The 55,565-nt window shown below is 72.9% G+C and carries 52 protein-coding genes, 1 tRNA gene and 1 riboswitch (1 of these 54 running past the window's edge); of the genes, 25 read left to right on the top strand and 28 right to left on the bottom strand.

Going from position 1 to position 55,565, the window contains the following annotated elements:
- Positions 1 to 2,166: the 3' portion of a helicase C-terminal domain-containing protein gene (locus tag CNQ36_RS15555; RefSeq protein WP_121548473.1), read on the top strand. It extends 432 nt beyond the left edge of the window; the window shows 2,166 of its 2,598 coding nt (coding positions 433-2,598); the start codon falls outside the window, past its left edge; it ends in the stop codon at positions 2,164 to 2,166.
- Between the two features lie 608 nt (positions 2,167 to 2,774).
- Entirely contained in the window at positions 2,775 to 4,418 is a 1,644-nt protein-coding gene (locus CNQ36_RS15560; RefSeq protein WP_004929954.1) for a DNA repair helicase XPB, read from the top strand.
- 25 nt (positions 4,419 to 4,443) lie between these two features.
- Here CNQ36_RS15560 and CNQ36_RS15565 read toward each other — a convergent pair whose 3' ends face one another.
- Complete coding sequence (locus CNQ36_RS15565) at positions 4,444 to 4,629, bottom strand: hypothetical protein (protein WP_163013275.1); 186 nt, start codon at positions 4,627 to 4,629, stop codon at positions 4,444 to 4,446.
- A 318-nt stretch (positions 4,630 to 4,947) separates the two neighbouring features.
- Between CNQ36_RS15565 and CNQ36_RS15570 the strand changes: the two genes are divergently transcribed.
- Positions 4,948 to 7,032, top strand: coding sequence for a HelD family protein (locus CNQ36_RS15570; RefSeq protein ID WP_121548475.1), 2,085 nt, complete (start codon positions 4,948 to 4,950; stop codon positions 7,030 to 7,032).
- 53 nt (positions 7,033 to 7,085) lie between these two features.
- On the opposite strand, the gene CNQ36_RS15575 is transcribed toward CNQ36_RS15570, so the two are convergent.
- From CNQ36_RS15575 to CNQ36_RS15585, 3 genes are all read right to left on the bottom strand, one after another.
- Positions 7,086 to 7,775 (bottom strand): copper homeostasis protein CutC, encoded by a 690-nt coding sequence (locus tag CNQ36_RS15575; protein ID WP_121546463.1) that lies wholly within the window; start codon positions 7,773 to 7,775, stop codon positions 7,086 to 7,088.
- Between the two features lie 143 nt (positions 7,776 to 7,918).
- The gene (locus CNQ36_RS15580) at positions 7,919 to 8,599 is read right to left on the bottom strand and encodes a maleylpyruvate isomerase family mycothiol-dependent enzyme (RefSeq protein WP_121546464.1); all 681 of its coding nucleotides are present in this window, start codon (positions 8,597 to 8,599) and stop codon (positions 7,919 to 7,921) included.
- Between the two features lie 82 nt (positions 8,600 to 8,681).
- A complete protein-coding gene (locus CNQ36_RS15585) occupies positions 8,682 to 10,436 on the bottom strand; it encodes a S8 family peptidase (protein WP_206278458.1) in 1,755 nt (584 codons plus the stop codon).
- Between the two features lie 393 nt (positions 10,437 to 10,829).
- Between CNQ36_RS15585 and CNQ36_RS15590 the strand changes: the two genes are divergently transcribed.
- Both CNQ36_RS15590 and CNQ36_RS15595 read left to right on the top strand, forming a co-directional pair.
- Positions 10,830 to 11,492, top strand: a complete 663-nt coding sequence (locus CNQ36_RS15590) for an HD domain-containing protein (protein ID WP_121546466.1) — start codon at positions 10,830 to 10,832, stop codon at positions 11,490 to 11,492.
- Positions 11,493 to 11,502: 10 nt separating this feature from the next.
- Positions 11,503 to 12,570 carry a GNAT family N-acetyltransferase gene (locus tag CNQ36_RS15595; protein ID WP_228312977.1) on the top strand — a complete coding sequence of 356 codons (1,068 nt, stop codon included), beginning with the start codon at positions 11,503 to 11,505 and terminating at the stop codon, positions 12,568 to 12,570.
- On the opposite strand, the gene CNQ36_RS15600 is transcribed toward CNQ36_RS15595, so the two are convergent.
- Entirely contained in the window at positions 12,552 to 12,830 is a 279-nt protein-coding gene (locus CNQ36_RS15600; protein WP_004929941.1) for a DUF4031 domain-containing protein, read from the bottom strand. The genes CNQ36_RS15595 and CNQ36_RS15600 overlap by 19 nt on opposite strands.
- The gene (locus tag CNQ36_RS15605) at positions 12,827 to 13,222 is read right to left on the bottom strand and encodes a hypothetical protein (protein WP_004929940.1); all 396 of its coding nucleotides are present in this window, start codon (positions 13,220 to 13,222) and stop codon (positions 12,827 to 12,829) included. Before CNQ36_RS15605 ends, CNQ36_RS15600 begins: the two co-directional genes overlap by 4 nt.
- Positions 13,223 to 13,278: 56 nt before the next feature.
- On the opposite strand from CNQ36_RS15605, the gene CNQ36_RS15610 reads away from it, so the two are divergent.
- Positions 13,279 to 14,235 carry a MurR/RpiR family transcriptional regulator gene (locus CNQ36_RS15610; RefSeq protein WP_121546468.1) on the top strand — a complete coding sequence of 319 codons (957 nt, stop codon included), beginning with the start codon at positions 13,279 to 13,281 and terminating at the stop codon, positions 14,233 to 14,235.
- Positions 14,236 to 14,367: 132 nt separating this feature from the next.
- Entirely contained in the window at positions 14,368 to 15,306 is a 939-nt protein-coding gene (gene murQ, locus CNQ36_RS15615) for an N-acetylmuramic acid 6-phosphate etherase (protein ID WP_004929938.1), read from the top strand.
- 17 nt (positions 15,307 to 15,323) lie between these two features.
- Here murQ and CNQ36_RS15620 read toward each other — a convergent pair whose 3' ends face one another.
- The gene (locus CNQ36_RS15620; protein WP_121546469.1) at positions 15,324 to 15,950 is read right to left on the bottom strand and encodes a hypothetical protein; all 627 of its coding nucleotides are present in this window, start codon (positions 15,948 to 15,950) and stop codon (positions 15,324 to 15,326) included.
- Between the two features lie 117 nt (positions 15,951 to 16,067).
- Between CNQ36_RS15620 and CNQ36_RS15625 the strand changes: the two genes are divergently transcribed.
- Positions 16,068 to 16,637: a hypothetical protein gene (locus tag CNQ36_RS15625; RefSeq protein ID WP_121546470.1), complete on the top strand. Its 570-nt coding sequence runs from the start codon at positions 16,068 to 16,070 to the stop codon at positions 16,635 to 16,637.
- 7 nt (positions 16,638 to 16,644) lie between these two features.
- Here the strand turns inward: CNQ36_RS15625 and CNQ36_RS15630 are convergent, their stop codons facing one another.
- The 6 genes from CNQ36_RS15630 to thrC all read right to left on the bottom strand — a co-directional run bounded on the left by CNQ36_RS15630 (position 16,645) and on the right by thrC (position 23,788).
- Positions 16,645 to 18,120, bottom strand: a complete 1,476-nt coding sequence (locus tag CNQ36_RS15630) for an MFS transporter (RefSeq protein WP_121546471.1) — start codon at positions 18,118 to 18,120, stop codon at positions 16,645 to 16,647.
- 140 nt (positions 18,121 to 18,260) lie between these two features.
- A complete protein-coding gene (locus tag CNQ36_RS15635; protein WP_410177120.1) occupies positions 18,261 to 19,406 on the bottom strand; it encodes an NADH:flavin oxidoreductase in 1,146 nt (381 codons plus the stop codon).
- A 216-nt stretch (positions 19,407 to 19,622) separates the two neighbouring features.
- Entirely contained in the window at positions 19,623 to 21,245 is a 1,623-nt protein-coding gene (groL, locus tag CNQ36_RS15640) for a chaperonin GroEL (protein ID WP_004929930.1), read from the bottom strand.
- Between the two features lie 299 nt (positions 21,246 to 21,544).
- Complete coding sequence (locus tag CNQ36_RS15645) at positions 21,545 to 21,748, bottom strand: cold-shock protein (RefSeq protein WP_004929928.1); 204 nt, start codon at positions 21,746 to 21,748, stop codon at positions 21,545 to 21,547.
- Between the two features lie 430 nt (positions 21,749 to 22,178).
- Positions 22,179 to 22,454 carry a MoaD/ThiS family protein gene (locus CNQ36_RS15650; RefSeq protein WP_004929926.1) on the bottom strand — a complete coding sequence of 92 codons (276 nt, stop codon included), beginning with the start codon at positions 22,452 to 22,454 and terminating at the stop codon, positions 22,179 to 22,181.
- Between the two features lie 47 nt (positions 22,455 to 22,501).
- Positions 22,502 to 23,788 carry a threonine synthase gene (gene thrC / locus CNQ36_RS15655; RefSeq protein ID WP_121546473.1) on the bottom strand — a complete coding sequence of 429 codons (1,287 nt, stop codon included), beginning with the start codon at positions 23,786 to 23,788 and terminating at the stop codon, positions 22,502 to 22,504.
- A gap of 17 nt (positions 23,789 to 23,805) precedes the next feature.
- A riboswitch (SAM riboswitch) is annotated at positions 23,806 to 23,953 on the bottom strand.
- 140 nt (positions 23,954 to 24,093) lie between these two features.
- On the opposite strand from thrC, the gene CNQ36_RS15660 reads away from it, so the two are divergent.
- The 3 genes from CNQ36_RS15660 to otsB are packed head-to-tail and all read left to right on the top strand — an operon-like array spanning position 24,094 to position 27,411.
- Complete coding sequence (locus CNQ36_RS15660; RefSeq protein ID WP_004929924.1) at positions 24,094 to 25,038, top strand: glucosyl-3-phosphoglycerate synthase; 945 nt, start codon at positions 24,094 to 24,096, stop codon at positions 25,036 to 25,038.
- A 58-nt stretch (positions 25,039 to 25,096) separates the two neighbouring features.
- Complete coding sequence (locus CNQ36_RS15665) at positions 25,097 to 26,512, top strand: alpha,alpha-trehalose-phosphate synthase (UDP-forming) (protein ID WP_206278460.1); 1,416 nt, start codon at positions 25,097 to 25,099, stop codon at positions 26,510 to 26,512.
- A 47-nt stretch (positions 26,513 to 26,559) separates the two neighbouring features.
- Positions 26,560 to 27,411 (top strand): trehalose-phosphatase, encoded by an 852-nt coding sequence (gene otsB / locus CNQ36_RS15670; RefSeq protein WP_121546475.1) that lies wholly within the window; start codon positions 26,560 to 26,562, stop codon positions 27,409 to 27,411.
- A gap of 411 nt (positions 27,412 to 27,822) precedes the next feature.
- On the opposite strand, the gene CNQ36_RS15680 is transcribed toward otsB, so the two are convergent.
- Both CNQ36_RS15680 and CNQ36_RS15685 read right to left on the bottom strand, forming a co-directional pair.
- On the bottom strand, positions 27,823 to 28,068 hold the full coding sequence (locus CNQ36_RS15680) for a DUF3263 domain-containing protein (RefSeq protein ID WP_121546477.1): 246 nt from the start codon (positions 28,066 to 28,068) through the stop codon (positions 27,823 to 27,825).
- A 10-nt stretch (positions 28,069 to 28,078) separates the two neighbouring features.
- Positions 28,079 to 29,347: an extracellular solute-binding protein gene (locus CNQ36_RS15685; protein WP_121546478.1), complete on the bottom strand. Its 1,269-nt coding sequence runs from the start codon at positions 29,345 to 29,347 to the stop codon at positions 28,079 to 28,081.
- Positions 29,348 to 29,468: 121 nt separating this feature from the next.
- Between CNQ36_RS15685 and CNQ36_RS15690 the strand changes: the two genes are divergently transcribed.
- From CNQ36_RS15690 to CNQ36_RS15700, 3 genes are all read left to right on the top strand, one after another.
- Positions 29,469 to 30,428, top strand: a complete 960-nt coding sequence (locus CNQ36_RS15690; protein WP_121546479.1) for an ROK family protein — start codon at positions 29,469 to 29,471, stop codon at positions 30,426 to 30,428.
- Positions 30,428 to 31,612 (top strand): N-acetylglucosamine-6-phosphate deacetylase, encoded by a 1,185-nt coding sequence (gene nagA, locus CNQ36_RS15695; RefSeq protein WP_121546480.1) that lies wholly within the window; start codon positions 30,428 to 30,430, stop codon positions 31,610 to 31,612. Before CNQ36_RS15690 ends, nagA begins: the two co-directional genes overlap by 1 nt.
- A gap of 120 nt (positions 31,613 to 31,732) precedes the next feature.
- The gene (locus CNQ36_RS15700; protein WP_121546481.1) at positions 31,733 to 32,662 is read left to right on the top strand and encodes a 1-phosphofructokinase family hexose kinase; all 930 of its coding nucleotides are present in this window, start codon (positions 31,733 to 31,735) and stop codon (positions 32,660 to 32,662) included.
- A 7-nt stretch (positions 32,663 to 32,669) separates the two neighbouring features.
- Here the strand turns inward: CNQ36_RS15700 and CNQ36_RS15705 are convergent, their stop codons facing one another.
- On the bottom strand, positions 32,670 to 33,611 hold the full coding sequence (locus CNQ36_RS15705) for a carbohydrate-binding protein (protein WP_004929917.1): 942 nt from the start codon (positions 33,609 to 33,611) through the stop codon (positions 32,670 to 32,672).
- A 117-nt stretch (positions 33,612 to 33,728) separates the two neighbouring features.
- On the bottom strand, positions 33,729 to 35,417 hold the full coding sequence (gene cdgB, locus CNQ36_RS15710) for a diguanylate cyclase CdgB (RefSeq protein WP_121546482.1): 1,689 nt from the start codon (positions 35,415 to 35,417) through the stop codon (positions 33,729 to 33,731).
- Between the two features lie 314 nt (positions 35,418 to 35,731).
- Here cdgB and CNQ36_RS15715 point away from each other — a divergent pair, with 314 nt between their 5' ends.
- Positions 35,732 to 36,313: a flavin reductase family protein gene (locus CNQ36_RS15715; protein WP_121546483.1), complete on the top strand. Its 582-nt coding sequence runs from the start codon at positions 35,732 to 35,734 to the stop codon at positions 36,311 to 36,313.
- Between the two features lie 64 nt (positions 36,314 to 36,377).
- Positions 36,378 to 36,851 (top strand): GNAT family N-acetyltransferase, encoded by a 474-nt coding sequence (locus CNQ36_RS15720; protein ID WP_121546484.1) that lies wholly within the window; start codon positions 36,378 to 36,380, stop codon positions 36,849 to 36,851.
- Between the two features lie 154 nt (positions 36,852 to 37,005).
- Here the strand turns inward: CNQ36_RS15720 and arfB are convergent, their stop codons facing one another.
- A complete protein-coding gene (gene arfB, locus CNQ36_RS15725; protein WP_004929910.1) occupies positions 37,006 to 37,434 on the bottom strand; it encodes an alternative ribosome rescue aminoacyl-tRNA hydrolase ArfB in 429 nt (142 codons plus the stop codon).
- A 179-nt stretch (positions 37,435 to 37,613) separates the two neighbouring features.
- Between arfB and CNQ36_RS15730 the strand changes: the two genes are divergently transcribed.
- The gene (locus CNQ36_RS15730; RefSeq protein WP_004929909.1) at positions 37,614 to 38,189 is read left to right on the top strand and encodes a TerD family protein; all 576 of its coding nucleotides are present in this window, start codon (positions 37,614 to 37,616) and stop codon (positions 38,187 to 38,189) included.
- Between the two features lie 73 nt (positions 38,190 to 38,262).
- Here CNQ36_RS15730 and CNQ36_RS15735 read toward each other — a convergent pair whose 3' ends face one another.
- Complete coding sequence (locus CNQ36_RS15735) at positions 38,263 to 39,633, bottom strand: M1 family metallopeptidase (protein WP_121548476.1); 1,371 nt, start codon at positions 39,631 to 39,633, stop codon at positions 38,263 to 38,265.
- A gap of 217 nt (positions 39,634 to 39,850) precedes the next feature.
- Between CNQ36_RS15735 and CNQ36_RS15740 the strand changes: the two genes are divergently transcribed.
- Positions 39,851 to 40,351: a hypothetical protein gene (locus CNQ36_RS15740; RefSeq protein ID WP_004929907.1), complete on the top strand. Its 501-nt coding sequence runs from the start codon at positions 39,851 to 39,853 to the stop codon at positions 40,349 to 40,351.
- Positions 40,352 to 40,361: 10 nt separating this feature from the next.
- On the opposite strand, the gene CNQ36_RS15745 is transcribed toward CNQ36_RS15740, so the two are convergent.
- Positions 40,362 to 41,039 (bottom strand): pentapeptide repeat-containing protein, encoded by a 678-nt coding sequence (locus CNQ36_RS15745; RefSeq protein ID WP_228312978.1) that lies wholly within the window; start codon positions 41,037 to 41,039, stop codon positions 40,362 to 40,364.
- A 132-nt stretch (positions 41,040 to 41,171) separates the two neighbouring features.
- On the opposite strand from CNQ36_RS15745, the gene CNQ36_RS15750 reads away from it, so the two are divergent.
- Genes CNQ36_RS15750 through CNQ36_RS15760 form a run of 3 tightly spaced genes read left to right on the top strand, consistent with a single transcriptional unit; the run spans position 41,172 to position 44,274 of the window.
- Positions 41,172 to 42,332: an NAD(P)-binding protein gene (locus tag CNQ36_RS15750; protein WP_121546486.1), complete on the top strand. Its 1,161-nt coding sequence runs from the start codon at positions 41,172 to 41,174 to the stop codon at positions 42,330 to 42,332.
- Between the two features lie 53 nt (positions 42,333 to 42,385).
- Positions 42,386 to 43,360: a zinc-binding dehydrogenase gene (locus CNQ36_RS15755; RefSeq protein WP_121546487.1), complete on the top strand. Its 975-nt coding sequence runs from the start codon at positions 42,386 to 42,388 to the stop codon at positions 43,358 to 43,360.
- Positions 43,361 to 43,377: 17 nt separating this feature from the next.
- The gene (locus CNQ36_RS15760; protein ID WP_410177121.1) at positions 43,378 to 44,274 is read left to right on the top strand and encodes an aminoglycoside phosphotransferase family protein; all 897 of its coding nucleotides are present in this window, start codon (positions 43,378 to 43,380) and stop codon (positions 44,272 to 44,274) included.
- Positions 44,275 to 44,317: 43 nt separating this feature from the next.
- Here the strand turns inward: CNQ36_RS15760 and CNQ36_RS15765 are convergent.
- Positions 44,318 to 44,391, bottom strand: a tRNA-Thr gene (locus CNQ36_RS15765).
- A gap of 89 nt (positions 44,392 to 44,480) precedes the next feature.
- Complete coding sequence (locus CNQ36_RS15770) at positions 44,481 to 44,891, bottom strand: DUF3224 domain-containing protein (protein ID WP_121546488.1); 411 nt, start codon at positions 44,889 to 44,891, stop codon at positions 44,481 to 44,483.
- A 94-nt stretch (positions 44,892 to 44,985) separates the two neighbouring features.
- Between CNQ36_RS15770 and CNQ36_RS15775 the strand changes: the two genes are divergently transcribed.
- From CNQ36_RS15775 to CNQ36_RS15790, 4 genes are all read left to right on the top strand, one after another.
- A complete protein-coding gene (locus CNQ36_RS15775; protein WP_206278462.1) occupies positions 44,986 to 45,957 on the top strand; it encodes a helix-turn-helix transcriptional regulator in 972 nt (323 codons plus the stop codon).
- A 194-nt stretch (positions 45,958 to 46,151) separates the two neighbouring features.
- Positions 46,152 to 47,240: an ABC transporter ATP-binding protein gene (locus tag CNQ36_RS15780; RefSeq protein ID WP_004929896.1), complete on the top strand. Its 1,089-nt coding sequence runs from the start codon at positions 46,152 to 46,154 to the stop codon at positions 47,238 to 47,240.
- 183 nt (positions 47,241 to 47,423) lie between these two features.
- Positions 47,424 to 47,873, top strand: coding sequence for a hypothetical protein (locus CNQ36_RS15785; protein WP_121546490.1), 450 nt, complete (start codon positions 47,424 to 47,426; stop codon positions 47,871 to 47,873).
- Positions 47,874 to 48,061: 188 nt separating this feature from the next.
- Entirely contained in the window at positions 48,062 to 48,793 is a 732-nt protein-coding gene (locus CNQ36_RS15790; protein ID WP_004929893.1) for a nucleotidyltransferase family protein, read from the top strand.
- A gap of 81 nt (positions 48,794 to 48,874) precedes the next feature.
- On the opposite strand, the gene CNQ36_RS15795 is transcribed toward CNQ36_RS15790, so the two are convergent.
- From CNQ36_RS15795 to CNQ36_RS15825, 6 genes are all read right to left on the bottom strand, one after another.
- Entirely contained in the window at positions 48,875 to 50,554 is a 1,680-nt protein-coding gene (locus CNQ36_RS15795) for a DoxX family protein (RefSeq protein WP_121546491.1), read from the bottom strand.
- A gap of 141 nt (positions 50,555 to 50,695) precedes the next feature.
- Entirely contained in the window at positions 50,696 to 51,637 is a 942-nt protein-coding gene (rlmB, locus tag CNQ36_RS15800) for a 23S rRNA (guanosine(2251)-2'-O)-methyltransferase RlmB (protein WP_121546492.1), read from the bottom strand.
- A 121-nt stretch (positions 51,638 to 51,758) separates the two neighbouring features.
- Positions 51,759 to 53,159 carry a cysteine--tRNA ligase gene (gene cysS / locus CNQ36_RS15805; protein ID WP_121546493.1) on the bottom strand — a complete coding sequence of 467 codons (1,401 nt, stop codon included), beginning with the start codon at positions 53,157 to 53,159 and terminating at the stop codon, positions 51,759 to 51,761.
- Between the two features lie 147 nt (positions 53,160 to 53,306).
- Complete coding sequence (gene ispF / locus CNQ36_RS15810) at positions 53,307 to 53,801, bottom strand: 2-C-methyl-D-erythritol 2,4-cyclodiphosphate synthase (RefSeq protein WP_121546494.1); 495 nt, start codon at positions 53,799 to 53,801, stop codon at positions 53,307 to 53,309.
- Positions 53,791 to 54,564, bottom strand: coding sequence for a 2-C-methyl-D-erythritol 4-phosphate cytidylyltransferase (ispD, locus tag CNQ36_RS15815; protein WP_004929882.1), 774 nt, complete (start codon positions 54,562 to 54,564; stop codon positions 53,791 to 53,793). The genes ispF and ispD overlap by 11 nt, the downstream gene beginning before the upstream one ends.
- Positions 54,565 to 54,911: 347 nt before the next feature.
- Positions 54,912 to 55,394 carry a CarD family transcriptional regulator gene (locus tag CNQ36_RS15825; protein WP_003953493.1) on the bottom strand — a complete coding sequence of 161 codons (483 nt, stop codon included), beginning with the start codon at positions 55,392 to 55,394 and terminating at the stop codon, positions 54,912 to 54,914.
- Positions 55,395 to 55,565: the final 171 nt, after the last annotated feature.

Below are 55,565 nucleotides of genomic sequence, written 5' to 3' on the forward strand. Positions count from 1 at the left end.
GGTCTCGGCCCCACGGTGCGGGAGGCCACCGCGGGGATGTCGCCGGGGAGGATCCAGGAGATCGTGGCGACGGCCGGCCTGCCGTCCACGCACGACTCCGTCTCCGCCGTGACCGCCCTGACCACTCTGTTCGGGGACCCGGAGCGAATGTCCGCGCTGCTCGACGAGGCGCCCGCGGAGTCCGTGGAGGTGCTGGAGAGACTGGTCTGGGGACCGCCGTACGGGCAGGTCACCGCCGATCCCGCGGCCCGGCTGCGCTGGCTCCTCGACCGGGGCCTGCTGCTGCCGACGGCGCCCGGGACGGTCGTACTGCCGCGCGAGGTGGCGCTGCGGCTGCGGGCCGGACGGGCGCACCGGACGCCGGAGCCGCTGCCGCCGCCGGTCGAGGCGGCGGCCACGCACCGTCCACAGGTTGTGGACGCGACGGCGGCCGGACAGGCGTACACGGCCCTGGCGACCGTCGAGGAGCTGCTGAAGGACTGGGACGAGGGCGGCCCGGCGGTGCTGCGGGCCGGCGGGCTGAGCGTGCGGGACCTGAAGCGGACCGCCGCCGCCCTGGACACGACCGAGCCGGTGGCGGCGTTCTGGGTGGAACTCGCCTACGCGGCGGGGCTGCTGGCCTCCGACGGGGAGGCCGACGAGCGGTACGCGGCGACGCCGGCGTACGACGAGTGGCGGGAGCTGCCGACCGCGGAGCGGTGGGCGCTGCTGGTGACGGCCTGGCTGACGGCGACCCGGACGGCGGGCCTGATCGGCGGCCGGGACGCGAAGGACCGCACGCTGTCGGCGCTGGGCCCCGGCCTGGACCGGTCGGCCGCCCCGGAGGTACGGCACCGGGTGCTGACGCTCCTCGCCGCGCTGCCCGAGGGCGCCGCCCCGTCCCACGACGCGGTGCTGGCGCGACTGCACTGGGAACGCCCGCTGCGCGGCGGCGGCCGGAGCACGGCCGGACCGGACACCTCCGCGACGGAGGACCGCCGGGGCGAGGACCTGCGGGCGCGCATCGCCCGGTGGACGCTCTCCGAGGCGGAGATGCTGGGAATCACCGGCCGCGGAGCACTCTCCGCCCACGGCCGGGCACTGATCGGCGCACCCGCCCCCGAACCCCGCAGCCCAACCCAGGAGCCCACCGGCCCGGGCGACAAACTGCCGGTGCACCACCTGACGCACCACCGCCCGGCCCTCCCGCCCCCCGCCCTCTCCCCCACCCAGCAGTCGACGGCCACCGCTGCCGCCGCCCGCCTGCTCGCACCCCTGCTGCCCGAACCCCTGGACCACGTACTCCTCCAGGCCGACCTGACGGCGGTCGCGCCCGGCCCGCTGCAACGACCGCTCGCCGACATGCTGGGCGTCCTCGCGGACGTCGAGTCCAAGGGCGGCGCGACCGTCTACCGGTTCACCCCCGGCTCGGTGCGGCGCGCCCTCGACTCCGGGCAGGCCGCCTCCGACCTGCACGCCTTCCTCGCCGCGCACTCCCGTACGCCGGTGCCGCAGCCGCTGGCGTACCTCATCGACGACGTGGCCCGCAGGCACGGGCACCTCCGGGTGGGCGCCGCGTCGGCGTACGTGCGCTGCGACGACGACGCCGTACTCAACGAGATCCTCGCCGACAGGCGGGCCGCCGGTCTGGGCCTGCGCCGGCTCGCGCCGACCGTGCTGGCCGCGCTGGCGGACCCGGCCGGGCTGCTGGAGGGGCTGCGCGCGATGGGCTTCGCCCCGGCCGCCGAGTCCGCCGAGGGCGACGTCCTGATCGCCCGGGCCGACGCCCGCCGCACCCCGCCGCGCACCCCTCCCGCGCCGGTCCCGGACGGACCGCCGGTGCCCGACGACACCCTGCTCACGGCGGCGGTGCGCGCCGTCCGCGCAGGCGACCTCGCCGCCACCACGCCCCGCAGGACGTCCGCCGGTGACCCCGCCGGCCCCGGAGAGCTGCCCCGGACGACGGCCGCCGAGACCCTCGCCACCATGCAGGCCGCCGTCCTCACCGGCGAGGCGCTGTGGATCGGATACGTCAACGCCGAGGGCGGCGCGAGCCAGCGCGTGATCGCCCCGGTCCGGGTCGAGGGCGGCTTCGTCACGGCGTACGACCACACGGCGGACGAGGTCCGCACCTATCCGCTGCACAGGATCACGGGGGTCGCGGAACTGGCGGAGGACGAGGGCTGACTCGTTCGGGTGTACCGCGGGGTCCATGCACGCCACGCCGGAGTGTTCCCCCTGATGAGCGAGGTCGCGGCCCCCGACGCATCGCGCCACGCTCCCCTGGGCAGCCACCTGGTGCCCTGAACGGGCCCAAAGACCACCGCGGCCCGTACCCACCCGCGACAGAAGGGACCCCCACCGCCAACCCCAACCCGAACCCGAACCCGTACCCACATCCGTATCCGTATCCGTATCCGTTTCTCGTGTTCGCGTCGCCGCGCGGGCCGGTCCCACGTCCCCGGGCCCGGTCCGCGCCCCGCCGCGGCGGCCGCCCGCCGACGGCGCGGAGGGGACGGGGCGGGGGTGGCCGCCCGCAGTGGCTGGCGCGTCCGCGCCGGACCACCTCTTCCAGCCGGCACAGTCGCGCCAGTCCGAGGACGGCCACCCCCGACCCGGCCCCGCCCCACCCACCGACCTCACGCGCCCGCCCACGGCAGCGAGGTCCCCGGTGAACAACCTCACGCCACCCCCACGAAAGCAGCCCGCCCACCCAGGACCACGAACGCGCGCGATCAGGCAAACTGGACGTTTGGCCGTGCAGTGCCGAGCCCGTCCCAGAAAGGCAGCCGCGCGTGAATGGTCCGCTCATCGTCCAGTCCGACAAAACCCTGCTCCTCGAGGTAGACCACGAGCAGGCCGACGACTGCCGTCGCGTCATCGCGCCCTTCGCCGAGCTGGAGCGGGCCCCCGAGCACATCCACACCTACCGGGTGACCCCGCTCGGCCTGTGGAACGCGCGGGCGGCCGGGCACGACGCCGAGCAGGTCGTGGACGCGCTGGTCCAGTACAGCCGCTACCCGGTGCCGCACGCGCTGCTCGTCGACATCGCCGACACCATGGACCGCTACGGCCGGCTCAGCCTCGTCAAGCACCCGGCGCACGGACTCGTGCTGACCAGCACCGACCGCCCGGTCCTGGAGGAGGTGCTGCGCTCGAAGCGGATCGCCCCGCTCGTCGGCGCCCGCATCGACCCCGACTCGGTGGTGGTGCACCCCTCGGAGCGCGGGCAGATCAAGCAGACGCTGCTGAAGCTCGGCTGGCCCGCCGAGGACCTCGCCGGGTACGTGGACGGCGAGGCGCACCCCATCGAACTGCGCGAGGACGGCTGGGCGCTGCGCCCGTACCAGAAGCAGGCGGTGGAGAACTTCTGGCACGGCGGCTCCGGCGTGGTCGTCCTCCCCTGCGGCGCCGGGAAGACGCTGGTCGGCGCCGGATCCATGGCGCAGGCGAAGTCGACCACCCTGATCCTCGTCACCAACACGGTCTCCGCCCGCCAGTGGAAGCACGAGCTGGTGAAGCGGACCTCGCTGACCGAGGAAGAGATCGGCGAGTACAGCGGGACCCGCAAGGAGATCCGCCCCGTCACCATCGCCACCTACCAGGTGCTGACGACGAAGCGGAAGGGGATCTACCCCCACCTGGAGCTGTTCGACTCCCGTGACTGGGGCCTGATCCTCTACGACGAGGTGCACCTGCTGCCCGCCCCCGTCTTCAAGTTCACCGCCGACCTCCAGGCCCGCCGCCGCCTCGGCCTGACGGCGACCCTCGTGCGCGAGGACGGCCGCGAGTCGGACGTGTTCTCGCTGATCGGTCCGAAGCGGTTCGACGCGCCGTGGAAGGAGATCGAGGCGCAGGGCTACATCGCCCCGGCCGACTGCGTGGAGGTCCGGGTCAGCCTCACCGAGTCCGAGCGGCTGGCGTACGCGACGGCGGAGCAGGAGGAGAAGTACCGGTTCTGCTCGACGACGGCGACCAAGCAGCGGGTGACGGAGGCGATCGTCAAACGGTTCGCGGGCCAGCAGATCCTCGTCATCGGACAGTACATCGACCAGCTCGACGAACTGGGCGAGCACCTGAACGCACCGGTGATCAAGGGCGAGACCTCCAACGCCCAGCGGGAGAAGCTGTTCGACGCGTTCCGGGAGGGCGAGATCAGCGTCCTGGTGGTGTCCAAGGTCGCGAACTTCTCGATCGACCTGCCGGAGGCCACGGTCGCCATCCAGGTCTCGGGCACCTTCGGCTCCCGGCAGGAGGAGGCCCAGCGGCTCGGCCGGGTGCTGCGGCCCAAGGCGGACGGGCACAAGGCGCACTTCTACTCCGTGGTCGCCCGGGACACCATCGACCAGGACTTCGCGGCGCACCGCCAGCGGTTCCTGGCGGAGCAGGGCTACGCCTACCGGATCATGGACGCGGACGAACTGCTCACGGAGAACTGAGCGGACGCGGGGGACCGGGGACCGGCTACCTGCGGCGGACCCCGGCCTCCTCGCCGTACTCACCGAGAAGGATCACGTCGAAGGCGGCGCCCAGGAACACCTTCACGGCGCGCAGGGCGTCGCCGAGGCGGTGCGGATGGCTGCCCTGGACGGGCGTGGCACCGGTCGGCCGGACCGGCGACGGGGCTGGGTTGATGGTCGCTGCACTCATACGTCCATGGTTGCTCTTCATCCGCCCCGCGGGCATCGGCCCAGGGGACCGATCCGCGGGGCCCCCGCGTCCGTCTCCAGGGCTACCCACGACGGCCGGCACCCCCAAAACGGACGGCCCCCTCCCCTAGGGGTCGCGGGGTCCGGAACGAAGAAGAAGCCACGCCGAAAACCGTTTGGACCCCGCCGCCCCCGCGTCCTAGAATCTCCGCTCTTGCCCGCCTCCCCTCACGGAGCGCCGCCGCCCGGACGGAAACCGGCCGGCATTCCGCAGCAGCCCAGCAGCAGGTCCCACGGAGGCACCCCCTTGTCCGCGTCCATGCCCGTTGACGAGCCCGTAGACGATCCCGCGAGCGAGAACCCCGCGAGCGGGCCCGCGGCCGATCCGCTCACCCGCGAGCGCACCCATCTCTCCGCGTCCCGCTCCGCGCTGCGCGCCATGCGGGAGGACGTCGAGGCCCTCGACATCCGCGACGTCACCGCGAACTGGGTCAACGCGGCCGTACTCGAGCGCCAGATCGACGAGCGCATCAAGGCGCTGGCCGACCTCAGCGACACCCCGCTGTTCTTCGGCCGCCTCGACTACCTGCACTCGCCGGGCGCCGCTCAGGCGGAAGGCGCGGAGGGTGAGCGCTTCTACATCGGGCGCCGGCACGTGCACGACGCGGACGGCGACCCGATGGTGATCGACTGGCGGGCGCCGGTGTCGCAGCCGTTCTACCGGGCGTCCAAGAAGGACCCCCTCGACGTCGGGCTGCGCCGCCGCTTCGGCTACACCGGCGGCGACCTCACCGCGTACGAGGACGAGCACCTCTCCGACCCGGCTGAGGCCGCCACCACCAGCAAGCTGCTGCAGCGGGAGATCGAGCGGCCGCGCGTCGGCCCGATGCGGGACATCGTCGCCACGATCCAGCCCGAGCAGGACGAGATCGTACGGTCCGGGCTGTCCGGCAGCGTGTGCGTGCAGGGAGGCCCGGGGACCGGGAAGACGGCCGTCGGTCTGCACCGGGTCGCCTATCTCCTCTACGCCCACCGCGAGCGGCTGGCCCGCACCGGCACCCTGGTCGTCGGGCCGAACCGCTCCTTCCTGCACTACATCGAGCAGGTGCTGCCCGCGCTGGGCGAACTGAGCGTGGCGCAGGCCACGGTCGACGACCTGGTGGCGCACGTGGAGGTGCGCGGGACGGACGACGCGCCGGCGGCGGTGGTCAAGGGCGACGCCCGGATGGCCGAGGTGCTGCGCAGGGCCCTCTACTCCCATGTGACCACGCCCACCGAACCGGTCGTGGTGGTGCGCGGCTCCCGCCGCTGGCGGGTACCGGCGCACGAGCTGGAGGAGCTGGTCCGCCAGTTGCTCGACCGCGACATCCGCTACGGCGCCGCCCGCGAGGCACTCCCACAGCGCATCGCGCACGCCGTGCTGGTGCAGATGGAGCGGGCCGGTGAGGCGCCGGACGACAGGGTGCAGGACGCGGTGGCCCGCAACAGCGCGGTGAAGGCGGCCGTGAGGACGGTCTGGCCGGCGGTCGACCCGGCGAAGCTGGTGCTGCGGCTGCTGGGCGACCCGGAGTTCCTGGCGGAGCACGCGGAGGGACTGCTCGACGAGCGGGAGCAGAAGGAGATCCTCTGGGCGAAGCCCGCGCGGTCGGTGAAGTCGGCGAAGTGGTCGGCGGCGGACGCGGTACTGATCGACGAGGCGGCCGACCTCGTGCGGCGCACGCACTCCCTCGGGCACGTGGTGCTCGACGAGGCGCAGGACCTCTCCCCCATGCAGTACCGGGCGGTGGGCCGCCGCTGCACCACCGGTTCGGCGACGGTCCTCGGCGACCTGGCCCAGGGCACCACGCCGTGGGCGACCCGGAGCTGGCAGGAGGCGCTGGCCCACCTGGGCAAACAGGACGCCGTGATCGAGGAGTTGACGGCCGGTTTCCGCGTCCCGACGGACGTCATCACCTACGCCTCCCGGCTCCTCCCCCACATCGCACCCGGCCTCACGCCCGTGGCGTCGATCCGCGAGAACCCCGGCTTCTTCGAGGTCCGCCGGGGCGAGGGGTCCGCCGACGTGGTGGCCGCCTGCCGCGAACTCCTGGGCAACGAGGGCTCGGTGGGCCTGATCGCGGCGGACGCACGCGTCCCGGAGCTGGCGGAGGAACTGACCGCGGCGGGCATCCCCTTCATCGCCCCCGGCGAGGAGACGACCCTCGAGTCCCGCCTGACCCTGGTCCCGGCCTCCCTGGCCAAGGGCCTGGAGTACGACTACGTGGTCCTGGACGAACCCCAGGCGGTGGTCGACGCCGAACCCGACCTCCGCACCGGCCTCCGCCGCCTCTACGTCTCCCTCACCCGAGCGGTCTCAGGCCTGCTCATCACCCACACCACCCCCCTCCCCACCCAACTCAGTTGACGCCGGGGGGGGGAGGCGCCCCGCAAACGCCGGGCCGCGCGCCCAACCCCCGCTCAGCCCCCCAACACCCGCCGCCACTCCGCGACGGCCTCCACCGAAACCGGCCCGCTCCAGCCCCCCGGCCGAGCCGCCCCGCCGATGTGGAAGGCATCGACCCCGCCCTCCAGCAACACCGGCACATGCTCCAACCGCAACCCGCCCCCCACCAGCAACTGCTGCTCGTACCCCGGCTCCCCCCGCCGCCCCGCCTCCGCGAGCAACGTCGGCAGCCCCGCGTCGACCCCCTGAGCCGACCCCGCCGTCAGATAGGTGTCCAGCCCCGCCATCCCGTCGAGCCGCTTGCGCAGCACCTCCCGGTCGGCGGACCCGTCGATGGCCCGGTGGAACGTCCACGGGCACCCCTGCAGCTCACCGGCGAGCCGCTCCACGGCGTCCAGATCCACCCCGCCGTCCGCGTCGAGGAACCCGAGCACGAACTCCTCCGCCCCGGCCTCCCGCATCGCGCCCGCCGCGTCGACCAGCCGCTCCACGGACCCCGCCGCGAACCCGTCCGCCAGCCGCAGCATCACCCGCACCGGGATGTCCACGGCCGCGCGGATCCCGGCGACCGTCGCCGCCGACGGCGTGAGCCCGTCCGCCGCCATGTCCGTGACCAGCTCGAGGCGGTCCGCACCACCGGCCTGGGCGGCCACGGCGTCCTCGACGTCGAGCGCGATCACCTCCAGGACTGCACGCTTGCTCATGGGACCCCATTCCTCGGCATCAGGCGGCGACTACAGGTCTAGTCCAATCCAAGCGTACGCCCGGAAGCCCGCCCACGGCTCCCCCGCCCCACCGGCGGGCCGCCGGCCGCATCAGTCCCCGAACCCATAAGTCCCCGAAGGGTTCAGTCCCCGAAGATGTTCAGCTCCGCCGCCTCCACCCCGGCCAGCTCGTAGGAGGCCCCGTCCACCGGCCGCCCCGCGTACAGCCGTACGAGCGTCGGCCCGTCGCCGATGTAGCGCGCCGGGGGCCGCTCCCCCGAGAAGTCGCCCAGCCGCACCGGCTCGTCGGCGTCGTCGAGGTCGGCGTGCAGCGGCGGGTGGCCCGGCCGGCCGGTCACCTGGCTCAGCAGGGTCAGCGCGTACGGCAGCCCCGCGCCCCCGTACGCGCCCGGCTCGCCGAGCGCGACCCGCACGTCCCCGGCGTGCACCCACTCGCCCAGCGCGAGCCGGTCCAGCCGCCCGCCCGCCTTGGCGATCAGGGGCCCCGCCCCGGTCAGCCCGCGCTCCAGCTCGTCGAGGACCCGGGCGTTCGTCCACCCGGCGCGCTCGGCGATGTCCCGTTCGTTGCTCTCGGGGGAGAACACCCCCTTCTCGTACCGGCTCTCCACCACCCGCGACAGGGCGGCCGAGCAGTGCGCCAGCACATCCCGCACCGTCCATCCCGGACAGGCCGCCACCGGAAGCGCGAAGTCCGCCTCCGCCCTCCCCCGCAGCAGCGGGACCAGCGTGTCCCGCTCGACGGTCAGCAGCCGCCCCGGCAGCTCCGGGTCCCGTACCTCGTGCACATCCGCAGGAGTCGTCATGCCGACCACGCTAGTGCGGAGGAGGGCCTGCCGGTGCCCCCCGGCACCGGCAAGCCCTCCTCGTCACCTCGAACCGGACTCGTCAGAAGGTCAGGCTCCAGGAGTCGATGTACCCGGTGTCGCCCGAGTAGACGTCGGTCACCCGCAGCTGCCAGGTGCCGGACGCCAGGTGGGAGGAGGCGTTGACCGTGTACGTCCCGATGACGTTGTCGGCGCTGTCGGAGGCGCTGGTGTTCTTCAGCGTGTACAGGGTGCCGTTGGGGGCGACGAGCTGGACCTTGAGGTCGCCTCGGTAGGTGTGCTTGATGTCGACCGCGACCTGGAGGTCCGAGGGGGCGTAGCCGCTGACGCCGCTCACCTGGATGTTCGAGTAGACGTAGCGCCCGTCACCGTCCGGGATGGACCAGTTCTCGGAGTTGGTGAAGGTCTGCCCGCCGGGCTCCGGGTCCGGGGTGCCGCCGCCCGTCGCGCTCAGGGTGCGCGCCGCGTCCGCGAGGCCGTAGCCGCAGCCGCCGCTGCAGGAGCCGGGCAGGGCACGGGCGTTGTCCTTGATGAGGGACTCGACACGGCTCGGTGTGAGGGCCGGGTCCTTCTCGTACATCAGGGCGGCGAGCCCGGCGATGTGCGGCGTGGCCATGCTGGTGCCCTGGTAGGCCTTGTAGGTCTCGGCGCCGGGCGAGGTGGTGCTGCTGTTCAGCGTGGAGAGGATGCCGTTGGCCGAGCTGACGGCCGTCTCGCCGCCGGGGGCGGTGATGTCGACGGGGCCGTAGTTGGAGTAGCTCGCCCGGTTGCCCTCGCGGTCGCTCGCGGCGACGCTGATGACGTTGGAGCAGTTGGCGGGGGTGAACAGGGACGCGTTGGCGTTGGAGTTGCCGGCGGCGACGACGACGGTCGTGCCGCGGCTCACCGCGCCGTTGATGGCGTCCTGGGTGACGGTCTGGCAGGCGCCGGAGCCGCCGAGGCTCAGGTTGATGACATCGGCGGGGTCGGTGTTGACGGGCACGCCGGGGACGGAACCGCCGGAGGCCCACACGATGGCGTCGGCGATGTCGGCGGTGCTGCCGCCGCACCGGCCGAGGACGCGGACGGGCTGGACGGTCGCGTGGTACGCGATGCCGGCGACGCCCTTGCCGTTGTCGGCGACGGCGGCGATGGTGCCGGCGACGTGCGTGCCGTGCCACGAGGAGTTGCTCGGCTGGGAACCGGAGGAGCACTCGTTCGCGGTCGTCCAGTCGCCCGGGTCGGCGGGGTTGCTGTCGCGTCCGCTGTTGTCGCGGGCGTTCCACGCGTCGGAGATGAAGTCGTAGCCGGGGACGATGTTCGCGGCGAGGTCGGAGTGGGAGACGTAGCCGGTGTCGATCACGGCCACGTTGACGCCCTGGCCGGTGGCGCCGCCGGTCCAGGCGTTCTCGACGTTCATTCCGGCGGTGGACTCGTAGAGGTCCCACTGGCTGCCGTAGTACGTGTCGTTCGGGGCGGCCATCGCGTACATACGGGTGTCGCGGGAGACGTACGCGACGTCCGGGTCGGCCTCGAAGGCGTCGATGACGTCCTGGAGGGGGCGTCCCTTCAGGTCGTCGCCGAGGTCCACGAGTGCGGCGCCGGTGCCCAGCCGGCGCTCGAAGTCGAGGCTCTCGCCGGCCTTCCTGCCCTTGGCCCTGGCGTCCTTCTCGGCCTCGGCGTCGGACCCGGCCTCGCCGGCCTTCTTCTCGTAGCCGACGATGAGGCGCTCGACGGACGCGTCGGCGGCGGCCTTCGGCCCGGCCGGGGAGGGCTGCGCGACCGGCGCCGCCACGGCGGCCGTGACGCCCGAGCCCAGGAGCGCTGCCGTCGTCACCGCCAGGAGGGATATGCGCAGGTGTCTGGAACCGTTCAAGGTGGGGTTTGCCTTTCACGAGCCGGTTCCGGGCTTGCGGAACCGGCGAATAGTTCTGCTCATGACAATCCACGTGCTTGCCCGCGCCGGGCCGCCCAGGGGAGGGAGGACTGGCGGGCGGCCGGTGGGGGGACGCGGGCAAGCACGACCCGTCCGACCGGACGCGATCACGGCGGGATGTGCCGCGCTGGCTGAACGTCCGGTGAACCGGTGGCAGGAACCTACGGGCGCACCCGGGGGCCGACTATCCGGAGGGTGTTACCTACGGATACTCATTTAACTTCCCCCCGGCCCGCGTTGGGCACGCGGACCCGGAGAACACGCGGACCCGGGGGCACGCGGAACAATGGGGTCATGGCCGACACCGATGCCCTGCGTGCCCGTTTCGTCCGTGCGCTGGAGGGAGCGCGCGGGTCCGCGAGCGGGCCCGAGGCGGCGCCCTACGCCGACAACCTGCTCGCCCGCTGGCGGGAACCGCAGCGGCACTACCACACGCTCGCCCACCTCACGGCGGTGCTGGACCACGTCGACACCCTCGAGGCGTACGCGGACGACCCCGACGTCGTGCGTCTGGCCGCCTGGTTCCACGACGCGGTGTACCTGCCGGAGCGGTCGGAGAACGAGGAGCGCTCCGCCCGGCTCGCCGAGCGGGCCCTCCCCGAGGCCGGGGTGCCGGCCGGGAAGGCCGCCGAGGTCGCCCGGCTGGTCCGGCTGACCGTCACCCACGACCCCGCCGACGGCGACCGCGACGGGCAGGTGCTGTGCGACGCCGACCTGGCGGTCCTCGCCTCGCCGCCGTCCGCGTACGCCGCCTACGCGGCCGCCGTCCGCGAGGAGTACGGCTTCGTGCCGAACGAGGCGTTCCGCGCGGGACGGTCCGACGTGCTGCGCCAACTCCTCGCCCTGCCACGCCTCTTCCGCACGCCGTACGGGCAGGAGCACTGGGACGCCACCGCCCGCTACAACATGCGGGGCGAGCTGGAAATGCTGTCGACCGCGACAGCGCCGCCCGCCTAGCCTGCCCCCCATGCATGCTGTGGGAGCGCAACAGGTGGAGGAAGCCGTCGCGGACTGCGTGGCGGCGCTGGGGGCGGTCACCGACCGGGACTGGAAGGGGGCCGGGGCCGGGCGGCTGGAGTGGGACTGCCGGAAGGCGGCGGAGCACATCGCGGACGACCTCGTCGCGTACGCGGGGCGGCTCGCGGGGCGCGCGGCCACCGCCCGCCTGCCCTTCACGATCGCGTTCGGCGAGGACACCGGCAACACCGGCGTCCTGAGGTCGGTCGAGGCGACCGGCGCCCTGCTCGCCGCCGCGATCCGCACCACCCCCCGCGCGGTCCGCGCCTTCCACCCGTACCCCTTCGGGCACGCTAACCGTGAGGGCTTCGCCGCGATGGGCGTCGCCGAGGTCCTGCTGCACACCCACGACATCGCCGAGGGCCTGGGGATCTCCCACGAACCGCCGGCGGAGCTCGCGTCCTTCGTCCTCACCCGGATCTTCCCGCGGGTCAAGCCCGGCCCGACCCCCTGGCGGACCCTGCTGTGGGCCACCGGGCGCGGCGAGCTGCCGGGCCGGGACCCGGTCACCGCGTGGCGCTGGAGCAACAACCCGGTGCTGCGCTCCGAGCGGCTCGCCCTGGAGGGCGTCACCCCGGCGGTCGCCACCGATCTCTCCCTGAGCGGTCACGGCGGGTTCGACTGGGTCGACTCGGGCCCGTTCGAGGGGACCCGGGAGGGCGCCGGGATGCTGCTCAAGCAGTACGAGGAGGGGATCTTCCACCCGGAGTGGGGGATGTACGTACTGGTCCGGCGCGAGGACGACCGGGCGGTGGGCGCGATGGGGTTCCACGGCGTCCCGGACCCGGAGGGCAGCGTGGAGATCGGCTACGACCTCTCCGTGGACGCCCGCGGCAACGGCTACGCCACCGAGGCGCTGCGCACCCTGTCCGGCTGGGCCCTGGAGCAGGACGGCGTACGGACCGTGGCCGCCGTCGTCGAGGAGGAGAACGTGGCCTCGCAGAAGGTCGTCACCCGGGCCGGTTTCACCGAGGTCACCCGGCAGGAGGGGCAGATCTCCTACGCGTTCCGCGGCTGAGCCGCGCCCTTGCGGCGCCGCAGCCCCGCCCCGTGCAGCAGCCGCACCACCTCGCGGCTGCTCACCTCCAGCGCCCCGGCGCCCACGGCGTCGGCGTACCGGTGCTGCGGGATGTCGTAGTGGTCCCGTTCGAAGGCGCGTCGGGGGACGCCGAGCCGTTCGGCGAAGGTGTGCAGTTCGTCGTAGGAGACGTCGCTGACCAGGTGGGACCAGAGCCGGCCGTGGCCCGGCCAGGTGGGCGGGTCGATGTAGACCGTCACCGGGACTCCGCCCGGTCCAGTCCGCCCACCGCCGCGACCCGCACGCCCGCCTTGTGGCACACCCAGTGCGGGTCGGGGCCCAGTTCGGGCTCCACCTCCAGCGCGTGCGGGTCGCCGTCACCGCACACCGGGCACAGCGGCCAGCGCCCGTACCGCTCCAGCAGGGCGTCCTGGACGTCCTGGGCGACCAGTCCGGCGAGGAACCCGGCGCCCTCCGGCCACTGCTCGACCCACCAGCGCCGGTGCGTCACGGAATCCTCGACCAGGGACACCACGTCCGCCTCGGCGACCTCGCGCACCGCCAGATCGGCCAGCACGAGGGCGCGCGCCGCGTGCAGCGCCTGCTCCAGGGGGCCGACCGGATGGGCGCCGGGTTCGCCGTGAGGGTCCATGGTCCCATTGTGCGCACTCTTGACCGCACAACCCGAACGAAAATATCTTTCATACCGTGACCAATGAGGTGAAGGAAATTTTCGGGGGCGGACGCGGGACCGGCGGTCCCGGCGGAGGCACGTCAGCGCTGCCCGCTCCCGCCGCGCTCGCGGCCAAGGTCCGCACGCTGGCCCCGTCGATGACCCGTTCCATGCAGCGCGTCGCCGAGGCCGTCGCCGACGACCCGGCCGGCTGCGCGGCCCTCACGGTCACCGGACTCGCCGAGCTCACCGGCACCAGCGAGGCCACCGTGGTCCGCACCGCCCGCCTGCTGGGCTACCCCGGATACCGGGATCTGCGGCTGGCGCTCGCCGGTCTCGCCGCCCAGCAGCAGTCCGGCCGCGCGCCCGCCATCACCACCGACATCGCGGTGGACGACCCGATAGCCGAAGTCGTGGCCAAACTCGCCTACGACGAGCAGCAGACCCTCGCCGACACCGCGGCCGGGCTGGACACCGTCCAGCTCGCCGCCGCCGTGGCCGCCCTGGCCGGCGCCCGCCGCACCGATGTGTACGGCGTCGGCGCGTCGGGTCTTGTCGCCCAGGACCTCACCCAGAAACTGCTGCGGATAGGCCTGCTGGCGCAGGCCCACAGCGACCCGCACCTCGCCGTCACCAACGCGGTGCAGCTGCGCGCGGGGGACGTGGCGATCGCCGTCACGCACTCCGGATCGACCGGCGACGTCATCGAACCGCTCCGGGTGGCGTTCGAGCGCGGGGCGACGACGGTGGCGGTCACCGGCCGCCCGGACAGCCCCGTCACCCAGTACGCCGATCACATCCTGACCACCTCCACGGCCCGCGAGAGCGAGCTGCGGCCGGCCGCGATGTCCTCCCGGACCGGGCAGCTGCTGGTGGTGGACTGCCTGTTCGTGGGAGTGGCGCAGCGGACGTACGAGTCGGCGGCGCCGGCCCTGGCCGCGTCGTACGAGGCGCTGGCACACCGGCACCGGGCGGTGCGCAGAGCGCCGTAGGGCGCGCCGTGGTGAGCGACCGCGGGTGCTCCATGGCCGGCCCCGCCCACGCGGCGGCGGCCGGCGGCAACCGGACGCCGTCGCGCGTCCCCGAGCGTCCTTCCCGACCCCCCAGACTGGAAGAACCCCGTTATGACCTCCACCTCCCCCGACCGTGAGCTGCGCTCCCAGCTGGAGTCCCTGACCACCGAGGCGTACCGGCCGGAGCTGGCGGACGTCGACCGGCTGCCGACCCTCGAGATCGCACGGCTGATGAACGGCGAGGACGGCTCGGTGGCCGCGGCCGTGGCCGAGCAGCTGCCCCGGATCGCCGCCGCGGTCGACGCCGTCGCCGCCCGGATGGCCCGGGGCGGCCGGCTGATCTACGCGGGCGCCGGCACCGCCGGCCGGCTGGGCGTGCTGGACGCCTCCGAGTGCCCGCCGACCTTCAACACGGACCCGGAGCAGGTCGTCGGCCTGATCGCGGGCGGCCCCGCCGCCCTGGTCACCTCGGTGGAGGGCGCCGAGGACTCCCGCGAGCTGGCCGAGTCCGACCTGGCCGCGCTGACGCCGACCGCCGACGACACCGTGGTCGGCGTCTCCGCCTCCGGCCGCACCCCCTACGCGATCGGCGCCGTCGAGTACGCCCGGGCGCGGGGCGCCCTCACCGTGGGCCTGGCCTGCAACCGGGGCAGCGCCCTGGCGGCGGCGGCCGAGCACGGCATCGAGGTCGTCGCGGGCCCCGAGTTCCTCACCGGCTCCACCCGCCTCAAGGCGGGCACGGCGCAGAAGCTCGTCCTCAACATGCTGTCGACGATCACGATGATCCGGCTGGGCAAGACGTACGGGAACCTGATGGTCGACGTCCGCGCCTCCAACGAGAAGCTGCGCGCCCGCTCCCGCCGTATCGTCGCCCAGGTGACGGGGGCGCGGGACGACGTCGTCGAGAGCGCCCTGGCCGCCACGGACGGCGAGGTCAAGCACGCCATCCTGGTCATCCTGGCCGACGTGGACGCGCCCACGGCCGCCCGCCTCCTCACGGAGTCCGCCGGCCACCTGCGGGCCGCGCTGGACCGGTCCCGGACCGGCTGAGTCCCGCGGACGGCCGGTCACGGCCTGCGGCGCAGGCCCCCGTACAGCACCCCGGCGGTGACGAGCAGCGTCAGACCGGCGGTGCTCGCCAGGGTGATCTCCGGGGTGTTCCCCTGGTCCGGGCCGTCGGGCAGCCGGGGGCCGAGCAGCCCGAGCGGGTCCTCGCGCAGGACGACCCGGTCGCCGGGCCGGGCCTGCCCCCAGCAGTTCTCCCGCTGGGACACCTCGTACGTCCGCCGCTCGCCGCCCAGCTCACGGACCGTGCAGAACATGTCGGGCCCGCGCCGCGCGTCCCGGTCCACGACCCGGGTCACCACGGCGTCCACCGGCTCCCCCACGGTCCGCATGTACCCGTCGTACACCGCGGGTCCGGCGAACAGGGTCAGGGCGAAGCCGCCGAAGCAGACCAGGGTCGCCGCACCGGCGCGTTTCCAGGCGAAGCCCACGAGGCAGCCGGCGCAGGCGACGGTCGCCATCACGAGGACGACGCCGAGCCAGGTGGACCACTGGGTGACGGCGGCGCTCAGCAGCAGCGCGGCCGGCAGCGCCAGCGCCCACAGCACCGAGGTGAGGGCCGTGGCCCGCGCGGGCCGTACCTCCTTGCCGCCGGGTGGGTCCGCCACCGCCGTCCCGATACCGCTCACGCCCCGCCCCCTTCGACAGCCGACCGTCCGACCAGGCATCGTAGGGCCTCGCCGGTGCCGTCCGGCGGCCGGCCGGTGCACGCTGGGATACTGGACCCACCCCACACGGAGACGACGATGAACCACGCGCAGCTCACCGCACTGGGCCGCGCCCTGCGTGTGCTCGGTGAGCACGGTGAGGCGCTGTCCGCCGACACCCCGGACGCCCGGCTGCACGAAGTGAAGGACGATCTGCGGCGCGCCCTGGACCTGCTGGAGGAGAGCGTCAGCACGGCCGCGCCGAGCACGCGCTGCGCCGAGCACCCCACGGGGCCGGTCGACGAGAGCGCCCCGGACCTGTGCCTGCTCTGCGAGACCCGGCGCCGCGCCGCGCGACGCGCCGAGTTCAACGGCCCCGCCGCGCCGCACCGGCAGGCCGGGCCCGCCCCGTCCCGGTACGGGGTGCGCGGCGACCGGCCGCAGCCCCAGCAGCGCTGGCTGCCGGAGCTGTGGAACGGGCAGACGTGGCAGCTGTGCGGCACCCCGCGCCGGGACCGGCGCGAGGCCGAGCTGTACATCGCGGCACAGCGGCGCGGGCCCCGGCCGGCCATGGCGTACCGGATCGTGCACGAGTTCACCGACTACGAGGTGCTGCGCGTGTGGGGGACGCCGGTGCGGGTCGACATCGAGCCGATGGGCAACCCGTAGGGCCGGGTCAGGCCCTGGATGCCTCGGCGGCCTTCCCGGGCACGGTCCCGCCGACGGCCGCGGTGGCGGCACGACGGCGCGGGATGAACGCGGCGATGGCGAAGCCGAGCAGCGCGGCTCCGGCGCCGAGCGCCAGCACGGTGCGGAAACCGCCCTCGCCGGGCAGCGTGTACGGGCCGAACGAGGTGGTCATCTGCGCCAGTACGACACCGGCGACGGCGCTGGCCACGGAGGTGCCGATGGACCGCATCAGGGTGTTGAGGCTGTTGGCGGCGCCGGTCTCGGAGGCGGGTACCGCGCCCATGATGAGCGCGGGCATCGCGCCGTAGGTGAAGCCGATGCCGGCGCCGATGACGCAGGACGCCAGGACGAAGTGCCAGACCTCGTCCATGAGCAGCACGTTGAGGCCGTAGCCGGCGGCGACGATCAGCGCGCCGGTCATCAGGGTGATCTTGGGGCCCTTGGCGCGGGAGAGGAGCGCGGAGACGGGGGCCAGCGCCATCATCACCAGACCGGACGGGGCCATCACGAGGCCGGCGGCCAGCAGGGACTGGCCGAGGCCGTAGCCGGTCTCCTCGGGCAGCTGGAGCAGCTGCGGGATGACCAGGGACATGGAGAACATGCCGAAGCCGATCGCCACCGAGGCGAGGTTGGTGATCAGCACCTGGGGGCGGGCGGTGGTGCGCAGGTCCACCAGCGGCTGGTCCACGCGGAGTTCGTAGAAGCCCCAGACCAGCAGGATCACCACGGCCGCGGCGAACAGACCGAGGGTGGTGCCGCTGGTCCAGCCCCAGTCGGCGCCCTTGGAGATCGCCAGCAGCAGGCTGACGAGTCCGGCGGCCATGCCGGCCGCGCCGGGCAGGTCGAACCGTCCTCCGGTGCGCACCCGCGACTCGGGCACGGTGACCAGCACGAGGACCAGGGCGACGACGCCGAGGGCGGCGGAGGTCCAGAAGAGGGTGTGCCAGTCGAAGTTGTCGGCGATCAGCGCGGCGGCGGGCAGGCCGAGGGCGCCGCCGACGCCGAGCGAGGCGCTGATCATCGCGGTCGCCGAGCCCAGCCGCTCCGCGGGCAGTTCGTCGCGCAGGATGCTGATGCCGAGCGGGATCACACCGGACGACAGGCCCTGCAGGGCCCGGCCGACGATCATCGGGACCAGGGAGTCGCTGAGTCCGGCGACGACGGAGCCGATCACCAGCATGGCCATGCTGAGCAGCAGCATGCGGCGCTTGCCGTACATGTCGCCGAGCCGGCCCATGACCGGGGTGGCGACGGCCGCGGCGAGCAGGGTGGCGGTGATGGCCCAGGCGGTGTCCGAGGCGGAGGCGTTCAGATACTGCGGCAGCTGTCCCACGATCGGGATCACCAGGGTCTGCATCAGCGAGACCACGATGCCGCCGAAGGCGAGCACGGCCACCACGGCGGTGGGATGGGCCGGAGCGGGGCCGCCCGGCGGGGCGGGCCGGTCGAGTGCGTCGGACATGAAGGGAGATCTCCGTCGTTGACTCAGGGATGCTTGACTGAGGCAACTTTAAATGCAGTTGTTTGACTTAAGCAAATTAAAAGCCCGTGACAAGGAGGTGACGCCCCGTGTTCCGGGGCGTCACCGGCCGGCCCGACCGCTCAGCTCAGCGTCTGCAGGGACGCCGCGTCGTACGGCGCCAGCTCGTCGAAGCGCCCGGCCAGCACCTTGGCAGCCCACTGCGGGTCCTGGAGCAGCGCCCGGCCCACGGCGACGAGGTCGAACTCGTCCCGCTCCATCCGGTCGAGCAGGTTGTCGAGGCTGCCGAGCTCGGCGCCCTCCCCCTGGAAGGCCTTGAGGAACTCGCCGTTCAGGCCGACCGATCCGACGGTGATGGCGGGCCTGCCGGTCAGCTTCTTCGTCCAGCCGGCCAGGTTGAGGTCGGAGTCCTCGAACTCGGGGAGCCAGTAGCGGCGCGTGGACGCGTGGAAGGCGTCGACACCGGCCGCGGCGAGCGGGGCGAGGATCGCCTCCAGCTCCTGGGGCGTCCGGGCGAGCCGGGCGTCGTAGGCGTCCTGCTTCCACTGCGAGTAGCGGAAGAGGACCGGGAACCCGGGCGACACGGCCGCGCGGACCGCCGCCACGATCTCCGCCGCGAACCGCGCGCGGGCCACCGGGTCGCCGCCGTAGGCGTCGGTGCGGCGGTTGGTGCCGGACCAGAGGAACTGGTCGATCAGGTAGCCGTGGGCGCCGTGCAGCTCCAGCCCGTCGAAACCGATCCGCTCGGCGTCGGCGGCGGCCTGGGCGAACGCGGCGACGACGTCGTCGATGTCGCCCTGCGTCATCGCCTTGCCGGCGCCCTCGCCGCCGTCCATCCGCAGTCCGGACGGGCCGACGGCCGGGGCGTCCGGGTAGGGCGCCTGCCCCTCCTTGCGGACCATGCCGATGTGCCAGAGCTGCGGCACGATCGTGCCGCCCGCCGCGTGCACCGCCTCGGCGACCTTCGCCCAGCCCGCGAGCTGCTCCGCGCCGTGGAACCGCGGCACCCGGTCGCTCAGACCGGCGGACTCGTGCCCCACGTACGTCCCCTCGGTGACGATCAGTCCGACACCGGCGGCGGCACGGCGGGAGTAGTACGACACGACGTCCTCACCGGGCACACCGCCCGGCGAGAACATCCGGGTCATCGGCGCCATGGCGATGCGGTTGGGGATGGTCAGCCCGTTGAGGGAGACCGGCCGGGAGAGGACCTCGGCGGCTCGGGCGACGGTTTCCGGGGAGGTGACGGTCACAGCAGGACTCCTCATGGGGGGGGTACCGGATGGTATGTGCGCGTGCATTAAATGCACGACGGCGTCAACCGCGGGGGGCGGAGGGGCATTCCGCCGTCCCGGCACACCCGCCCGTGATCCCCGCCACATCGGCAGCGACGGGGTCCCCGCACGCCCGAGGGCGGCACCCCCTGTCGGAACAGGGGATGCCGCCCTCGGTCGTACTACGGACGGATCCGATCCTCGGGAGGATCAGAAGTCCATGTCACCGCCCGGCATGCCGCCGCCGGCCGGGGCCGCGGCCTTCTCCGGCTTGTCGGCGATGACGGCCTCGGTGGTGAGGAACAGCGCGGCGATGGAGGCGGCGTTCTGCAGGGCAGAGCGGGTCACCTTCGCCGGGTCGATGATGCCTTCGGCGATCATGTCGACGTACTCGCCGGTCGCGGCGTTCAGGCCGTGGCCGACCTGGAGGTTGCGGACCTTCTCCACGACGACGCCGCCCTCGAGACCACCGTTGACGGCGATCTGCTTCAGCGGGGCCTCCAGGGCGAGCTTCACGGCGTTGGCGCCGGTCGCCTCGTCACCCTCGAGCTCCAGCTTCTCGAAGACCTGGGAGGCCTGCAGCAGGGCCACGCCACCACCGGCGACGATGCCCTCCTCGACGGCCGCCTTGGCGTTGCGCACGGCGTCCTCGATGCGGTGCTTGCGCTCCTTGAGCTCCACCTCGGTGGCGGCGCCGGCCTTGATGACCGCGACACCGCCGGCGAGCTTCGCCAGGCGCTCCTGCAGCTTCTCGCGGTCGTAGTCCGAGTCGCTGTTCTCGATCTCGGCGCGGATCTGGTTCACGCGGCCCTGGACCTGGTCGGCCGAGCCGGCACCGTCGACGATGGTGGTCTCGTCCTTGGTGATGACGACCTTGCGGGCCTTGCCCAGCAGGTCGAGCGTCGCGTTCTCCAGCTTGAGGCCGACCTCCTCGGAGATGACCTCGCCGCCCGTGAGGATGGCGATGTCGCCGAGCATGGCCTTGCGGCGGTCGCCGAAGCCCGGGGCCTTGACGGCGACGGACTTGAAGGTGCCGCGGATCTTGTTGACCACCAGGGTCGACAGGGCCTCGCCCTCGACGTCCTCGGCGATGATCAGCAGCGGCTTGCCCGACTGCATGACCTTCTCCAGGAGCGGGAGCAGGTCCTTGACGTTGGAGATCTTGGAGTTGGCGATCAGGATGTACGGGTCGTCGAGGACGGCCTCCATACGCTCCATGTCGGTGGCGAAGTACGCCGAGATGTAGCCCTTGTCGAAGCGCATACCCTCGGTGAGCTCCAGCTCCAGACCGAAGGTCTGGGACTCCTCGACGGTGATGACGCCTTCCTTGCCGACCTTGTCCATGGCCTCGGCGATGAGCTCGCCGATCTGGGTGTCGGCGGCGGAGATGGAGGCCGTGGAAGCGATCTGCTCCTTGGTCTCGACATCCTTCGCCTGCTCGAGCAGGGCGCCGGAGACGGCCTCGACGGCCTTCTCGATGCCGCGCTTCAGGGCCATCGGGTTGGCGCCGGCGGCGACGTTGCGCAGGCCCTCCTTGACCAGGGCCTGGGCGAGAACGGTCGCGGTGGTCGTACCGTCACCGGCGACGTCGTCCGTCTTCTTGGCGACTTCCTTGACCAGCTCGGCGCCGATCTTCTCGTACGGGTCCTCGAGCTCGATCTCCTTGGCGATGGACACACCATCGTTGGTGATCGTGGGGGCGCCCCACTTCTTCTCGAGGACGACGTTGCGGCCCTTGGGGCCGAGCGTCACCTTGACGGCGTCCGCGAGCTGGTTCATGCCGCGCTCGAGGCCGCGCCGCGCCTCCTCGTCGAACGCGATGATCTTGGCCATGTGAAGTGGTCCCTCCAGGACTGGGGGTGATTCCTTCGGACCGCGCCCGCGCCCGCGACGGACGGCTCGCCGGCCCCGTGGTTCCTTCCCCACACGGCCTGCGGGCCTCACCGACCCGGTCCTTCGTTGTCACTCTCACCTTCAGAGTGCTAACGCAATGATTAGCACTCGACCCATGCGAGTGCAAGCGCCTTCGGGGAGTCGCGGGGCCGCTCAGCCGCGCGCGAACACGGCGAAGGGCCCGCACCCCGGGGGTGCGGGCCCTTCGCCGGCAGAAGATCTTGCGGCAGGTAGCGCGTTCAGGCGCTGAGACGAACCATGTCGGCCTGCGGGCCCTTCTGACCCTGCGAGATCTCGAACTCGACCCGCTGGCCTTCTTCGAGGGTGCGGTAGCCGTCCATCTGGATCGCGCTGTAGTGGACGAAAACATCCGCACCACCGTCGACCGCGATGAAGCCGTACCCCTTCTCCGCGTTGAACCACTTGACGGTGCCCTGAGCCATGCCTAACTCCCCTATTACTGGCCCTTGCACGGATCCGCACTTCGCGGATCCGGGTCAGACCTCACCCCCCAACGGTTGGGGGCGTGCGCCGGAACGCGTCGACCGCGGCTGAATGTATCTGTCCAACTGCCGTCTGCAACAGGTCAATCGGACGAGAAATCTGGACTACACCGGTCCGGAATGTGGCGAGAATTCACCTGAATCCGGGGCAAGTCGGGCCGCATATAGGGCGCAAATGCCGCGAAAGGGGCCCGCAGTTTGGCTGCATCCAATCGGGCGGGCGGCAGGAATTCAATGTTTCCGATCAGTGGATCGGGAGCGCGTTCCCCAACCCTACCGTGCTCAATCCAATGGAATTGCCCCCTCCGCTTCTCTTACGGAGGGGGCAATGCGCCGAACGCTCGGTAACCGTGATTACCGAAGGTAATGATCAGCCGCCGGCGACCGCCGGAATGATGGAGACGCCGGCCCCGTCCGGGGTGGCCGTCTCGAGGCCCTGCTCGAACCGCACGTCGTCGTCGTTGACGTAGACGTTCACGAAGCGCCGCAGCTTGCCCTGGTCGTCCAGCACCCGGGCGGCGATCCCGGTGTGGTTCTTCTCCAGGTCCTGGATGACCTCTCCCAGGGTGGTGCCCTCGGCACCCACCTCGGCCTTACCGCCGGTGTAGGTACGCAGGATGGTGGGGATACGCACGGTAACGCTCACAACAAAACCTCCGGTCAGGTGACTTGCCCAGGGGGCGGACGAACGACTCAGCCGAGCCCGGCCGCACGGAAGGACTCCAGGTTGGGACGGATGGTCGCACTCATCCCCGTGCCGGCCACCGCGTCCAGCGTCTTCAGACCGTCCCCGGTGTTGAGCACCACGGTGGTCAGGGACGGGTCGAGCGCCCCGCTCTCCAGAAGCTTCCTGGTGACTCCCACGGTCACCCCGCCCGCGGTCTCCGCGAAGATCCCCTCGGTCCGCGCGAGCAGCCTGATCGCGTCCACGACCTGCTCGTCCGTCACGTCCTCCACCGCCCCGCCCGTCCGGCGGGCGATGTCCAGCACGTACGGCCCGTCGGCCGGGTTCCCGATCGCCAGCGACTTGGCGATCGTGTCCGGCTTCTGCGGGCGCACGACGTCGTGTCCGGCCTTGTACGCGGTGGACACCGGCGAGCAGCCCTCGGCCTGCGCGCCGAAGATCCTGTACGGCCTGTCCTCGACCAGCCCGAGCCCGATCAGCTCCTGCAGCCCCTTGTCGATCTTCGTGAGCTGCGAGCCGGAGGCGATCGGGATCACGATCTGGTCGGGCAGCCGCCAGCCGAGCTGCTCGCAGATCTCGTAGGCGAGGGTCTTCGACCCCTCGGCGTAGTACGGCCGCAGGTTGACGTTGACGAAGCCCCAGCCCTCTCCGGCCGGGTCGCCGATCAGCTCGGAGCAGAAACGGTTCACGTCGTCGTAGTTGCCCTCGATGCCGACGAGCTCGCCGCCGTACACCGCGGCCATGACGACCTTGCCCTGCTCCAGGTCGTGCGGGATGAACACGCAGGACCGGAAGCCGGCGCGGGCCGCGGCGGCGCCGACCGCACCGGCGAGGTTGCCGGTGGAGGAGCAGGAGAGGGTGGTGAAGCCGAAGGCGCGGGCGGCCTCGATGGCCTGGGCGACGACACGGTCCTTGAAGGAGTGCGTCGGGTTGCCGGAGTCGTCCTTGACGAACAGCTTGCCGGCGTCGACGCCCAGCTCACGGGCGAGGTTGTCGGCCTGGACGAGCTTGGTCCAGCCGGGGTTGAGGTTGGGCTTGCCGGCCACGTCCGCCGGGACGGGCAGCAGCGGCGCGTAGCGCCAGATGTTCGCGGGTCCCGCCTCGATCCGCTTGCGGAGTTCCTCGGTGTCGTAGGCCGAGAAGTCGTAGGCGATCTCCAGCGGGCCGAAACACTCCTCGCAGGCGAAGACGGGCCCGAGGGGTACGCGGTGACCGCACTCGCGGCAGGAGAGCGCCGCTGCGGGGCCGAGGTCCACTGCGGAATCGGTGGTGGTGGCAACAGTCTGCACAGCCATGGAGGCGAGGCCCTTTCTCCTCATCTTCCTCACGGCGCACCTCGCCGTGAGACGGATTTGGCACCTTCCCTAGCCGGGAGCCTCGCCACGTCCGTGTGACAAGAACCGACTGGAGGGTTGCCGGGGCTTCATCGGGCCGTATCCCTCTGCCCCTCTGGATGAGCGGTGTTCAGTTGTGGTGCGCGCGGTGACCCCGGCATGCGGTGGTCATCGGCGTTGTTCAAGACTGTAACCGAAGGCCTGCATGGTTGAGATAGTCGTCCGAACCGCGAGATGGATCACAGGCCAGTGAGGAGCCGGGGACCGTGCTGGAAGAAGTCGAGCGCTGGCTCATCGACCGTTCCTGGTCCGTGGCCGACCGACCGCTCCACCGGATCCTGGCGGCGAAACGCGCCACGGGGCAGACGGTGAGCGTGGTGCTGCCCGCGCTGAACGAGGAGGCGACCGTCGGCGACATCGTGTCCGTCCTCCGCCACGACCTGGTGCTCCAGGTGCCGCTGGTCGACGAGGTGGTGGTGGTCGACTCCGGCTCGACCGACCGCACGGCCGAGGTGGCGGCGGCGGCCGGCGCGACCGTGGTGCACCGGGACGCGATCCTGCCGCGTCTGGCGGCGGTGCCCGGCAAGGGCGAGGTGCTGTGGCGCTCGCTGCTGGTCACCTCCGGGGACATCGTCTGCTTCGTCGACGCGGACCTCAGGGAGTTCTCCTCCGACTTCGTCTCCGGCATCGTCGGCCCGCTGCTCACCGAGCCGGACGTACAGCTGGTCAAGGCCATGTACGACCGCCCCCTGGGCTCGGCCGCGGGCCAGGGCGGCCGGGTCACGGAGCTGATGGCCCGCCCGCTGCTGAACATGCACTGGCCCCAGCTGGCCGGCTTCGTGCAGCCGCTCGGCGGCGAGTACGCGGCCCGCCGCACCCTGCTGGAGCAGCTTCCGTTCCCGGTCGGGTACGGCGTGGAGCTCGGCATGCTGGTCGACGCCCTGCACCTGGTGGGCCTGGACGCGCTCGCCCAGGTCGACGTCGGCGTCCGCAAGCATCGCCACCAGGACGGCCAGGCGCTCGGCCGGATGGCCGCCGCGATCTACCGCACCGCCCAGCTCCGCCTGGCCCGCGGCCATCTGATCCGCCCGTCGCTGACCCAGTTCGAGCGGACCGGCGACAACTTCGAGCCCCGTACGTACTCCGTGGACACGGAGGAACGGCCGCCGATGGCGGAGATCGCCGAGTACCAGGCGCGGCGGGTGGCCTGAGCCGTATACGGCCGAACCGTGCGTTTGAGGTGCCGGGGGCCGGGCTAGGTTGAGGCGTATGGCTTCAAGCTTCGGTGCTGCTCAGGTGCTGGTCGCCTCCAATCGGGGACCGGTCTCGTACGAGGTTGCGGACGACGGGTCGCTGCGCGCCAAACGGGGCGGCGGCGGGCTGGTGTCCGGGCTGTCGGCGATCGGGCCGGACGCGGGGGCGCTGTGGGTGTGCTCGGCGCTGTCCGACGGCGACCGGGAGGCCGTGCGGCGCGGGGTGGGCGAGGACGGCGTGCGGATGCTGGACGTCCCGGCGGACGTCCACGCGGACGCGTACAACGGGATCGCCAACTCGGTGCTGTGGTTCGTGCACCACATGCTGTACCAGACGCCGGTGGAGCCGGTCTTCGACGCGGAGTTCCGCCGCCGGTGGGCGTCGTACGAGGCCTACAACCGCGCGTTCGCCGAGGCGCTGGCCGAGGAGGCGGCGCGGGGCGCGGCGGTGCTGGTGCAGGACTACCACCTGACCCTGGTCCCCGGGATGCTCCGCGAGCTCCGCCCCGATCTGCGCATCGGCCACTTCTCGCACACGCCGTGGGCGCCGCCGGAGTACTTCCGGATGCTGCCCGACGACATCGCCGGACAGGTGCTGCGCGGGATGCTCGGCGCCGACCGGCTCGGCTTCCTCACCCACCGCTGGGCGGACGCGTTCACCGCCTGCTGCGAACGGTTCACGGACGGGCTCGGGGACACCGCGGTGGGGGTGCACGGGCTGGGCGCCGACGCCGACTTCCTGCGTGCCCGCTCCCACGAGGCGGACGTCGAGGAGCGGATCGCCGTGCTGCGGGAGGAGATCGGCGCCGCACCCGAGGGCGGGCCGCGCCGGACGATCGTCCGTGTGGACCGCACCGAGCTGTCGAAGAACATCGTGCGCGGCCTGCTGGCGTACCGGCAGCTCCTGGACGACCACCCCGAGTGGCGCGAGCGCGTCGTGCACATCGCCTTCGCCTACCCCTCCCGGCAGGATCTCGCCGTGTACCGCGACTACACCGCCGAGGTGCAGCGGATCGCCGAGGAGATCAACGAGCGGTACGGGACACCCGGCTGGCGGCCGGTCGTGCTGCACGTCAGGGACGACTTCGCGCGCTCGCTCGCCGCGTACCGGCTGGCCGACGTGGCGCTGGTCAACCCGATCCGCGACGGCATGAACCTGGTGGCCAAGGAGGTCCCGGTGGTCTCCGACGCGGGCTGCGCGCTGGTGCTGTCGCGGGAGGCGGGCGCCCACGAGGAGCTGGGCGAGGACGCGATCACGGTCAACCCGTACGACGTCGTGGAGACCGCCGGCGCCCTGCACGAGGCCCTGGCCATGAGCCCGGAGGAGCGCGCCGACCGCGGCAAGCGCCTGGCCGCGGCGGCGACCGCGCTGCCTCCGGCACGGTGGTTCCTGGAGCAGCTGGACGCGCTGCGGGACCGGAAGCCCGGCTGACCGGACACGCAGGCGTGCGAGGGCGCGGGCGCGGATAGGTTGACGGTATGGATTCCACCGACCCGCACGCCACGCCGACGCCCGCCACGCAGGCCGGACGGGAAGGGCTGGAGGCGCTCCTCTCCCGCCCGGGGAAGGCACTGATCGGGCTCGACTTCGACGGGACGCTCGCGCCGATCGTGCCCGACCCGGAGCAGGCCCGCGCGCACCCGGACGCGGTGCCCGCGCTCGCCGCGCTCGCCCCGAAGGTGGCCGCGGTCGCGGTCGTCACCGGCCGCCCCGCGGGTGTCGCGGTACGGCACGGCGGCTTCGCGGGCGTGCCCGGTCTGGAGCACCTCGTCGTCCTCGGCCATTACGGCGCCGAGCGCTGGGACGCCGTGACCGGTGAGGTCACCGCCCCCGCCCCGCACCCCGGGGTCGCCGCCGTCCGCGCGGAGCTGCCCGGCCTGCTCGACCGGGCCGGGGCCTGGCAGGGCACCTGGATCGAGGAGAAGGGCGGCCGGGCGGTCGCGGTGCACACCCGCAGGGCCGCCGATCCCCAGGCCGCGTACGAGGCGCTGCGCGAGCCGCTCGCCGGGCTCGCCGCCCGGCACGGGCTAGTCGTCGAGCCCGGCCGCCTGGTCCTCGAGCTGCGCCCGCCGGGCATGGACAAGGGCGTCGCCCTGAGCGAGTACGCCCGGGAGATCGGCGCCGGGTCGGTCCTCTACGCCGGGGACGACCTGGGCGACCTCGCCGCCTTCACCGCCGTCGACAAGCTGCGTTCCGCCGGTGTGCCCGGGCTGCTGGTGTGCAGCGGAAGCGACGAGGTCACGGAACTGCGCGACCGGGCGGACCTGGTGGTCGACGGCCCGCCGGGCCTCGTCCACCTCCTGGCAACCCTGGCGGCACACATACACTGACCGCCGCCCCACACCCAAGAGTTCGCCCCCGCCGCCCCTTCCCGTCCCCTCCCCGGGGCTGTGCCCCGGCCCCCCTCCCTGATGCCGCCCACAGCGCGTAGGTGCGCGCCGGGGGGTGTTGCGCAGCCCGGCGCTTACGGGGTGCCGTCGCGCCCACCCTCCCCACTCTCGGCTTCGCTCGAGCGGGAGGTACCCCCATCGCCCCAGCGGCACGACTGCCCGCGGAGAGCGGGGGGGGAGGTTGGTGCGGCGGGTGGGCGCGTACGGCGCGGAGGGGACGGGGCGGGGGTGGCCGCCCGCAGTGGCTGGCGCGTCCGCGCCCCCGACGTATTCCAGCCGGGGCAGTCGCGCCAGTCCGAGGACGGCCACCCCCGACCCGGCCCCGCCCCACCCACCACCCCAGGCGCGTCCTCAGCGCTCCGAACGCCGCGCTTCCCGAACCCGCCGGAGGCGATTGACGGTCACCGGATCGTGGGCGAGGGCCCGGGGATCGTCGAGGAGGGCGTTGAGCAACTGGTAGTAGCGCACAGGAGCCAGCCCCAGTTCCTCCCGGATCGCGCGCTCCTTCACACCGGGCCCGGCGAACCCCCGGCGCTCCAGCGCCAGGATGTCCCGTTCACGCCGGGCCAGCCCCTGTTCCCCGTCCCCCGTGTCCATGTCCCGCAGGCTACTCCGCGTTCTCCGCGCGCGTCGCCGTCGCCTGGAGTCCGCCGAGGACGCCGGCCGGGCTGCCGCCCGGCGCGACCGCCTTGCCGATCTGCTTCTTGACCGCGGCGTTCACCGCCGCCCAGGAGGTGTTGCCGACCGGGTAGAGCTCCGAGGTCGGCAGCTGGTCGAGGAACGGCTTGAGCTCCTTGTCCCGGTCCGACGCGGCCATCGCGCGGGACGCCGAGTTGGTGACCGGCAGCAGGTTGTACTCGCGGGAGAACTCGAGCACGTTCTCCTCGCTGTAGACGAAGTCGAGGAAGTCGCCGACCTGGTCGCGGTTGCCGTTCTCGTTGAAGGCCATCATCCAGTCGGCGACGCCGAGCGTGGCCTCGCTCTCCCCCTCGGCCCCCGGCGTCGGCACCATGCCGAACTCCACGCCCTTCTTCTTCGCCATCTCCATCAGCGAGGGGTGCCCGTTGAGCATGCCGACGTCCCCGGCGGCGAACGCCTCGAACCCGTCGGCCCGGTCGAGCTTGCCGGGTGCGACGGGACCGGTCAGGCCCTTGCCGACCAGTTCGTCCTTCAGCCAGGCGAAGGTCTCGACGTTCGGCGCGGAGTCGACGCTGTAGATACCGGTGATGTCGGTGTAGCCGCCGCCTCCGCTGAGCAGCCACTGCATGGTCTCGGCCTGCGCCTCCTCCGGCCCGAGCGGCAGCGCGTACGGGTACTTCACGCCCTCCGCCTTCAGCGCCTCGGCGTCGGCGGCGAGCTCGTCCCAGGTCCGCGGCGGGGTGATGCCGGCCTTGTCGAACAGCTCCTTGTTGTAAAACAGCACGCGCGTGGAGGAGGCGAACGGCATGCCGTACTGCACGCTGTTGACCTCGCCCGCGGTGGAGAGCTGGGAGACGAAGTCCGCCTGGACGGGGATGGAGAGCAGGTCGCCCGCCTTGTAGAGCATGTCCTTGGCCGCGTAGTCGGCGTACGCGCCGATCTGCGCCATGTCCGGCGGGTCACCGGCGTCGACCATCTCCTTGACCTTGCGGTCGACGTCGTTCCAGGAGTAGACGCTGACGTCGATCTTCACGTCGGGGTGCTCGGACTCGTACCGCTCGGCCAGTCCGGCCCAGTACTTCTCGGAGCTGTCCGCCTTGCCGGTGCCGTAGTCGGCGGCGACGAGTCTCAGGGTCACCTCGGACGATCCCCCACCGACGCCGCATCCGCCGAGGACTCCCGTCAGTCCCAGTGCGGAGACCACCGCGATCGCCCTTGTCCTGACCCGCCGCTGCACGTGCTCTGCCCCTTGCCCCGGCGCATACGCGCCATCCGACGACATTCCGATAGTCGGAATAAGGTCTACACCACGTGAGTGGACTAGACCTCTTGCGGGTCGTCGGTCCACACTGTCACCCGTGAGACATGTCATCGCCCTCGATGTGGGCGGCACCGGGATGAAGGCCGCCCTGGTCGGGGCGGACGGCGCGCTGCTGCACCAGGCCCGCCGGGCCACCGGTCGCGAACGCGGCCCGGACGCGGTCGTCGCGGACATCCTCGGCTTCGCGGCCGAACTGCGCGACCACGGCGCCCGCCGGTTCGGCGAGCCCGCGTCCGCCGCCGGCGTCGCCGTCCCCGGGATCGTCGACGAGGCGGAGGGAGTCGCCGTCCACGCGGTCAACCTCGGCTGGCGGGACGTGCCGCTGCGCGCCCTGCTCACCGAGCGCCTCGGCGGGGTGCCCGTCGCCCTCGGCCACGACGTCCGCACCGGCGGTCTCGCCGAGGGCCGCATCGGGGCGGGCCGGGGCGCCGACCGCTTCCTGTTCGTGCCGCTGGGCACCGGCATCGCGGGCGCCATCGGCATCGACGGCCGGGTCGAAGCGGGCGCGCACGGCTTCGCGGGCGAGATCGGCCATGTCGTCGTACGGCCCGGCGGCGCCCCCTGTCCCTGCGGTCAGTCCGGCTGTCTGGAGCGGTACGCGTCCGCCGCCGCGGTGAGCGAGGCGTGGGCGGCGGCCTGCGGCGACCCGGACGCGGACGCGGCGGACTGCGCGAAGGCCGTGGCGTCCGGGGACGCACGGGCCCGACGGGTCTGGCAGGAGGCGGTGGACGCGCTCGCCGACGGGCTGGTCACCGCGCTCACCCTGCTGGACCCGCGCACGCTGATCATCGGTGGCGGGCTCGCCGAGGCGGGGGAAACGTTGTTCACGCCGCTGCGGGAGGCCGTCCGGCGGCGGGTCACCTTCCAGAAGCTGCCGTCCCTGGTCCCCGCGGCCCTCGGGGACACCGCCGGCTGCCTCGGCGCGGGCCTGCTCGCCTGGGACCTGCTCGACGACGACACCACTGACCCCTCGTATCCCTCGGAGGTAACCACCTGATGGCCCCCACCAAGGTTCTCGCCGGTGCCCGGGTGGTCCTGCCCACCGGGACCGTGGACGACGGCCGCGTGATCGTCGAGGGCACCCGGATCGCCGGTGGGGGTCCCCCCGGGCCGCGGCCCGCCGGAGGTCCGGGGGAGGAACCCGCCGGCGCCGAGACGGTCGACGTGTCCGGCCACTGGGTGGTCCCGGGCTTCGTCGACATCCACAACCACGGCGGCGGCGGCGCGTCCTTCGCCGGCGGCACCGCCGAGGACGTCCTCCAGGGCGTGCGCACCCACCGCCTGCACGGCACCACCACGTTGGTCGCCTCCGCCGTCACCGGCGACCTGGACTTCCTCGCCCGGCACGCCGGGATGCTGGCGGAACTGGCCCAGCAGGGCGACATCGCGGGCATCCACTTCGAGGGGCCGTTCATCTCCCCCTGCCGCAAGGGCGCGCACGACGAGGGGCTGCTGCGCGACCCCGACCCGGCGGAGGTCCGCAAGCTGATCGACGCGGCGCACGGACAGGCCCGGATGATGACGCTCGCCACCGAGCTGCCGGGCGGCCTGGACTCCGTACGGCTGCTCGCCGAGCACGGTGTGATCGCGGCCGTCGGGCACACCGACGCCACGTACGAGCAGACGCTCCAGGCCATCGACGCGGGCGCGACCGTGGCCACCCACCTGTTCAACGCGATGCCGCCGCTCGGCCACCGCGCCCCCGGTCCGATCACCGCCCTGCTGGAGGACGAACGGATCACCGTCGAGCTGATCAACGACGGCACGCATCTGCATCCCGCCGCGCTCCAGCTGGCCTTCCACCACGCGGGCCGGGAGCGGGTCGCCTTCATCACCGACGCGATGGACGCGGCCGGCTTCGGCGACGGCCGCTACATGCTCGGCCCGATGGAGGTCGAGGTCGCCGACGGGGTGGCCCGGCTGGTGGAGGGCGGCTCGATCGCCGGCTCCACGCTCACCCTGGACCGGGCCTTCAAGCGGGCGGTGACGGTGGACGGGCTGCCCGTCGAGGACGTCGTCGCCGCGATCTCCGCCAACCCCGCGCGGCTGCTCGGAGTGGACGACCGGACCGGCTCCCTGGAGCCCGGGAAGGACGCCGACCTGGTGATCCTGGACGCCTCGTTCGACCTGGTGGGCGTCATGCGCCGGGGGGAATGGGTGGTCGATCCCCGACTGGGCTGATCCGTCCCCCGCTCCCGCCGCACGGCGGCCGGTCCGAGGGCTGGGCCGACCGCCGTCCGTTTGGCATGATCGTGACCACGGGCCGTACGGCAGGCGCAGGTAGAAGGGGAGGTCGGACCGGTGATCCTCACGGTCACGCTGAACACCGCTCTCGACATCACCTATCGCGTGCCGTCCCTGCGGCCGGACGCCTCCCACCGGGTCTCGGAGGTGACGGAGCGTCCGGGCGGCAAGGGCGTCAACGTGGCCCGGGTACTCACCGCCCTCGGCCACGAGGTGACGGTCACCGGCTTCGCGGGCGGCGCCACGGGGCGCGTCCTGCGGGACCGGCTCACCGAGATCCCGCTCCTCACCGACGCGCTGGTCCCGGTCTCCGGCACGACCCGGCGCACCGTCGCGGTGGTCGACGGGCGCTCCGGCGGGACCACCCGGCTCGACGAGCCCGGCCCGGCGATCGGCCACGCCGAGTGGTCCGCGTTCCAGGAGGTCTACGAGGGTCTGCTGCCCTCCGTCTCGGCGGTGGCCCTGTGCGGCAGCCTGCCCCCGGGCGTCCCGGTGGGCGCGTACGCGGGCCTGCTGCGCACGGCACGCGCGGCCGGGGTCCCGACCCTCCTGGACACCAGCGGCGCGGCGCTGCGCCGCGGGGTCGCCGGGCGGCCCGACATCCTCAAGCCGAACGCCGGGGAACTGGCCGAACTCACCGGCTCCCACGAGCCGTCGCGCGCCACCCAGGACGCCCGCAGGCGGGGCGCCGGCGCGGTGGTGGCCTCCCTGGGCGCGCAGGGGCTGCTCGCGGTGACGCCCGAGGGCCGCTGGCGCGCGGCCCCTCCGGAGCGGTTCGCCGGAAACCCGGCAGGCGCCGGCGACGCGGCCGTGGCGGGTCTGCTGTCGGCGCTGGTGGAGCACCGTCCCTGGGCGGACCGGCTGACCCGGGCGGTGGCCCTGTCGGCGGCGGCGGCCCTGTCCCCGGTGGCCGGGGACGTCGACCGGTCGGTCTACGAGGGCCTGCTGGCCGGGGTCACGGTGCGCGGGGAAGCGAACGCGGCGTAGCGGCCGGTCACTTCTTGACCTGGCCCTCCTTGAGCCACAGCTGGTCCAGCAGCACGTTGCACTTGTCGCCGTCGGCGCAGGAGACCGAGATGGTGTTGCTGCCCTTGTTGAGGGTGGGCCAGGCGAAGGTCTGGGTCCAGCCCTTGGAGAAGTCGCCGTCCTTGGCACGGGCGAAGTTGTCCATGTTGAGCTTGGAGCCGAACTCCTTGCCGTTGACGGTGAGCGTCATCGACTGCGGGTCGTCGGTGGTGCTGTAGCGCACGAAGACGGTGTAGGCGCCGTCCTCGGGGATGTCGTTGACGGTCCAGGTGACCGAGGAACCGGGCTGGTTCAGGTTGGTCACGTAGACGCCGCCGTCGGACTGGGCGCCCTCGATGTCCGAGGCGAGGGCTGCCGTGCCGCCCAGCCGCATGGCCTTCGCGTCGCCGGTCGGCAGGTCCGCCGCCTCCTCCGCGCTCTCGCTCGCGGAGGGGCTGGGCTCGCCGCTGTCCTGGGACTGGGTGGGCGTCGAGTCCGCCTGGTTGCCGCCGTCGCCCTCGTCGTCGTCGCCGCCGATCATGGCGATGCCGATGCCGATCACGACCGCGGCGACCACCGCGATCGCGCCGATGAGCAGACCCTTGGTGTTCGGTCCGCGGCCCCGGCCGCCACCACGGCCGCCGTACGCCGGCTGCGGCGACTGGGTGGTGGTCGCGCCGCCGGGCAGCGTCTCGGGGGCGGCGTAGTGGGCGCTCGGCTGGCCGTAGACGCCCTGCTGCTGCGGAGCCTGCGGGGCGGCGGCCTGCTGGCCGTACTGCCGGGTTCCGACCGGCCGCACCCGGTTCACCGAGTTCGGGTAGCCGTAGCCGCCGGACGGCGGCTGGGCCCCGTTGGCCTGCCCGTCGGCGTAGAGGTAGCCGAACGGGTCGTCGTCCTCCGGCGTGCTCGCGCCGTTGTTGCCGGCCGTCATCCCTTGGTGCTCCTAGCTGCGGATCGGGTGCGGTACGAGTGGTGAGATAGGCGAGCCTACCCGCTTCCGGTGACCCGATCGGGTGACCCGGACCGCATCGAATCGCTGACCTGGGGTTCAGCCCGCCCGGCGATGCTGTTTGGGACGAGATCGTTTCTCGACGTACATCCGCTCGTCGGCTGACTTCAACACTTCGTCCGCAGTCAGGCCGCAGTGTGCCCATCCGATGCCGAAGCTGGCCCCGACCCGGACGGCCCGGCCCTCGGCCCGGATGGGCTGGATGATCTCGTTGCGCAGCCGTACGGCGAGGTCCTGGGCGTCGGCCCGGCCGAGCCCGTCGGCGAGTATCACGAACTCGTCGCCGCCGAGCCGGGCGACGGTGTCGCCGTCGCGCACGCCGTTGCTGAGCCGGCGGGCGACCTCGATGAGCACCGCGTCACCCGCGTTGTGCCCGAACCGGTCGTTGATCGACTTGAAGCCGTCGAGGTCGCAGAAGAGGACCGCGAGGCCCTTGGCCCCGTCGTCGAACTCGGCGGCGGGCGCGACGGTGTGCACATGGTGGTCGTAGCCGTCGAAGGTCTCGGCGCCCGGCGGGAAGTCGAAGTCGTGTCCCCGGTCGAAGGCGGGCGGGCCGTAGGCGGCGTCGTGGGAGTCGAAGGACTCGAAGGGTTCCATGGAGTCGACGGCGGCGGGCAGCACGCCCTGCGGCTGCTGCCGGCACAGCCGCGAGGCCAGCCGCGACCGCAGCTCGGCGGAGTTCGGCAGCCCGGTGAGGGAGTCGTGGGAGGCGCGGTGGGCGAGCTGGAGCTCGCGGCGCTTGCGCTCCTCTATGTCCTCGACGTGGGTGAGCAGGAAGCGCGGTCCGTCGGCGGCGTCGGCGACCACCGAGTTGCGCAGCGACACCCAGACGTAGGTGCCGTCGCGGCGGCCCAGGCGCAGCTCGGCCCGGCCGCCCTCGGCGGAGGTGCGCAGCAGGGTGCCGATGTCCTCGGGGTGGACCAGGTCGGAGAAGGAGTAGCGGCGCATCGCGGAGGCGGGGCGGCCGAGCAGGCGGCACAGGGCGTCGTTGGTGCGCAGGATGCGGCCGTGCTGGTCGCCGCCCATCTCGGCGATGGCCATGCCGGAGGGGGCGTACTCGAAGGCCTGCCGGAAGCTCTCCTCGCTGGCCCGCAGCGCCTGCTGGTCGCGTTCGAGGCGGACCAGGGCGCGCTGCATGTTGGCGCGCAGCCGGGCGTTGCTGATCGCGATGGCGGCCTGGAAGGCGTACATCTGGAGCGCCTCGCGGCCCCAGGCGCCGGGGCGCCGGCCGTTGCGCGGGCGGTCCACGGAGAGCACGCCGACCAGTTCCCCCGAGTTGCCGCCGCCCTGCGGGCCGGGGGCGTACATCGGGGCGAAGAGCCGGTCGGAGGGGTGCCACTCGTCCTCGAAGCGGGGCGCGGGCCCGTCGGTGTACCACTGCGGGACGTCGTCGTCGTCGAGGACCCAGCCCTCGCTGTGGGGTATGAAGATCAGGTCGCCCCAGCGTTCACCCATGTTCAGACGGCGGTCCCAGGACTCGCGGGAGCCGGCCCGTCCGGTGATCAGGGCCTCGGCGGCGGTGTTCCCGGCGAGGGCGGCGACCACGAGATCGCCGTCGGGGCGTACCAGGTTGACGGCCGCCAGCTCGTAACCGAGGGCGCCCACGACGCCGTCGGCGACCGTCTGCAAGGTGTCCGCCAGGCTGCGGGCCGTGTTCATGTCGGCCATGGCTTGGTGGAGTTGTCGCAGCGACGCAAGGCGGACGTAGGGTTCCGACTCGGTCTCCATCCTCGCCCTCCCCCCGAGACCTCGGAGCGAATCAAGGGTTCTCTTCGGCGTATCGTCCCAGCAGCTTCCCCGCCACTGAATCACAGCGCGCTGCCCACTCGGTACACAGGGTCAACAATTCTTTCCCCTTGTGACTCAAGTCACAGGCAAACGTGAACAACTGCGGGGCCTTTTGGTAATTTCCCGGGGATTCACGGAACGCGGTTTTCTGCGGTGGTTTCGCATGACCTGTCCCCCTCGGACGCTGGTCCTAGGTCCCGGTTGGGGCCAGGGGCCGATGCGGTACCCGTGCAGCGGAGATTAGCGTTTCCCGCGTGCCGAACACTTCCGCCTCGTCCGCGATCACCGTTCCGTCCGCCGCCCGGCATGCTGAAGGGGTGAGCAACGACGAGTTCCGGGCCGCCCTGTCCCGGCTGGCCTCCGGCGTGGTCCTGGTGACCGCGCAGGAGCCGCCGCTGGACCCCGACGACCCCTCGGCGCCGGCCGGCGAGGACGTCGGCATGACGGCCACCGCCTTCATGTCGGTGTCCCTGGATCCGCCGCTGGTGCTGGTCAGCCTGCGCAACGGGTCCCGCATGGACGACCTGCTCGACGAACAGCCGCTGTGGTCGGTGTCCGTGCTCTCCGAGAGCCAGCGGCACATCGCGGGCCGCTTCGCGATGAAGGGCAGGGTCAGCGACCGCCTCCTCTTCGCCGACATCCCGTACCTGCGCGGCGAGTACAGCGGGGCCCCGCTGGTGGGCGGCGCCCTGGCGACCCTGGAGTGCCGCACCGAACAGCGGGTGCCGGCCGGGGACCACACCCTGGTGATCGGCCGCGTGCTGACGGCCCGGATGCCGAGTGCGGAAGGCGGTCCGCTCACCTATTTCCGGGGCCGTTACCGGCAGTTGGGCTGAACGTGTCGCGCACGTAGCCGAAATCCCTTTTACCGGACCGGATTTCCGTGCGTAGGGTGCGGCCGTGACGACGACAACCGCACTTCGCCTCGAAGAGATCACCGCGAAGAACCTGAAGGCCGCCCTCGCCATACGGGTACGCCCCGACCAGGAATTCGCCGTCACGCCGGTGGCGCACTCCCTCGCCGAGGCATACGTCCACCCCGGCACCGCCTGGCCCCGCCTGATCATGGACGGCGACCGCGCGGTGGGCTTCCTGATGGCCTTCCTCGACATCGACTGGCACGAGGACGGCGGCAGCGTGATCCGCTCCGGCCTGTGGCGGCTGAACATCGCCGCGGAGGAGCAGGGCAGGGGCTACGGGCGCTTCGCCGTGCAGGCGGTGGCCGAGGAGCTCCGCCGCCGCGGCACCAGGGAACTCTGGGTCACCTGGCACCCCGGCGACCACGGCCCCGAGAACTTCTACCTCACCCTGGGCTTCCACAAAACCACCGAAACCGCCGAAGAGGAATCAGTAGGCGTACTCCCCCTACCTTGACCACACCCCCACTGGAGCGCCCCAAAGGGGCGCGGGGAACTGCGCGCCCAGCCCCCACCCACCCGCACCCACCCAGGTGCCGGGGCCACCCCCCAAGCGGCCCGGGGCCACACCCCGAGGGGCCCGGGGTCACACCCCGAGGGGGCTGAGGAGGTCACCCCCAGTCCCGCGCGGAGCGCCCCCGCTTCGTCTCCGCCCGCTGCTTCTTCTCCCGCAACCGCCGCTCATTGATCCCGCGAGGCACCCGCGTCGCCCTCCGCGGCTTCGGCGGCGGCGCCGTCGCCTCCGCGAGCAGCGCCGCCAGCCGCACCGCCGCGGTCTCACGGTTGCGCCACTGCGAGCGGTGCTCGGAGGCCCGCACGGTGAGCACTCCGCCGACCAGCCGTCCGGCCAGCCGTTCGAGCGCCCGCTGCTTCCACACCTCGGGCAGCGCCTCGGTGCGGGCCAGGTCGAAGCGCAGCTCCACCTGGGAGTCGCTGGTGTTCACGTGCTGCCCGCCCGGCCCGGACGACCGCGAGAAACGCCACATGAGCTCGGCCTCGGGCAGGGAGACGGAGCCACGGATGACATGGGGACCGGACATGCCCTACAGGTTCCCTCCTCCGACCGGGCCACGTCACCCGAATATCGCAGGAATCCCCGGGCCCCGGGAACACGGGTAAAGAAAGTAAAGAGACCTGGAACCTCGCGCACCCCTCTCCGCGTTCAAGGGGGTAGCTGTAGCTTCTAGCCGTACGCAAACGAGGGAAGGGACTCCCAACAATGGCTGTAAGCCTGTCCAAGGGTGGCAACGTCTCGCTCACCAAGGAGGCTCCGGGCCTGACCGCTGTCACCGTGGGCCTCGGCTGGGACGTCCGCACCACCACCGGCACGGACTTCGACCTCGACGCCTCGGCGATCGCGGTCAACACGCAGGGCAAGGTCTACTCGGACGGCCACTTCGTGTTCTTCAACAACAAGCAGACCCCGGACAACACCATCGTCCACACGGGTGACAACCGCACCGGTGAGGGCGAGGGCGACGACGAGGCGATCAACGTCAACCTGGCCGCGCTCCCGGCCGACATCGACAAGATCGTCTTCCCGGTGTCGATCTACGACGCCGAGAACCGCAGCCAGAACTTCGGCCAGGTGCGCAACGCCTACATCCGCATCGTCAACCAGGCCGGCGGCGCCGAGATCGCCCGCTACGACCTGTCGGAGGACGCGGCCACCGAGACCGCCATGGTCTTCGGCGAGCTGTACCGCAACGGCGCGGAGTGGAAGTTCCGCGCCGTCGGCCAGGGCTACGCCTCGGGTCTCGTGGGCATCGCCCAGGACTTCGGTGTGAGCGTCTGACGGACGCCCCGCCGTCCTTCGTGACGGAGCCCCCGGCCCGGCTCGCCGCCCGGCCGGGGGCTCCGGCATGCGCTCAGGGCCGCTCCGGCTTCCCCTCCCCGTACAGCCAGTCCGCCCAGATCCCCTCGAAGTCCTTTCCGGGGGCCGACTTCTCCACGTACGCCGTGAAGTCGCCGGTGTCCGCGGTGCCGTGCCGGTGCTCCCGCGCCCAGCCCCGCAGCAGCGCGAAGAAGGCGTCGTCGCCGGCCGCCTGCCGGATCCTGTGCAGGACCATCGCCCCGCGCTGGTAGACGGGCACGTCGAAGAGGTGCGCCGCGCCGGGCGACCGCGCGGGAGGGAACGACCAGAGCGCGTCGTTCTCCTCCTCGTCGTCGAAGTAGTCGCCCTCGTACAGCGTGTCGAAGGTCTCCTGCGCGGTGTCGCCGCCGTGGTCCTCGTCCCACAGCCACTCCGCGTACGTCGCGAAGCCCTCGCTCAGCCACAGGTCCCGCCAGGTCCTCGGGGACACGGAGTTCCCGTACCACTGGTGGGCGATCTCGTGGACCAGGAGCCAGGTCTCCGGGGCCCCGGGGAAGACGGGCCGGTTCTGGGTCTCCAGGGCGTACCCGGCGTCGTCCGGGCGCTCCACGATCACTCCCGCGGAGGAGAAGGGGTACGGGCCGAAGGTCCGCTCCGCCCACTCCAGCACGCCGGGCAGCCGCCGCAGGACCGGTCCGCTCTCCTCGGCCTGCTCCGGGTCGACCGCCGAGTACAGGGGCAGTCCGCCGCCGGTCGTGGCCCGGTCGACGTCGTACCGGCCGATGGCGAGCGTGGCGGCGTGGCTCGCCGTGGGTTCGGTGGTGCGCCAGCGGTAGGTCGTCCGGCCGCCCTCGGTCTCCTCACCGGCCGGCTCCCCGTGGGACACCGCCCGCAGCCCCTCCGGCACGGTCACCGCGAGGCGGTACGTCGCCTTGTCGGAGGGGTGGTGGTTGCCGGGGAACCACGTCATCGAGCCCCTCGGCTGCCCCAGCGCCACCGCGCCGTCGGCGGTCCGCAGCCAGCCCCCCTCGGTGCCGTCGGGGTCGGTGACGGTCACCGGGACGCCCGAGTAGCGGACGGCGACCCGGAAGCGCGTGTGGCGGCCGAGTCCGTCCGGCGGCCGGACCGTCAGTTCCTGTCCGGCGCGCCGCCACGTCGCCCTCGCGCCGTCGACCGTGACCTTCTCGACCGTCATGCCCTCGAGGTCGAGGTTGAACGCGGTGAGGTCCCGCGTCGCCCGCGCGGTGAGCGTGGCCGTGCCGGACAGGCGGTGGGTGTCCGGGGCGTACGCCAGGTCGAGGCCGTAGTGGGTGACGTCGAAGCCGCCGTTGCCCGACTTCGGGAAGTAGGGGTCGCCGACCCCGCTCGCGCCGCGGGACGCCGCGTCGTCGTCTCCCGCACCGGCGCGGCACCCGGTCACCGTCATGCCGAGCAGGACCAGACCGACGACCGCGAGACGCCCCCGGGGGCCGCCGGGCCGACGGGAGAGGAGACGGCGGTGGCGACGGGAGGCGGGCACCCGCCGCATTCTACGGAGGCACCGGCACGGCACCCGCCGGCCGCGCGCGGGCCGCGGCGCCCGGACCGGGCCCGCCCGCCGCACCCGTGCGGGCGGGGGCACGGGCCCATGACACCATCAGCCCGTGCTCGACATCGGCTACGCCCTCTCCAACCGGTTCCCCGACCCCCCGCAGACCGACTACCGCCGCGCGGACGTCCATGCCCTGCGGCACGACCTGTTCTGCGGGGACGTCTACCTCGCCGACACCGAGTCGGACCGCGAGCTGTCCACATCCTGGGGATGGGTGCCGGTGCTGGACTTCGCCTGGGCGCTGTGCGACATCGTGGAGCACGTCGACCGGGACCCGGCCGGCTCCCGCGCCTCCCGGCCCCAGTACGCGGAGCTGGACTTCACCGAGTCCACCGACCGCCTGCTGTTCGAGCGCCGCTTCGGCTGGGTGGACATCGAGGCGGAGTGGCTGCCCGCCTCCGAACCCCCGCTGACCTTCTCCCACGCCGAACTCCGCCGCGAGGCACGCGACTTCCTCCACGACCTGCTGGCCGACCTGGCCGACCTCCACGAGGACCTGGCCGAGAACCCGGCCGTCTGGACCCTCCAGGCCCGCTTCCCCCGGCTGAAGTAGCCCCGGCGTCTCAGCCCTCCACCCTGATCCCCAGCTCCCCCGCCAGCACCGGCGCCAGGTCCAGCAGCTGGGAGGGGCTGATCACCGCGCCCGACAGCCGGTCCACTCCCCGCGCGATCTCCAGGGAGGCGGCGCCGCGCAGATCCACGTCGACGATGGTGACACCGGTGAGGTCGGCGCCCTTCAGGGCGCAGTCCACGAACTCCACCCGCTCCAGGCGGGCCCCGCCGAAGTCCGGCTCGACCAGGACACAGCCCTCGAAGACCACGTCCTTGAGCCGGGCCGAGCGCAGGTTCAGAAAGTCGATCTTGCCGCCCCTGATCACCACCCGCTCGAGCGCCGCCCCGTGCAGCTGCGTCCCCCCGAGACGCGCGTCGGTCACCTCGACGTCCCGCAGGGTCGCTTCGGCCAGGTCCGCCCCGACCCCCCGGACACCGGCGAGCACCGAGTCCAGCAGCCGCGCCCGGGTCAGCCGCACCTCGTCCAGCGCGCACCCCGTCAGCGCGCAGTCCATGAAACGGGCCCCCGCCCCGTCCTGCCCGGCGAAGTCCGCCTCCAGGAACTCCAGCCCGTCGTAGTCCCCGTCGGGCTCCAGCCCGCCCCCCTCGTACCGCTCCAGCGCCGGCAGCCGCAGCTCCGGGCGCCGCGCCGCCTTCACTCCCGGACCGCCGACCGCTCTCCTCGCCATGGACCCATGCTGCACCCCGCCACTGACAACCGCTCCGGCCTGCGGGAACTCCGCGCATGTCACATCCGGGCGCCGCCGTCCGTCGTCCCTGCAAAGCCGGAAGGCGACCCCGAACGAGGGAGACCCCCAGCCATGCACCGCATCACCGTCATCGGCGGCGGATTCGCCGGACTCACCGCGGCCATCACCGCGGCGGAGGAGGGCGCCAAGGTCACCGTGCACGAGGCCCACCACACCCTGGGCGGCCGCGCCCGCACCGCCGAGGGCGCCTACCGGACCAACGAGGGACCGCACGCCCTCTACAACGGCGGCCCGCACTGGACCTGGCTGCGGCAGCGCGGCCTCATCGGCCCTCTCGCGCCGCTCCCGCCCCTGGAGGCGGCCCGCCTGCGGCTGCGCCACCGGGGCGCGCTGCGCCGCACCCCGCCCTTCGCGATGCTGAAGCTGCTGCGCCGCGGCGTCGCGCGGGCGCCCGTCGGCACCGACTTCCTCAGCTGGGCCACCGGGATCGCCGGCGAGGAGGGCGCGCGGGCCGCCGCCCACTACGCGGCGGTCGCGCTGTTCCACCACGACCCGGGCTCCCTGTCCGCCGCGTTCGTGCAGGAGCGGCTGCGCCGCGCCACCCGGCTGCCCCCGGAGGCGCACTACCCGCGGGGCGGCTGGGGCGCGCTGATCGACCGGATGGCCGCCCGCGCGTGGAACCTGGGCGTGCGCATGGAGACGCTGTCCCGCGTCGACACCGTGCCCACCGGCGGCCCCGTCGTCGTCGCCACGTCGCTGGACTCGGCCCGCCGCCTCCTCGGCGACGCCTCGCTGACCTGGCCGAGCGGCCGCACCGTCCTGGTCGACCTCGCCCTGCGCACCCGGCGCGGTGACGCGTTCGCCGTGTCCGACCTGGACGCGCCGGGCTGGCTGGAGCGGTTCACCGCCCAGGACCGCACCCTCGCCCCGGCCGGCGAACAGCTGATCCAGGGCCAGATCCCCATCGCCCCGGGCGAGTCCAGGGCGGACGGCGCCGCCCGCGCGGAGGAGCTGCTGGACCTGGCCTTCCCCGGCTGGCGGGAGCGGGTCACCTGGCGGCGGGACGCCGTGGCGAACGGCCGTACCGGCGCCGTGGACCTGCCCGGCACCAGCTGGCGCGACCGGCCGGCCGTCGACCGCGGGGACGGCGTCTACCTCGCCGGGGACCAGGTCGCCGCGCCGGGCGTGCTCTCGGAGGTCTCCTTCAACAGCGCCCTGACGGCCGTCTCCCTCGCCCTCGGCCGGAACACGCTTGACCTCAAGCATGCTTGAGGTCGCACGGTGGGGTCCACAGCGGCGCACGACCCGACCCCCGGGGGACCCATATGCACGCCATCCGTCTGCACGCCTTCGGCCCCGCCGAGAACCTCCGGTACGAGGAGACCGCGGATCCGCGGCCGGGCCCGGGGCAGGTCCGCATCGCCGTCCGCGCGGCCGGTGTCCACCTCCTGGACGCCGCGCTGCGGGAGGGCGCGCGGGGCCCCGGCCCGGCCCCCGCCACCCTGCCGACCGTCCCCGGCCGCGAGGTCGCGGGAGTGGTCGACGCCCTGGGCGACGGCGCCCCCGAGGACCTGCTCGGCAGGCGCGTCGTCGCCCACCTCGGCTTCGTCCCCGGCGGCTACGCGGAGCTGGCCGTCACCGACGCCGCCCGGCTGCACGAGATCCCCGGGCGCCTGGACTTCGCCGCGGCCGTCGCCATGATCGGCACCGGCCGTACGGCGATGGGCATCGTGCAGTTCGCCGAACCGGGCCCCGGCGACGTGGTCCTCGTCCCGGCCGCGGCCGGCGGCCTCGGCACCCTCCTCGTGCAGTACGCGAAGAACGCCGGCGCCACCGTGGTCGGCCTGGCCGGCGGCCCCGCGAAGACGGCGCAGGTGGCGGCCAACGGCGCCGACCTCGCCGTCGACTACACGGACCCCGGCTGGCCCGCGCGGCTCGACGACCACCGCGGCAAGGTCACCGTCGTGTACGACGGCGTGGGCGGCGACGTCGCCCGCGCGGCGGTCGACCTGCTCGCGCCGGACGGCCGGCACATCGTCTTCGGCTGGACCTCCCAGGGCCTGGACAGCGACAGCCCGTACGTCGTCGACGGCGTCTCCGTCAACGTCCTCGGCCCCGAGATGCTGCGCAGGGCCGGCGGCCCCGACCCCCTGCGCACCCTCGAACTGCGCGCCCTCACCGAGGCCGCCGAGGGCCGCCTCACCCCCGCCGTGCACCGCTTCCCGCTCGCCGGGGCCGCCGAGGCCCACCGCGCCCTGGAGAGCAGGGGCACCACCGGCAAGGTCGTCCTGGAGCCGTAGCCGCCTCCGCCGCTACCGTGCGGAAGGTGATCGACATTCCCGAGGAACTCGCCGCCGCCCAGGAGAAGTTCAACAAGGAGGCCGGCCGGGCCTTCATCGCCGCCCTGCCGGACCTCGCCGCCGCCTTCCTGGACCGCTGGGAGCTGCGCGTCACCGGGACGCCCATGCACGGCGTGAGCGCCCTGGTCCTCCCCGTCGCCCGCGCGGACGGGACGCGGGCGGTGCTGAAGCTCCAGATCCGCGACCACGAGAGCGAGGGCGAGCCCGTCGCCCTGCGCCTGTGGGACGGCGACGGCGCGGTCCGTCTGCTGGACCACGACGAACCCACCGGCACCATGCTCCTGGAACGCCTCGACGCCACTCGGATGCTCTCCCGCCTCGAGGACGTCCACGAGGCCGTCCTGGTCGTCGCCCGCCTCCTCGCCCACCTCCACACCACCCCCGCCCCCGCGGGCATGCGCCGCCTCGACGACATCGCCCGGGACATGCTGGAGCGCACCCCCGCCACCCTGGAGCGCGTCCCGGACCCGGCCGCCCGCCGTCTCGTCGCCGACTGCGCCGCCGCCGTGCGGGAGGTCGCCGACGAGCCCGGCGACCGCCTGCTGCACTGGGACCTGCACTACGAGAACGTCCTCGCCGCGGACCGCGCCCCGTGGCTCGCCATCGACCCCAAGCCGCTGGCCGGCGACCCCGGCTTCGACCTCTGGCCCGCCCTGGACAACCGCTTCGACGCCGACGACGTCCTCTGGCGCTTCGACGCCATGACCGACGTCCTCGGCCTGGACCGCGCACGCGCCCGCGCGTGGACGTACGGCCGGCTGCTGCAGAACTGCCTCTGGGAGACCGAGGACGGCCGCCCGCTGAACGAGACGGACCTGGAGATCGCCCGCCGTCTGCGTGACCGCCCGGCATGAGAGGTCCCGGGCCGGAGAAGATCCGGCCCGGGACCACAAGGGGAGCCCCCTGTCGGATTCGAACCGACGACCTACGCATTACAAGTGCGTTGCTCTGGCCAACTGAGCTAAGGAGGCGCCGCGCGCGGCGCGCGCGAAGGCGGGTCCACTGTACACAGAGCCGGTTTCGCCGAGCCACGCACTTGCGGGAGCGGGCCCCCGCCCGGTCACCCCAGGTGGTACTCGAAGGTGTACGCCACCTTCGTCTCACCGTGGCGGTACACGAAGCCGCCGGTGCCGCGCAGTCCCGTCAGCTCCCCGGTGCCGGAGCCCTCGACGACCTCGAAGGAGCAGTGGACGGTGCCGTCGGGCTCGAAGCGGCCGCGCTCCTCGAGGACGAAGGTGCCAAAGTGGCCGTCGACCCGGCCGGCGACGAGCTCCATGCCCGCGAAGGTGCCGGTCGTCCCGGTCAGGTAGGCGATCGCGTAGTCGCAGGTGGTGGCCTCGGCCTCGATGCCGCCGGAGAACGCGTTGGTCACCGTGGCGTGCGCCAGCCGGGGGAGGCCGTCCTCCCCGGTGACGGCGCTCTCCTTCCAGTCGGCGAAGGTGAAGTGGCCGGTGGTCGTGGCGGTGGGCATGGGTGTCCCCTTCCGAGGCGACGGACGCTGATGTCCTCAAGCCTTCCGGCCGTACCTGACACCTCCTGTCAGGTACGGCCGGACAATGGGTCCCATGCGTGCCGACCGGCTTCTCTCCCTGCTCCTGCTGCTGCAGAACCGCGGCCGGATGACCGCCCCCGAGCTGGCGGCCGAGCTGGAGGTGTCGGTGCGCACCGTCTACCGGGACGTCGAGGCGCTCTGCGCCTCCGGCGTGCCGGTGCGGGCCGAGCGCGGGCCGGAGGGCGGGTACCGCCTGATGGAGGGCTACCGCACCCGGCTGACCGGGCTGACGGACGCGGAGGCCGGTTCGCTGGTCCTGGCGGGGCTGCCGGGGCCGGCCAGGGACCTGGGCCTCGGTGCCGTGCTGGCGAGCGCCCAGCTGAAGGTGGAGGCCGCCCTGCCGGGCGGCCTCGCGGACCAGGCCCGGCGGGTGCGCGAACGGTTCCACCTGGACGCGCCGGCCTGGTTCCGGGACGCCGACCCCGTGCCGCATCTGGAGGCCGTCGCACGGGCGGTGTGGGAACGGCGCGTGCTGCGGGCCCACTACCGGCGCTGGCGCGGGGACGTGCACCGGGAGTTGCGCCCGCTGGGACTCGTGCTGAAGGGCGGCATCTGGTACCTGGCGGCGCTGGCGGACGACGCGGTGCGCACCTACCGGGTGTCGCGGTTCCTGGCGGTGACGGAGACGGGCGAGGGGTTCACCCGGCCCGCGGGCTTCGATCTGGCCGCGCACTGGACGGAGTCGGCCCGGCGGATGGAGGAGGCGACGCGGCAGGGCACGGCCCGGCTGCGGCTGTCGCCGCGCGGGCAGAAGCTGCTGCCGATGCAGTTCGGGGCGGCGGGGGCGCGGGCGCTCGCGCAGGCGGGACCGGCGGACGGACGGGGCTGGGTGGAGGTGGAGCTGGCCGTCGAGTCGGAGGCGGTCGCGACCGGCGATCTGCTGCGGCTCGGCGTCGAGGCGGAGGTGCTCGGCCCCGCGGGACTGCGGGAGGCGGTCGCCACGGCGGCGACGGTGCTGGCGAGACGGTACGGCGCCGAGCTCTGAGCCGGTGTTCCGGCAGTCGAAAGTTTCCGCGAAATTCACAGCCCTGGAACTACTGACAACCAGATGAACGCCGGGTACCGTCCTGAGCCAGTTCACTCATGTGGACCAACACCACGACGGAGCACCCGCCGTGGCACCACCTTCCTACTCGGATCGTCCGGCACGTTCCTGCCGGTAGAAGGGGACCATTCACCATGGCCACTGTCACGTTCGACAAGGCGACCCGGGTCTACCCCGGCTCCACGAAGCCCGCCGTCGACGCCCTGGACATCGAGATCGCGGACGGCGAATTCCTCGTCCTCGTCGGCCCGTCCGGCTGCGGCAAGTCCACCTCGCTCCGCATGCTCGCGGGGCTCGAGGACGTCAACGGCGGCGCCATCCGCATCGGCGACCGCGACGTCACCCACCTGCCGCCGAAGGACCGGGACATCGCCATGGTGTTCCAGAACTACGCGCTCTACCCGCACATGACGGTCGCCGACAACATGGGCTTCGCGCTCAAGATCGCCGGCGTCAACAAGGCGGAGATCCGGCAGAAGGTCGAGGAGGCCGCGAAGATCCTCGACCTCACCGAGTACCTGGACCGCAAGCCGAAGGCGCTCTCCGGCGGTCAGCGCCAGCGTGTCGCCATGGGCCGCGCCATCGTGCGTGAGCCGCAGGTGTTCCTCATGGACGAGCCGCTGTCCAACCTGGACGCCAAGCTCCGTGTGTCCACCCGTACGCAGATCGCGTCGCTGCAGCGCCGTCTGGGCATCACCACCGTCTACGTCACCCACGACCAGGTCGAGGCCCTCACCATGGGCGACCGGGTCGCGGTCCTCAAGGACGGTCTGCTCCAGCAGGTCGACACCCCGCGCAACATGTACGACAAGCCCGCGAACCTCTTCGTCGCCGGCTTCATCGGCTCCCCGGCCATGAACCTGGTCGAGGTCCCGGTGACCGACGGCGGCGTGAAGTTCGGCAACTCGGTGGTGCCGGTACAGCGTGACGCGCTCTCCGCGACCAGCGACAAGACCGTCACCGTGGGCGTCCGCCCCGAGCACTTCGACGTGGCCGGCGCCGAGTCCGACCAGGGGGTCGCCGTCACCGTCAACGTCGTCGAGGAGCTGGGCTCCGACGCGTTCGTCTACGGCACCGCCCAGGTCAGCGGCGAGTCCAAGGACATCGTCGTCCGCGTCGGCGGCCGTGACGTCCCGGAGAAGGGCAGCGTGCTGCACGTCGTGCCGCGCGCGGGCGAGACCCACGTCTTCTCCACGTCGAGCGGTGCGCGCCTGTCCGACTGACGCCGTTTCACCGAAGGGCCCCGCGGGACTTCCGCGGGGCCCTTCGCGTTGTCGACAAATACCCTGACACAACGGTCATTTCGACCGTGTACGTCAACACGACGCCCGGAATCCGGGGTTCACCATCCCCCGTAACGGTGACGGAATGTTTCCCATCGGCTACCGGGCGCTACCCTCACTCGCGTGAAGCACTCCACTAACCGTCAGACGCGTCGCGGCCGGGGCCCCGCCCACCGGATCGGCCGCTCCCTCGCCTTCGTCCTGCCCGTCGTCCTGGTGCTCTCCGGGACACTCGCGGTCGCAGGGGTCAACTGGTCGGGGACCCCCTCGAGCCCCGTGCTCACCGCCGCGGACGGCTCCGCCGCCGGCGCCTCCTCGAGCACCGCTGCCCGCGCGCCGCAGGACGTGCTGCGCGACAGGCTGCTGGTGGAACTCCAGGAGGAGAACCCAGGCGTCGCGCTCACCCACCTCCAGCAGGCGGTGAACGACCGCCCCTCGCTGGCGAAGCACTGCGCGACCATCGCCCGCGCCCTCGGCAGGGCCGCGGTCCGCGTCTACGGCCCCAACAAGGCCCAGTCCTACGCCCGCCCGGTCTGCGACACCTCCTACGCCACAGGAGTCACCAAGCCCTGACCCGCACTCCGCGCGCAGCCGCGCCTCCGCACTCCGCGGGCAGTCGTGCCGCTGGGGCGGCACGGGTGGGCGCGACGGCACCCCGCAAACGCCGGGCCGCGCAACCCGCCCCCGGCCCACACCCACGTGGGGCGCCCACACCGCACCGGTCACGCGCCCACCCACCCCGCCCCGCGTAAAGTGCGGGCATGACCGATCCGCGCGCCGCCTCCCGCCCCGTGCAAGCCGTCGTTCTGGCCGGCGGCCAGGGATCCCGGCTCCGTCCGTACACCGACGACCGGCCCAAGCCGATGGTCGAGATCCCCGGCACCGGCACCCCGATCATCGGCCACCAGCTCACCTGGCTCGCCGAGGAGGGCGTCACCGACGTCGTCATCTCCTGCGGCCACCTCGCCGAGGTGCTCCAGAAGTGGCTGGACACCACCGAGCTGCCCGTCTCCGTCACCACCGTCGTCGAGACGGAACCCCTCGGGCGCGGCGGCGGCCTGAAGTACGCCGCGGCCCACCTCCCGCACCCCGACCGGCCCTGGTACGCCACCAACGGCGACATCTGGACCCGTTTCTCGCTGCGCGACATGGCCGACTTCCACACCGAGCGGGACGCCGTCGCGACCGTCGCCCTGGCCCGCCCGCGCCTTCCCTGGGGCGCCGTGCGCACGGACGGCTTCGGTCACATCACGGACTTCATCGAGGCCCCGCCGTCGACGTTCGAGATCAACGCGGGCGTGTACGTCTTCTCCCCCGAGTTCGCCGGACTGCTCCCGGAGCGCGGCGACCACGAGCGCACCACGTTCCCGCGTCTCGCGCGCGAGCGGCGGCTCGCCGGGTTCACCATCCCCCAGGGCTCCTACTGGCGGGCGATCGACACCGCCAAGGACCTCACCGAGGCGGCCAAGGAGCTCGCGGCACAGACCCGCTGACCCGCACCACGCCTCAGGTACGCGAGTGGGGTCCCGCACGCCCTGCGCGCGGGACCCCACTTGCCGTACCGGGGTGTCTCCTCACCCCAGGAGACCACCCACCAGCCCCCGGTCCTCGGAGGTACCGCCGCTGCCCCCGCCCGGGCCCCCGTCGCCGCCGGAGCCGCCGCCGGACGTGCCTCCCGTGGTGCTGCCACCGCCCGAGGTCGGACCGGAGCTGGTGCTCGGCGCCTGACCGGCCGGGGAGGACTGCTGCGGCGGGGCCTGACCGGCACTGCCCTGGGTCTGGCTGGGCGCGCCGGTGACCGCACCGGCGCCCTGGGTCGCCCCGGGGGTCGTGGCGCCGGCGGACGGACTCGCCGTACCCGAAGTGGCGCCCTGGGTGGGCGAGGTGGAGGCGGACGGGGTCCGCTTCTCCTTCTGCCGCGCGCCGGACTCCTCCGGCAGCGGGGAACCGGGAAGCTCGTTGCGCGGGGCCTCGCCGGGCCCCGGCACGACCACGCGGTCGGCGTCCCGGACGGCGCCGCCGAGCAGCGAGCCGATCAGCATGCTCAGCCCGCACACCACGAACGTGACGAGCGCGCCGCGCCGCAGGACGTACTGGCGCAGCTCCCAGATGTCGGCGCGCGGTCCGAGCCGGCGCCAGGCCCCGCCGGCGAGCCGGCCGTCCACGGAGTAGACCGGGGCGCCCGCGATGATCAGCGGCGACCAGGCGGCGAGGTAGATGATGTCCGGCGCCTCGTAGGCGGGGACGCTCTTCCAGCTGACGGTGACCAGCAGCGCCGCGGAGAGCGCCGCCCCGACGCCCGCGGCCACCCGCTGCCAGCAGCCGAGGACGGTCAGGACCCCGACGACGATCTGCGCGAAGGCGATGGCCAGCCCGGCGCCGATGGGGTGCTCCAGGGCGAACTGGCGCAGCGGCTCGGCGACTTCCCAGGGGTGCAGGGCGCGCAGCCACTTCACCATGGAGCCGCGCTCGCCGCCGTCGAAGTAGAGCGGGTCGCAGAGCTTGCTCATCCCGGCGTAGACGGAGATGCCGCCGAGGAAGACGCGCAGCGGGAGCAGGACGACGCCGAGGTTCATCCGGCGGCCGGGGTAGTACGCGTGCCGGGCCGGGTCCTCGCCGTGCCGCCTGCCACGCCTGCCGGTGCCCTCGGACCGGTCGTCGTACCCGTCGTCGTACGCGGGGTCGTACGCCGGGTCGTGGTGACCGGCGTAGCCGGGTTCGTCGTCGGCGCTGCCGACGGTGCGCATCGGGGGCAGCAGGGGCCCGTCGGCGGGGCGGCGCTGGGCGCCGACGAACGGGGTGGGGATGGGCTGGGTGTCCGGGCCGTCGTCGGGGTCGTATCCGGTGCCGGGGTGCGGCATGGCCTGGGTGGCCCAGGCGTCGCCGGGCCGCTCGTCGGCGTGCCGTACGCCTTCGTGCCGTACGGCCTGGAGCAGCCGGTGGGCGCCGGTGTCGTCGGGCGCGGACCTGCCGGTCCAGACGACCGGCCGGCGGCGGGCGGTCTGGCCGGGCGTGCCCACGGTGGTGACCACCGGGATGCGGGCGGTGTCCTCGGCGGCACTCGGGTGCCGTGCGATCCGCGGCGAGTGGGCGCGCCGCGCCGAGGCGCCCAGCTGTACGCGGAAGCTGGCGTGATTGACGATGATCTGCGCCGGATCGCTCGGCACCTTCACCATGCTCAGCGCGGGAGCGTCGTCGAGTCCCGACGAGCGGTCCCCCGTGGGTGTGCGGGGTGTTCTGGTGTCCACACTCATCTAACCGAGTGACAAGGCGTTAGGACACTGCCTTGACCCGCCGGAAGTGTCCGGACCGCGTCAAGCCGGTCCGGACCACCCGGAACTCCCCGTGCGGGTGACCGCGGGGAACGCGCGTTCGCCCCCGCGGCTGGGCGAGGGTCACGCCCGGCGGCGCGCCGCCTCGTACAGCACGATGCCCGCCGCCACACCGGCGTTCAGCGACTCGGTGCCGCCCGGCATCGGGATCCGCACCCGGTGGTCGCAGGTCTCGCCGACCAGCCGGGAGAGTCCCTTGCCCTCACTGCCCACGACGATGACGACGGGCCCGTCCAGGGCGGCCAGCGAGCCCAGCTCGGCCTCCCCGTCCGCGGCGAGGCCGACGACGGTGATGCCGGCCTTCTTGTACGCCTCCAGCGCGCGCGTCAGATTGGTGGCGCGGGCGACGGGCGTACGGGCCGCCGCGCCGGCGGACGTCTTCCAGGCGCCGGCGGTCATCCCGGCGGCCCGCCGCTCCGGCACGACGACGCCGTGGCCGCCGAACGCGGAGACGGACCGGACGACGGCGCCGAGGTTGCGCGGGTCGGTGACGCCGTCGAGGGCGACGATCAGCGGGTCCTGGCCCTCGTCGTGCGCGGCGACGAGGTCCTCGGGGTGCGCGTACTCGTACGGCGGGACCTGGAGCACCAGACCCTGGTGGTTCAGGCCGTTCGTCATGCGGTCGAGTTCGGGGCGCGGCGCCTCCATGAGGTTGATGCCGCCGCGCTCGGCCGCGAGCTGGAGCGCCTCGCGCACCCGCTCGTCGTTGTCGATGAACTGCTGGACGTAGAGCGTGGACGCGGGCACGCCCTCGCGCAGCGCCTCGACGACCGAGTTGCGGCCGACGACGAGCTCGGAGGCCGAGCGGCCCCCGCCGCGCCGCTGCTGCGGGCGGCCGCCCTGGGCGCGGCGCACCTTCGCCTGCGCGGCGCGCTGCTTGGCGTGCCCCTTGCGCATCTCGGCGGGCGGCGTCGGCCCCTTGCCTTCCAGGCCCCGGCGCCGCTGGCCGCCGCTGCCGACCTGCGCGCCCTTCTTGCCGGACATGCGGCGGTTGTTCGCGGCCATGAGGTATCCGTCTCCGTGAAGTCGTGGGTGGTGCGTGTGTGCGTACGTCTGTGAAGTGTGCCGCCCGGAGGCCCGGACGGCACAGTCGATCTTCGTCGCCGGGGCCCCGCGGCCCCGGATCTCAGCGCGGGCCGAGGCTCCAGCGCGGCCCCTGCGGGCCGTCCTCGATCACCAGGCCGGACTGGTTGAGCTGGTCGCGGATGGCGTCCGCGGTGGGCCAGTCCTTGCGCGCCCGGGCGGCCTCGCGCTGGTCGAGGACCATCCGGACGAGGGTGTCGACGGCGCCGTGGAGGTCCTGGCCGCGGTCGCTCTCGCCGGCCCAGTGCGGGTCCAGCGGGTCGAGGCCGAGCACGCCGAGCATGGCGCGGACCTCGGCGAGACGGGCGACCGCCTCCTCCTTGTCGTCGGCGGCCAGCGCGCTGTTGCCCTGCCGGACGGTGGTGTGCACGACGGCGAGCGCCTGCGGGACGCCCATGTCGTCGTCCATCGCCTCGGCGAACGCGGGGGGCACCTCGGCGGCGGGTTCGACGACGCCCCCGGCCTTCTCCACCACGCGCTGCACGAAGCCCTCGATCCGCGCGAACGCGGACTCGGCCTCGCGCAGGGCCTCCTCGCTGTACTCGATCATCGACCGGTAGTGCGGGGTGCCGAGGTAGTAGCGCAGCACGACGGGCCGCCAGTGCTTGACCATCTCGGAGACCAGGACGCTGTTGCCGAGCGACTTCGACATCTTCTCGCCGGCCATGGTGACCCAGGCGTTGTGCACCCAGTACCGGGCGAACTCGTCGCCGTAGGCCTTGGCCTGGGCGATCTCGTTCTCGTGGTGCGGGAAGATCAGGTCGAGGCCGCCGCCGTGGATGTCGAAGGCGCTGCCGAGGTACTTGTGCGCCATCGCCGAGCACTCCAGGTGCCAGCCGGGGCGCCCGCGGCCCCACGGCGTCTCCCAGCTCGGCTCGCCGGGCTTGGCCGCCTTCCACATGGCGAAGTCGCGCGGGTCCCGCTTGCCGGTCTCGCCCTCGCCGGACGGCTGGAGCAGGTTGTCGAGCTCCTGGTTGGACAGCTCCAGGTACTCCGGGAACGAGGCGACGGCGAAGTACACGTTGCCGTCGGCCTCGTAGGCATGCCCGCGCTCGATGAGGCCGCGCATCATCTCGACCATCTCGGTGATGTGGCCGGTGGCGCGCGGCTCGTAGGTGGGCGGCAGGCAGCCGAGGGCGTCGTAGCCGTTGGTGAAGGCGCGCTCGTTCTCGAAGCCGATGGACCACCAGGGGCGGTTCTGCTCGGCGGACTTGGCGATGATCTTGTCGTCGATGTCGGTGACGTTGCGGATGAACGTCACCGCCAGGCCGCGGTACTCGAACCAGCGGCGCATGATGTCGAAGTTCAGGCCGGACCGGATGTGCCCGATGTGGGGCGCGGCCTGCACGGTGGCGCCACACAGGTAGATCGAGACGCAACCCGGCTGGAGCGGGGTGAAGTCACGGATCTGCCGGGCGCTGGTGTCGTACAGGCGAATAGTCACGACACCAGGGTAGTGGGCGCGGGGCGGTGCGCGGTGCCCGCCGCTCCATCGGGGGCGATCGCCCCGCGCGGGCCGGCCGGGGGCCCGCGCGGCCGCGCGGCGGAGCCGTGTACCGGCACGGCTCCGCGCGCTCCCGTACGGGGGCGCTCACCCCTCGGCGACCACCAGCGCGGTGGCCACCGCCATGAGTCCCTCGTCCCTGCCGGGGAAGCCCAGGCCGTCGGTCGTCGCGCCGGAGACCGAGACCGGGGCGCCCGCCGCCTCCGAGAGGAGCTTCTGGGCCTCGTCCCGCCGCTTGCCGATCTTGGGGCGGGGGCCGACCACCTGTACGGCGACGTTGCCGATCCGGAAGCCGGCCTGCCGGACGATGCGCGCGGCCTCGGTGAGCAGGGTGACGCCCGACGCGCCGGACCACTCGGGGCGGCCGGTGCCGAAGTGCTGTCCCAGGTCGCCGAGGCCGGCGGCGGAGAAGAGGGCGTTGCAGGCGGCGTGGGCGACGACGTCCGCGTCGGAGTGGCCGGCCAGGCCGGGGCCCTCGCCCTCCCACTTCAGGCCGGCGCACCACAGCTCCCGGCCTTCCTCGAAGGCGTGGATGTCGGTGCCGATGCCTACGCGGGGCAGGGGGTACGGCTCAGAAGCCATCGTTGAGCCTCCTGCGGGCCAGGACCGCCTCGGCGAGGACCAGGTCGAGCGGGCGGGTGACCTTGAAGGCCTCCTCGTGCCCGGGGACCGTGACGACGGTGAGTCCGAGCTGTTCGACCATGCTCGCGTCGTCGGTGACGTCGTCCTTCACCGTCTCGTGCGCGCGCACGAGGGCGGCCCGGTCGAAGCCCTGCGGGGTCTGCACCGCCCGCAGCAGCGACCGGTCGGGGGTGGCGACCACGGGCTCCGGCTCGTCCGGGCCGGCGGGCGCGACCTGCTTGACGGTGTCGGCGAGCGGCAGCGCGGGCACGACGGCGGGCGCGCCGTCGCGTACGGCCTCGATGACCGCGTCGACGGTGTCGACCGGGACCAGCGGGCGGGCCGCGTCGTGCACCAGGACGATGTCGTAGCCGGGCGGCAGCGCGTCCAGGCCGAGCTTCACGGACTCCTGGCGGCTCTCACCCCCGGGGACCACCAGGAAGTCGGTGCGGTCGGGCAGCGCGTGCGATTCGAGCAGCGACTTCACCTCGGCGGCGCCGTCGGGCGGGGCCACGACGACGACCAGGGAGACGGCGCGGGAATCGGCCATCGCGCGGACGGCGTGGATGAGCATGGGCGTGCCGCCCAGCGCGCGGAGCGCCTTGGGGGCGCCCGGTCCGAGGCGGACACCCCGGCCGGCGGCCGGGATCACGGCGGCCGTGCGGACGGTCGTACGGCCGGGCGCGGGGCTCGGCGACGGCGGGGGGAGCGGATCGGCAGACATCGGTTCCTGTCAGGTTTGTGTGCTCGGCCTACGTGGGTATGGCCTGGGCGTACCCCCTGCTCCCGGAGCGGGGGCAGTGCCGGGCGTTCCGCCTCGACCAGCCCCTTCCGTGATTCTGGTCGAGTCGACCGCCCGGGCCCGGCACGCCAGGGGTGGGGACGTGAGTGATGACACATTCCCCGGTGTGACGCAAGTGCAGCGTACGAAAGGCGTGCGGGTATCCGCGGGTACGAACATGCCGCAGCGCCCGGCGACGTCCTTGACGTCATCGGGCACCGCGGCATTTCGATGCACTGAGGAGGAGTTCCCGAGCCCTCGGGTTCTCCAGCCCCTAGGACCGGCAGGTCTCAGGAGGCGAGAACCTCGTCGAGCAGGGCCTCGGCCTTGTCCTCGTTGGTGTTCTCCGCGAGGGCGAGCTCGCTGACCAGGATCTGACGCGCCTTGGCGAGCATGCGCTTCTCACCGGCGGAGAGTCCACGCTCACGCTCACGACGCCACAGGTCACGCACGACTTCCGCGACCTTGATGACATCGCCCGAGGCGAGCTTCTCGAGATTTGCCTTGTAACGACGGGACCAATTCGTGGGCTCCTCCGCGTACGGTGCGCGCAGCACCTCGAAGACCCGGTCCAGCCCGTCCTGACCGACCACATCACGTACGCCGACGAACTCCGCATTGTCCGCTGGCACACGTACCGTCAGGTCACCCTGGGCGACCTTCAGCACCAAGTAGGTCTTGTCCACGCCTTTGATCTGGCGAGTTTCGATTGCCTCGATCAGCGCGGCCCCGTGATGGGGATAGACCACGGTGTCGCCAACCTTGAACGTCATGTGACAGGTACCCCTTCCGTGGCTATCCAGGGTAACACGGATACGGCGTCTTCTGAATGGCGTTTTCGCAGGTCAGGGCCATTCTCGGGGCTTGACAACAGCAACAGGAACGTGCTGCGGACGCCTAGCGGAAGCAGGTATTCGCAGGTCGGAGCGGCTCTCCGGGGCGAG

It is taken from the genome of Streptomyces fungicidicus (genome assembly GCF_003665435.1).
Classification (GTDB): domain Bacteria; phylum Actinomycetota; class Actinomycetes; order Streptomycetales; family Streptomycetaceae; genus Streptomyces; species Streptomyces fungicidicus.

Excerpts from the sequence above, each read along its gene's own strand:
- CNQ36_RS15730 (WP_004929909.1), top strand. The coding sequence starts at position 37,614 with ATGGCTGTAAGCCTGTCCAAGGGTGGCAACGTCTCGCTCACCAAGGAG.
- ispF (WP_121546494.1), bottom strand. The coding sequence starts at position 53,801 with ATGGCTTCTGAGCCGTACCCCCTGCCCCGCGTAGGCATCGGCACCGAC.
- CNQ36_RS15625 (WP_121546470.1), top strand. The coding sequence starts at position 16,068 with ATGAACCACGCGCAGCTCACCGCACTGGGCCGCGCCCTGCGTGTGCTC.
- nagA (WP_121546480.1), top strand. The coding sequence starts at position 30,428 with ATGGCCCCCACCAAGGTTCTCGCCGGTGCCCGGGTGGTCCTGCCCACC.
- CNQ36_RS15570 (WP_121548475.1), top strand. The coding sequence starts at position 4,948 with ATGCCCGTTGACGAGCCCGTAGACGATCCCGCGAGCGAGAACCCCGCG.
- arfB (WP_004929910.1), bottom strand. The coding sequence starts at position 37,434 with ATGTCCGGTCCCCATGTCATCCGTGGCTCCGTCTCCCTGCCCGAGGCC.
- CNQ36_RS15770 (WP_121546488.1), bottom strand. The coding sequence starts at position 44,891 with ATGCCCACCGCCACGACCACCGGCCACTTCACCTTCGCCGACTGGAAG.
- CNQ36_RS15790 (WP_004929893.1), top strand. The coding sequence starts at position 48,062 with ATGACCGATCCGCGCGCCGCCTCCCGCCCCGTGCAAGCCGTCGTTCTG.
- groL (WP_004929930.1), bottom strand. The coding sequence starts at position 21,245 with ATGGCCAAGATCATCGCGTTCGACGAGGAGGCGCGGCGCGGCCTCGAG.
- CNQ36_RS15605 (WP_004929940.1), bottom strand. The coding sequence starts at position 13,222 with ATGGACCCTCACGGCGAACCCGGCGCCCATCCGGTCGGCCCCCTGGAG.
- CNQ36_RS15795 (WP_121546491.1), bottom strand. The coding sequence starts at position 50,554 with ATGAGTGTGGACACCAGAACACCCCGCACACCCACGGGGGACCGCTCG.
- CNQ36_RS15565 (WP_163013275.1), bottom strand. The coding sequence starts at position 4,629 with ATGAGTGCAGCGACCATCAACCCAGCCCCGTCGCCGGTCCGGCCGACC.
- CNQ36_RS15665 (WP_206278460.1), top strand. The coding sequence starts at position 25,097 with ATGGCTTCAAGCTTCGGTGCTGCTCAGGTGCTGGTCGCCTCCAATCGG.
- CNQ36_RS15680 (WP_121546477.1), bottom strand. The coding sequence starts at position 28,068 with ATGGACACGGGGGACGGGGAACAGGGGCTGGCCCGGCGTGAACGGGAC.
- thrC (WP_121546473.1), bottom strand. The coding sequence starts at position 23,788 with ATGGCTGTGCAGACTGTTGCCACCACCACCGATTCCGCAGTGGACCTC.
- CNQ36_RS15580 (WP_121546464.1), bottom strand. The coding sequence starts at position 8,599 with ATGACGACTCCTGCGGATGTGCACGAGGTACGGGACCCGGAGCTGCCG.
- otsB (WP_121546475.1), top strand. The coding sequence starts at position 26,560 with ATGGATTCCACCGACCCGCACGCCACGCCGACGCCCGCCACGCAGGCC.
- CNQ36_RS15745 (WP_228312978.1), bottom strand. The coding sequence starts at position 41,039 with ATGGCGAGGAGAGCGGTCGGCGGTCCGGGAGTGAAGGCGGCGCGGCGC.
- ispD (WP_004929882.1), bottom strand. The coding sequence starts at position 54,564 with ATGTCTGCCGATCCGCTCCCCCCGCCGTCGCCGAGCCCCGCGCCCGGC.
- CNQ36_RS15775 (WP_206278462.1), top strand. The coding sequence starts at position 44,986 with ATGCGTGCCGACCGGCTTCTCTCCCTGCTCCTGCTGCTGCAGAACCGC.
- CNQ36_RS15755 (WP_121546487.1), top strand. The coding sequence starts at position 42,386 with ATGCACGCCATCCGTCTGCACGCCTTCGGCCCCGCCGAGAACCTCCGG.
- CNQ36_RS15590 (WP_121546466.1), top strand. The coding sequence starts at position 10,830 with ATGGCCGACACCGATGCCCTGCGTGCCCGTTTCGTCCGTGCGCTGGAG.
- CNQ36_RS15630 (WP_121546471.1), bottom strand. The coding sequence starts at position 18,120 with ATGTCCGACGCACTCGACCGGCCCGCCCCGCCGGGCGGCCCCGCTCCG.
- CNQ36_RS15575 (WP_121546463.1), bottom strand. The coding sequence starts at position 7,775 with ATGAGCAAGCGTGCAGTCCTGGAGGTGATCGCGCTCGACGTCGAGGAC.
- CNQ36_RS15635 (WP_410177120.1), bottom strand. The coding sequence starts at position 19,406 with ATGAGGAGTCCTGCTGTGACCGTCACCTCCCCGGAAACCGTCGCCCGA.
- CNQ36_RS15780 (WP_004929896.1), top strand. The coding sequence starts at position 46,152 with ATGGCCACTGTCACGTTCGACAAGGCGACCCGGGTCTACCCCGGCTCC.
- rlmB (WP_121546492.1), bottom strand. The coding sequence starts at position 51,637 with ATGGCCGCGAACAACCGCCGCATGTCCGGCAAGAAGGGCGCGCAGGTC.
- CNQ36_RS15750 (WP_121546486.1), top strand. The coding sequence starts at position 41,172 with ATGCACCGCATCACCGTCATCGGCGGCGGATTCGCCGGACTCACCGCG.
- CNQ36_RS15595 (WP_228312977.1), top strand. The coding sequence starts at position 11,503 with ATGCATGCTGTGGGAGCGCAACAGGTGGAGGAAGCCGTCGCGGACTGC.
- murQ (WP_004929938.1), top strand. The coding sequence starts at position 14,368 with ATGACCTCCACCTCCCCCGACCGTGAGCTGCGCTCCCAGCTGGAGTCC.
- CNQ36_RS15735 (WP_121548476.1), bottom strand. The coding sequence starts at position 39,633 with ATGACGGTGACCGGGTGCCGCGCCGGTGCGGGAGACGACGACGCGGCG.
- cdgB (WP_121546482.1), bottom strand. The coding sequence starts at position 35,417 with ATGGAGACCGAGTCGGAACCCTACGTCCGCCTTGCGTCGCTGCGACAA.
- CNQ36_RS15825 (WP_003953493.1), bottom strand. The coding sequence starts at position 55,394 with ATGACGTTCAAGGTTGGCGACACCGTGGTCTATCCCCATCACGGGGCC.
- CNQ36_RS15705 (WP_004929917.1), bottom strand. The coding sequence starts at position 33,611 with ATGACGGCCGGCAACAACGGCGCGAGCACGCCGGAGGACGACGACCCG.
- CNQ36_RS15645 (WP_004929928.1), bottom strand. The coding sequence starts at position 21,748 with ATGGCTCAGGGCACCGTCAAGTGGTTCAACGCGGAGAAGGGGTACGGC.